At 60.1% G+C, this 57,671-nt stretch carries 54 protein-coding genes and 1 pseudogene (2 of these 55 cut by a window edge); 30 read left to right on the top strand and 25 right to left on the bottom strand.

The window, feature by feature from the left end; all coding sequences use genetic code 11:
- A protein-coding gene (locus GGD46_RS15195; RefSeq protein WP_184705221.1) for a sugar ABC transporter substrate-binding protein crosses the window boundary here: on the bottom strand, positions 1–710 show its 5' portion. The gene continues 277 nt to the left of window position 1, outside the view; 710 of the gene's 987 nt are visible here — the first part of the coding sequence; it begins with the start codon at positions 708–710; the stop codon falls past the left edge of the window.
- A gap of 330 nt (positions 711–1,040) precedes the next feature.
- On the opposite strand from GGD46_RS15195, the gene GGD46_RS15190 reads away from it, so the two are divergent.
- Both GGD46_RS15190 and GGD46_RS15185 read left to right on the top strand, forming a co-directional pair.
- Complete coding sequence (locus GGD46_RS15190; RefSeq protein ID WP_184705607.1) at positions 1,041–2,051, top strand: LacI family DNA-binding transcriptional regulator; 1,011 nt, start codon at positions 1,041–1,043, stop codon at positions 2,049–2,051.
- A 73-nt stretch (positions 2,052–2,124) separates the two neighbouring features.
- Positions 2,125–2,658 (top strand): GNAT family N-acetyltransferase, encoded by a 534-nt coding sequence (locus GGD46_RS15185; RefSeq protein WP_184705220.1) that lies wholly within the window; start codon positions 2,125–2,127, stop codon positions 2,656–2,658.
- A gap of 64 nt (positions 2,659–2,722) precedes the next feature.
- Here the strand turns inward: GGD46_RS15185 and GGD46_RS15180 are convergent, their stop codons facing one another.
- The 9 genes from GGD46_RS15180 to GGD46_RS15140 form a co-directional block, all read right to left on the bottom strand.
- Entirely contained in the window at positions 2,723–3,667 is a 945-nt protein-coding gene (locus GGD46_RS15180; protein ID WP_184705218.1) for an isoaspartyl peptidase/L-asparaginase family protein, read from the bottom strand.
- 89 nt (positions 3,668–3,756) lie between these two features.
- Positions 3,757–5,295: a hydantoinase/oxoprolinase N-terminal domain-containing protein gene (locus GGD46_RS15175; RefSeq protein ID WP_184705216.1), complete on the bottom strand. Its 1,539-nt coding sequence runs from the start codon at positions 5,293–5,295 to the stop codon at positions 3,757–3,759.
- Positions 5,292–6,368 (bottom strand): DUF917 domain-containing protein, encoded by a 1,077-nt coding sequence (locus GGD46_RS15170; RefSeq protein WP_184705214.1) that lies wholly within the window; start codon positions 6,366–6,368, stop codon positions 5,292–5,294. Before GGD46_RS15170 ends, GGD46_RS15175 begins: the two co-directional genes overlap by 4 nt.
- Positions 6,369–6,537: 169 nt before the next feature.
- Positions 6,538–8,133 carry an ABC transporter substrate-binding protein gene (locus GGD46_RS15165; RefSeq protein ID WP_184705212.1) on the bottom strand — a complete coding sequence of 532 codons (1,596 nt, stop codon included), beginning with the start codon at positions 8,131–8,133 and terminating at the stop codon, positions 6,538–6,540.
- A gap of 40 nt (positions 8,134–8,173) precedes the next feature.
- Entirely contained in the window at positions 8,174–9,307 is a 1,134-nt protein-coding gene (locus GGD46_RS15160) for a DUF917 domain-containing protein (RefSeq protein ID WP_184705210.1), read from the bottom strand.
- A complete protein-coding gene (locus GGD46_RS15155; RefSeq protein ID WP_184705207.1) occupies positions 9,300–10,856 on the bottom strand; it encodes a hydantoinase/oxoprolinase N-terminal domain-containing protein in 1,557 nt (518 codons plus the stop codon). Before GGD46_RS15155 ends, GGD46_RS15160 begins: the two co-directional genes overlap by 8 nt.
- Positions 10,857–10,873: 17 nt before the next feature.
- Entirely contained in the window at positions 10,874–12,520 is a 1,647-nt protein-coding gene (locus GGD46_RS15150; protein WP_184705205.1) for an ABC transporter ATP-binding protein, read from the bottom strand.
- A gap of 4 nt (positions 12,521–12,524) precedes the next feature.
- Positions 12,525–13,406 carry an ABC transporter permease gene (locus tag GGD46_RS15145; protein ID WP_184705203.1) on the bottom strand — a complete coding sequence of 294 codons (882 nt, stop codon included), beginning with the start codon at positions 13,404–13,406 and terminating at the stop codon, positions 12,525–12,527.
- Positions 13,406–14,434: an ABC transporter permease gene (locus tag GGD46_RS15140; RefSeq protein WP_184705201.1), complete on the bottom strand. Its 1,029-nt coding sequence runs from the start codon at positions 14,432–14,434 to the stop codon at positions 13,406–13,408. Before GGD46_RS15140 ends, GGD46_RS15145 begins: the two co-directional genes overlap by 1 nt.
- Positions 14,435–14,569: 135 nt before the next feature.
- Here GGD46_RS15140 and GGD46_RS15135 point away from each other — a divergent pair, with 135 nt between their 5' ends.
- On the top strand, positions 14,570–16,924 hold the full coding sequence (locus GGD46_RS15135; protein ID WP_184705199.1) for a helix-turn-helix transcriptional regulator: 2,355 nt from the start codon (positions 14,570–14,572) through the stop codon (positions 16,922–16,924).
- A 24-nt stretch (positions 16,925–16,948) separates the two neighbouring features.
- On the opposite strand, the gene mnhG is transcribed toward GGD46_RS15135, so the two are convergent.
- From mnhG to GGD46_RS15105, 6 genes are read right to left on the bottom strand one after another with little or no spacing between them, the layout of a single operon-like run.
- Positions 16,949–17,332 carry a monovalent cation/H(+) antiporter subunit G gene (gene mnhG, locus GGD46_RS15130; RefSeq protein ID WP_184705197.1) on the bottom strand — a complete coding sequence of 128 codons (384 nt, stop codon included), beginning with the start codon at positions 17,330–17,332 and terminating at the stop codon, positions 16,949–16,951.
- A complete protein-coding gene (locus tag GGD46_RS15125; protein ID WP_184705195.1) occupies positions 17,329–17,610 on the bottom strand; it encodes a K+/H+ antiporter subunit F in 282 nt (93 codons plus the stop codon). Before GGD46_RS15125 ends, mnhG begins: the two co-directional genes overlap by 4 nt.
- The gene (locus GGD46_RS15120) at positions 17,607–18,083 is read right to left on the bottom strand and encodes a Na+/H+ antiporter subunit E (protein WP_184705193.1); all 477 of its coding nucleotides are present in this window, start codon (positions 18,081–18,083) and stop codon (positions 17,607–17,609) included. Before GGD46_RS15120 ends, GGD46_RS15125 begins: the two co-directional genes overlap by 4 nt.
- Entirely contained in the window at positions 18,083–19,693 is a 1,611-nt protein-coding gene (locus tag GGD46_RS15115) for a monovalent cation/H+ antiporter subunit D (RefSeq protein WP_184705191.1), read from the bottom strand. The genes GGD46_RS15120 and GGD46_RS15115 overlap by 1 nt, the downstream gene beginning before the upstream one ends.
- A complete protein-coding gene (locus GGD46_RS15110; protein WP_184705189.1) occupies positions 19,690–20,028 on the bottom strand; it encodes a Na+/H+ antiporter subunit C in 339 nt (112 codons plus the stop codon). The genes GGD46_RS15115 and GGD46_RS15110 overlap by 4 nt, the downstream gene beginning before the upstream one ends.
- On the bottom strand, positions 20,028–22,949 hold the full coding sequence (locus GGD46_RS15105) for a monovalent cation/H+ antiporter subunit A (protein ID WP_313206304.1): 2,922 nt from the start codon (positions 22,947–22,949) through the stop codon (positions 20,028–20,030). The genes GGD46_RS15110 and GGD46_RS15105 overlap by 1 nt, the downstream gene beginning before the upstream one ends.
- 78 nt (positions 22,950–23,027) lie before the next feature.
- Here GGD46_RS15105 and GGD46_RS15100 point away from each other — a divergent pair.
- Positions 23,028–23,321, top strand: a pseudogene (locus GGD46_RS15100) (helix-turn-helix domain-containing protein); the annotation flags it as partial.
- A 292-nt stretch (positions 23,322–23,613) separates the two neighbouring features.
- The gene (locus GGD46_RS15095; RefSeq protein WP_184705185.1) at positions 23,614–24,171 is read left to right on the top strand and encodes a cytochrome b; all 558 of its coding nucleotides are present in this window, start codon (positions 23,614–23,616) and stop codon (positions 24,169–24,171) included.
- A 35-nt stretch (positions 24,172–24,206) separates the two neighbouring features.
- Here the strand turns inward: GGD46_RS15095 and GGD46_RS15090 are convergent, their stop codons facing one another.
- The gene (locus tag GGD46_RS15090; RefSeq protein WP_184705183.1) at positions 24,207–25,085 is read right to left on the bottom strand and encodes a phosphotransferase; all 879 of its coding nucleotides are present in this window, start codon (positions 25,083–25,085) and stop codon (positions 24,207–24,209) included.
- Between the two features lie 119 nt (positions 25,086–25,204).
- A complete protein-coding gene (locus tag GGD46_RS15085) occupies positions 25,205–25,573 on the bottom strand; it encodes a VOC family protein (protein ID WP_184705181.1) in 369 nt (122 codons plus the stop codon).
- Between the two features lie 161 nt (positions 25,574–25,734).
- Here GGD46_RS15085 and GGD46_RS15080 point away from each other — a divergent pair, with 161 nt between their 5' ends.
- From GGD46_RS15080 to GGD46_RS15030, 11 genes are all read left to right on the top strand, one after another.
- A complete protein-coding gene (locus tag GGD46_RS15080; protein WP_184705179.1) occupies positions 25,735–26,241 on the top strand; it encodes an NUDIX hydrolase in 507 nt (168 codons plus the stop codon).
- A 102-nt stretch (positions 26,242–26,343) separates the two neighbouring features.
- Complete coding sequence (locus GGD46_RS15075; RefSeq protein WP_184705177.1) at positions 26,344–26,886, top strand: adenylate kinase; 543 nt, start codon at positions 26,344–26,346, stop codon at positions 26,884–26,886.
- Positions 26,887–27,163: 277 nt separating this feature from the next.
- A complete protein-coding gene (locus GGD46_RS15070) occupies positions 27,164–28,867 on the top strand; it encodes a dihydroxyacetone kinase family protein (RefSeq protein ID WP_184705175.1) in 1,704 nt (567 codons plus the stop codon).
- A 279-nt stretch (positions 28,868–29,146) separates the two neighbouring features.
- Entirely contained in the window at positions 29,147–30,178 is a 1,032-nt protein-coding gene (locus GGD46_RS15065; protein ID WP_184705173.1) for an isopenicillin N synthase family dioxygenase, read from the top strand.
- A 324-nt stretch (positions 30,179–30,502) separates the two neighbouring features.
- Positions 30,503–31,639 carry a transporter substrate-binding protein gene (locus GGD46_RS15060; protein ID WP_184705171.1) on the top strand — a complete coding sequence of 379 codons (1,137 nt, stop codon included), beginning with the start codon at positions 30,503–30,505 and terminating at the stop codon, positions 31,637–31,639.
- Entirely contained in the window at positions 31,636–32,217 is a 582-nt protein-coding gene (locus GGD46_RS15055) for an ANTAR domain-containing response regulator (RefSeq protein ID WP_184705169.1), read from the top strand. The genes GGD46_RS15060 and GGD46_RS15055 overlap by 4 nt, the downstream gene beginning before the upstream one ends.
- The gene (locus tag GGD46_RS15050) at positions 32,217–33,065 is read left to right on the top strand and encodes an ABC transporter permease (protein WP_184705168.1); all 849 of its coding nucleotides are present in this window, start codon (positions 32,217–32,219) and stop codon (positions 33,063–33,065) included. The genes GGD46_RS15055 and GGD46_RS15050 overlap by 1 nt, the downstream gene beginning before the upstream one ends.
- A complete protein-coding gene (locus GGD46_RS15045) occupies positions 33,065–33,985 on the top strand; it encodes an ABC transporter permease (RefSeq protein WP_004110494.1) in 921 nt (306 codons plus the stop codon). Before GGD46_RS15050 ends, GGD46_RS15045 begins: the two co-directional genes overlap by 1 nt.
- 26 nt (positions 33,986–34,011) lie before the next feature.
- Positions 34,012–35,631 carry an ABC transporter substrate-binding protein gene (locus tag GGD46_RS15040; protein WP_184705166.1) on the top strand — a complete coding sequence of 540 codons (1,620 nt, stop codon included), beginning with the start codon at positions 34,012–34,014 and terminating at the stop codon, positions 35,629–35,631.
- An 83-nt stretch (positions 35,632–35,714) separates the two neighbouring features.
- Positions 35,715–36,659, top strand: coding sequence for an acetamidase/formamidase family protein (locus tag GGD46_RS15035; protein WP_184705603.1), 945 nt, complete (start codon positions 35,715–35,717; stop codon positions 36,657–36,659).
- Entirely contained in the window at positions 36,656–38,359 is a 1,704-nt protein-coding gene (locus tag GGD46_RS15030) for an ABC transporter ATP-binding protein (protein ID WP_184705164.1), read from the top strand. The genes GGD46_RS15035 and GGD46_RS15030 overlap by 4 nt, the downstream gene beginning before the upstream one ends.
- A gap of 93 nt (positions 38,360–38,452) precedes the next feature.
- Here the strand turns inward: GGD46_RS15030 and GGD46_RS15025 are convergent, their stop codons facing one another.
- Both GGD46_RS15025 and GGD46_RS15020 read right to left on the bottom strand, forming a co-directional pair.
- Complete coding sequence (locus tag GGD46_RS15025) at positions 38,453–38,773, bottom strand: 2Fe-2S iron-sulfur cluster-binding protein (protein ID WP_184705162.1); 321 nt, start codon at positions 38,771–38,773, stop codon at positions 38,453–38,455.
- Positions 38,774–38,883: 110 nt separating this feature from the next.
- Complete coding sequence (locus GGD46_RS15020) at positions 38,884–40,116, bottom strand: cytochrome P450 (RefSeq protein ID WP_184705160.1); 1,233 nt, start codon at positions 40,114–40,116, stop codon at positions 38,884–38,886.
- 59 nt (positions 40,117–40,175) lie between these two features.
- On the opposite strand from GGD46_RS15020, the gene GGD46_RS15015 reads away from it, so the two are divergent.
- Together GGD46_RS15015 and GGD46_RS15010 are read left to right on the top strand one after the other, a co-directional pair.
- Complete coding sequence (locus GGD46_RS15015; protein ID WP_184705158.1) at positions 40,176–41,117, top strand: helix-turn-helix domain-containing protein; 942 nt, start codon at positions 40,176–40,178, stop codon at positions 41,115–41,117.
- Between the two features lie 140 nt (positions 41,118–41,257).
- On the top strand, positions 41,258–42,184 hold the full coding sequence (locus GGD46_RS15010; RefSeq protein WP_184705157.1) for a cation diffusion facilitator family transporter: 927 nt from the start codon (positions 41,258–41,260) through the stop codon (positions 42,182–42,184).
- Positions 42,185–42,230: 46 nt separating this feature from the next.
- Here GGD46_RS15010 and GGD46_RS15005 read toward each other — a convergent pair whose 3' ends face one another.
- Positions 42,231–42,797: a TetR/AcrR family transcriptional regulator gene (locus GGD46_RS15005; protein WP_184705155.1), complete on the bottom strand. Its 567-nt coding sequence runs from the start codon at positions 42,795–42,797 to the stop codon at positions 42,231–42,233.
- A gap of 198 nt (positions 42,798–42,995) precedes the next feature.
- On the opposite strand from GGD46_RS15005, the gene GGD46_RS15000 reads away from it, so the two are divergent.
- Positions 42,996–44,507 (top strand): DHA2 family efflux MFS transporter permease subunit, encoded by a 1,512-nt coding sequence (locus GGD46_RS15000; RefSeq protein WP_184705153.1) that lies wholly within the window; start codon positions 42,996–42,998, stop codon positions 44,505–44,507.
- Positions 44,508–44,527: 20 nt separating this feature from the next.
- Here GGD46_RS15000 and GGD46_RS14995 read toward each other — a convergent pair whose 3' ends face one another.
- The 3 genes from GGD46_RS14995 to phnF form a co-directional block, all read right to left on the bottom strand.
- On the bottom strand, positions 44,528–45,694 hold the full coding sequence (locus GGD46_RS14995) for an acyltransferase (RefSeq protein WP_313206300.1): 1,167 nt from the start codon (positions 45,692–45,694) through the stop codon (positions 44,528–44,530).
- Between the two features lie 156 nt (positions 45,695–45,850).
- Positions 45,851–46,663 carry a class I SAM-dependent methyltransferase gene (locus GGD46_RS14990; protein WP_184705600.1) on the bottom strand — a complete coding sequence of 271 codons (813 nt, stop codon included), beginning with the start codon at positions 46,661–46,663 and terminating at the stop codon, positions 45,851–45,853.
- A gap of 102 nt (positions 46,664–46,765) precedes the next feature.
- Positions 46,766–47,524 carry a phosphonate metabolism transcriptional regulator PhnF gene (gene phnF / locus GGD46_RS14985; RefSeq protein WP_184705151.1) on the bottom strand — a complete coding sequence of 253 codons (759 nt, stop codon included), beginning with the start codon at positions 47,522–47,524 and terminating at the stop codon, positions 46,766–46,768.
- A gap of 223 nt (positions 47,525–47,747) precedes the next feature.
- Between phnF and GGD46_RS14980 the strand changes: the two genes are divergently transcribed.
- The 11 genes from GGD46_RS14980 (at position 47,748) to GGD46_RS14935 (ending at position 57,422) form a co-directional block, all read left to right on the top strand.
- Positions 47,748–48,995: an extracellular solute-binding protein gene (locus GGD46_RS14980; protein ID WP_184705149.1), complete on the top strand. Its 1,248-nt coding sequence runs from the start codon at positions 47,748–47,750 to the stop codon at positions 48,993–48,995.
- A gap of 10 nt (positions 48,996–49,005) precedes the next feature.
- Positions 49,006–49,890 (top strand): carbohydrate ABC transporter permease, encoded by an 885-nt coding sequence (locus GGD46_RS33625; protein WP_210325578.1) that lies wholly within the window; start codon positions 49,006–49,008, stop codon positions 49,888–49,890.
- A complete protein-coding gene (locus GGD46_RS14975) occupies positions 49,887–50,726 on the top strand; it encodes a carbohydrate ABC transporter permease (protein WP_210325577.1) in 840 nt (279 codons plus the stop codon). Before GGD46_RS33625 ends, GGD46_RS14975 begins: the two co-directional genes overlap by 4 nt.
- Before the next feature lie 88 nt (positions 50,727–50,814).
- Complete coding sequence (locus GGD46_RS14970; RefSeq protein WP_246806319.1) at positions 50,815–51,534, top strand: PfkB family carbohydrate kinase; 720 nt, start codon at positions 50,815–50,817, stop codon at positions 51,532–51,534.
- A 142-nt stretch (positions 51,535–51,676) separates the two neighbouring features.
- Positions 51,677–52,135: a phosphonate C-P lyase system protein PhnG gene (gene phnG, locus GGD46_RS14965; protein ID WP_184705143.1), complete on the top strand. Its 459-nt coding sequence runs from the start codon at positions 51,677–51,679 to the stop codon at positions 52,133–52,135.
- Positions 52,136–52,137: 2 nt separating this feature from the next.
- A complete protein-coding gene (phnH, locus tag GGD46_RS14960; RefSeq protein WP_184705141.1) occupies positions 52,138–52,683 on the top strand; it encodes a phosphonate C-P lyase system protein PhnH in 546 nt (181 codons plus the stop codon).
- Positions 52,683–53,777, top strand: coding sequence for a carbon-phosphorus lyase complex subunit PhnI (locus GGD46_RS14955; protein WP_184705139.1), 1,095 nt, complete (start codon positions 52,683–52,685; stop codon positions 53,775–53,777). Before phnH ends, GGD46_RS14955 begins: the two co-directional genes overlap by 1 nt.
- On the top strand, positions 53,774–54,685 hold the full coding sequence (locus GGD46_RS14950; RefSeq protein WP_184705137.1) for an alpha-D-ribose 1-methylphosphonate 5-phosphate C-P-lyase PhnJ: 912 nt from the start codon (positions 53,774–53,776) through the stop codon (positions 54,683–54,685). The genes GGD46_RS14955 and GGD46_RS14950 overlap by 4 nt, the downstream gene beginning before the upstream one ends.
- Positions 54,685–55,512: an ATP-binding cassette domain-containing protein gene (locus GGD46_RS14945; protein WP_184705135.1), complete on the top strand. Its 828-nt coding sequence runs from the start codon at positions 54,685–54,687 to the stop codon at positions 55,510–55,512. Before GGD46_RS14950 ends, GGD46_RS14945 begins: the two co-directional genes overlap by 1 nt.
- A 13-nt stretch (positions 55,513–55,525) precedes the next feature.
- Positions 55,526–56,272 carry a phosphonate C-P lyase system protein PhnL gene (locus GGD46_RS14940; protein ID WP_184705133.1) on the top strand — a complete coding sequence of 249 codons (747 nt, stop codon included), beginning with the start codon at positions 55,526–55,528 and terminating at the stop codon, positions 56,270–56,272.
- Positions 56,259–57,422, top strand: a complete 1,164-nt coding sequence (locus GGD46_RS14935; RefSeq protein ID WP_184705131.1) for an alpha-D-ribose 1-methylphosphonate 5-triphosphate diphosphatase — start codon at positions 56,259–56,261, stop codon at positions 57,420–57,422. The genes GGD46_RS14940 and GGD46_RS14935 overlap by 14 nt, the downstream gene beginning before the upstream one ends.
- Positions 57,423–57,533: 111 nt before the next feature.
- Here the strand turns inward: GGD46_RS14935 and GGD46_RS14930 are convergent, their stop codons facing one another.
- Positions 57,534–57,671, bottom strand: partial view of a bifunctional aldolase/short-chain dehydrogenase gene (locus GGD46_RS14930; protein WP_184705129.1) — the 3' portion only. 1,920 nt of this gene lie beyond the right edge of the window; only the last 138 of its 2,058 coding nucleotides appear in the window; the start codon falls outside the window, past its right edge; the stop codon is at positions 57,534–57,536.

The raw sequence follows: 57,671 nt of genomic DNA, 5'->3' as shown, positions 1-57,671 counted from the left end.
TGAATATCCTTATACTTGGTCAGGAAATTCGTCATGACAGTATTGGCTTCTTCGGTCTCCCAATGTGCCGTCTTGCTATCGAGGAGCTCGAGCTTGCCGGCCTTGATGGAGTCCATGAAGCCGACCTTGCGCTCCTTGGCGTTGTCGGCCTCGGGATTGCCTTCCAGAATCACGACCTTTGCGCCGGGACCCAGATCCTTGGCCAGCGCGTCACCTGCGAGCTTGGCACCCTCGGCATTGTCGGGCCCGAAGAAAGCCAGATCGATACCGGCTGCCTTCTTGGCGTCCGCATCGAGCGGCACGTCGATGTTGATGACCTTGACGCCGGCTTTCACTGCCTTTGCAAGCGGCGTAGCCATGGCCTTCGAATCTGCGGGGGCCACAACGATGATATCGTATTTCTGCGTCACGAAGTTTTCGACGGCATCGACCTGTGAGGCAAAGTCACGTTCGTCCTTCATGCCGACGGCCTTGAAGTCGAACTTGTCCTTGTTTTCGGCCGCATATTTGTCCGCACCGGCCTTCATCTGCTTGAAGAACTCATTGGACAAGGATTTCATGATCAGACCGACCTTGGGCTTACCGGCGGCAAAGGCCGGCGAGACGCCGCAGGATAGGGCAAGCGCCAACGTGCCTGCAAGGCCGAGCTTCAGCGCCGTACGGCGCGGGGCATTGATCAAGACAGATTCATGCTTTTTGGAATTTGACATTTCTCTCCTCCCGAACGGTCCGAAGCTCAGCTCCATCTGAGTTGCCTGCGGCAATGAACCGTTTCCAAACACCTACTGGGTAGCAATGCCTCCGAGGATTGTCAAGGCTGTGAAAACGCCCATAAAATCGGAGGCAATTGCAATTATCGAAATATGCTGCACTATATCTATTGAACCGTTTCCACGAGACGTCTTGCTGTTTTCTTTGTATGGCCGCAACGGTCGTCAAATTTAGAGTGCGACGCCATGACGAAGGCGCTAGAGACCGTTGGCAGCAAGCCTGGATCAGGGATCTTTTGCTGCCGAAGATGAAGGACACATGTTTCCGTGATGCCAAAAGTCGGAATTCGAGACGTCGCCAAACTCGCAGGGGTTTCTACCGGGACGGTTTCGAGAGTCTTGAATGAGCATCCTTCCGTCACACAGGAAGTGAGAGCGCGCGTCAGCGGCATCATCAAAGAACTCGGTTACATGCCCGACCCCTCCGCAAGGAGCATGCGCAGCAAGGTCAGCCGCCTCATCGGGATCGTCATTCCGGATCTGACCAATCCCTTCTTCTCGGAACTGGTCCAATCTGCAGAACAGGCCGCGGCCAAGCACGGCTACAACATTATCGTCATGACGTCCTTCGACCATCCCGCCAAGGAGGCAGACCGGATCGGGCAACTGACCAGCAGGAAAGTCGATGGCATCATCCTCGTTCCCAGCAACGATTTCCATACGCTGAAGCTACCTAAGGGGCTACCGATCGTCGTCATCGATCGCCTCATGCCCGGATATTCCGGGATTGCTTCGGATCATCGCAGCGGGGTTAGACTTGGCATCGACTATCTGCTGAAGCTTGGTCATCGCCGCATCGGTTTCATTTCAGGTCCGGAGGGTTCCGTTCCTGCCAATGACCGCCTGAGGGGTTATCTCGATGCCATGAAACAGGCCGGCGACGGTGGACGATTGGCAGAACCGCCGCTGATCGCCGAGGCAGGTTTCGACTACGAAAGTGGCCGTTCGGCCGGAAACTATCTCCTCGCCCGTGCCCGCCACGAGCGCCCGACCGCCATTTTTGCGAGTTCGGACCAGCAGGCGATCGGCTGCATGAGGGCGGCCTATGATCTCGGCATCCCGATCCCCGCAGCGCTTTCCATCGTCGGCTTCGACGGCATTCCTCTCTCAAACATGACGATCCCCCGGCTGACGACGGTGAAGCAGCCGATCCCGAAGATTGCAGCGGCGGCGGTGGCGGTTCTCCTGAATGAACGACCGGTGCCTGATGTCGACGACCCGGTCCTGTTTGCCTGCGAGCTCGCCGAAGGCGAAACGACGGCCGCACCCCAACCTGACTAGATATTGTCGGCCGGGAGGATTGCAATTTAATCGCGACATGGCATTTGATGCTCAATCTGCAAGGGCGCCTACCATGATCACAAAGTCCATCTCCCGCTCACATATCCGCACAGCCCGCCTCACCCTACGACCGACATCCGTTGCCGATGCGCAAAGGGCTTTGGAAATCCAGAGCGACTGGGATGTGGCGCGCATGTTGGCTAACGCCACCTATCCTGCCGACCGGGAAGACATGGAGACCTGGTTTGCTTGCCATGAGCTGGAATGGGCCGAAGGGACTGCTTATCGCTTCGCTATCGAGCGAGAAGGAAGGATGATCGGGATCGTCGATGTCGACGGCATTGCCGCCGGCGAAGGCAGCCTCGGTTATTGGCTGGAAAAAGTGGCCTGGGGCAAGGGCTATGCCTTTGAAGCCGCCCAGGCGCTGATCGAGTTCGCCTTTTCTGAGGTAGGATTGTCGAGCCTCGTTTCCGGCCGCGCCGTCGATAACCCTGCATCTGGCCATGTGCTGACAAAACTGGGCTTCACCCAGCTTGACAGCAGAGAGCTTTTTTCGCGGTCACGCGGTGAAACGATCCTCCAGGCTCGCTATACCCTTACGCGCTAGAGGCTGCGACGCGGCCTCCCATGTCAAAGGCACCGAAAGTCGCAGCCTTGCTTAAGCAGACCTTCTAGAGTTCGACCTCGTAGACCTCTTCGTGCGTCGCAACGAAAGCCTTGCCTTCCGGCGTCACCCAGCCACGGAACATCCCCGGCGTATTGTAGGGCGCAGCGACAATACCCTGGGCATCCAGGGCAACCAATCCGGCGCCGATCTGATGCGGGGCCAGATCATGGTTGATAAGCCCGTCCGTCGCGACCGCGATATCCTGCTTGAGATAGGCCATCCGAGATGCGATCTCGTGTCCAACGACATAGCGGATGAAGAACTCACCCTTGCCTGTGCCAGAAACTGCACAGACGCCGTCGCGCGCATAAGTGCCCGCGCCAATGACCGGGCTGTCGCCCACCCGTCCGTCAGGCTTGTTTGTATAGCCGCCGGTTGACGTTGCAGCGGCGAGATGGCCAGCAGCATCGAGGGCCACTGCGCCGACGGTGCCGTGTTTTTCGTTTTCGGTCCCTTCAGTACCGGCAGCGGCGTGCCGTTTCATGGCTTGCAGCGCATCGACCCGTTTCTGCGTGGTGAAATAGGATTGCGGTTCGACCGGGAGGCCTTTTTCCTCAGCGAAACGATCTGCCGCGGGACCGGTTATGTAAACCGCGCGACCATCCTCCATCAACAGACGGGCTGCCTTGACCGGATTGCGGATCGCATGCGATGCGCTGATGGCACCCGCTTCCAACGTCGCGCCGTCCATGATCGATGCATCGAGTTCGTGCGCGCCATTTTCGTTGAGGGCCGCGCCATGACCGGCATTGAAGTGCGGGCTGTCTTCCATGACAACGACGGCTGCCTCGACGGCATCAACAGCGCTGCCACCAGTCTTCAGCAGCGCATAACCTGCACGCAGAGCCGCACCGAGATCGCGTCGCGCTCCCGCCCACTCCTCCGGTGTCATGCTATTTTCCGGCATGACACCACAACCGCCATGAATGGCCAGCGCAATTTTCATCATTTCCTGCTCCGATCCAGCATCAGCGCTTCCTGTGCGCCGAATGCCGCTCCCATAAGTGGCGTCCAACCAAGACGATCGGGCACCGCGATTCATTTAAAGGCGATATCGCCGATGACCCTTACTCTTACGCGCCGCGCACCGCCAGGCAGATAAGCAATTGGAATGTCCTCGACTTCGAGCGTCTTCAGACTGGCGCGGCTGGCGCCGGAAGCAACTGCCGCGTTCTGAGCCTCCGCCTCTGCCTTCGCGAGAGCTTCGTTGCGGCTCAACCCCGAGAACACCTGGTCGACTTCGCCCGAAACCTGCGCCATCGCAGCGCCAAGCGCATTGGCAACGCCGGCATTTTCGACGCGAAGAACCTCTGAAGCACCCGCGATCTTATCGGGGATCAGGAAGGCGCCGCCGCCGACGGCGATCAGTTGCACATCCTCCGCCGAGGTCTTCATCTGGTCGAAGCTGTCTGTCACCATGTCGCGGATGCGTCCGAGGCTCGCCTTCACGAAGGCCGGATCGAGGTCGCGAACGCGATCCTTGTCTCCCATCTCGATCAGACCGGCGGCGACGGCGACGTCCGACGTCGTCAGCGTGTTGCCGCCGAAGACGCGCGCCTCCGTCAGGATGCGATAGCCAACCGAACGCGGGCCGACCTTGCCTGTTTCCGGATCGATGATTGTTCCGCCGCCAAGTGCGATCGGCAGAAGATCCGGCATGCGGAACAGCGTGCGCACGCCGCCGATATGGACGATGTTGTTGGCCTCGCGCGGGAAGCCACCAACGAGGCAGCCGATATCCGATGTCGTGCCGCCGACATCGATGACCATGGCATCGCTCAAGCCGGTGAGAAAGGCTGCGCCCCGCATCGAATTCGTCGGGCCGGATGCAAAGCTGTGAACCGGATTGGTCGCGGCGACATCAGCCAGAGCGACCGTGCCGTCATTCTGCGTCAGATAGAAGGGGGCTGTAACGCCTGCTTCGCGCAGCGCATCCGAAAATGCCTGTACCGTCGTCCTGCCGAGTGACTGCAGTGCTGCATTGAGAAGCGCGACATTTTCGCGCTCGAGCAGGCCGATCCGCCCAAGCGTGTGCGACAGCGTAATCCTTGCATCGGGGATCACCGAACGAACGATCTCTGCAGCCTTGACCTCGCATTCGGTCGTCAACGGCGAGAAGGTCGCCGATATCGCGATAGATGTGATACCGGCATCGCGGATCTTCATGGCCGCTTCGCGGATTTCGTCGGGGATCATGGGCACGAGCGGACTGCCGTCATACTCATGGCCGCCGTGAACCATGAAGATCAGCGGATCGACGGCCGCGCGCAGATCGTCAGGCCAATCGCACATCGGCGGCAGGGACGCACCGGTCGGAAGCGCAATGCGGATAGCAGCCACACGTTCCAGCCGCGCCCGCTCGACGACGGCGTTGGTGAAATGCGTGGTGCCGATCATCACGGCGTCGATCGGCCGGCCGGATCCGCCGACATGGCCGGCGACATGGCTCAGGGCCGCTTTTACACCGGACATCACATCCTGTGTCGTGGGAACCTTGATGGAGGCGATGATCTTTTCACCGTCGATCAGAACGGCATCCGTATTGGTGCCGCCAACGTCAATACCGATGCGCTTCATGCGAATACCGATCTGAAATCAATGTCATAGCCGAAAGCACGCGGGCCGACAGCAGCGATCCCCGCGGGCGTGGTCAGGAGCTCCGGAGCCGGCAGGGCGACAACGGTCACGCGCTGGCCATAGCGCACAGACTCGGTGCCGATGGCGCCGCCGGAAATCGTGTCGAGAAGGCAAAGAAGATCCGGTGTCATCGCTACCGGTTCGCCATCGCGGAAGGCGACGGCCCATTCATTCTGGAAGGCAAGCTCCATGCGCGAACCCTTGTCAGCATCGATGCCTTCGATGACGGTCCGACCGCGCAGGAAGCCGCCGGTGGTTTCACGCGCCACATCGATCACCTTGCCGCGAAACAATTGCTTGCCGCCCTCGTGATCGAGGACCGCCTTTATCGGGTCGTCGTGACGCGCACGCGCCTCGATGACGGCGCGGCCAAGTTCAGTCGCCTTGGTGATGGTGTAGTGAATGCCCCAATCTTTCACCTCACGGCCGGTGCGCGGCGCCTTGCAGGTGGCGGCCGTCGAGCCAACCTCCGTACAGACCTTGCGCGAAATCCGCTCCATCCACTTCCAGGACGCAGCCTTGGTGACGATGACCTCGTTGTCGCGCACGTCGACCAGGGAAAGCGGATACATCGGCAGATTGCCGATGGCGAAGGAGGTCATCTGCGCCTCGGGATAGGCACGTCCCATCGCATCGGCGTTGACGACCGGCCTGCCCAGCATCGCGGCAGCGAGGAAGGAGGACAGCGCATTCGAGCCGCCAATCTCGACGCTCATGATCGCGCGGAACGGCTTGCCGAGATAATCCTCCATGACCTCGACCGCACGCGCCAGATGCACGGGATCACTTAGACGCTCCTGTCCCACAAGCGGCGCCCCCATCTTCGAGACGACGGCAACCATGTCGTCATCATCGAGCGCCATCGGATCCATCACCTGTACGCGACGACCTTCGGCATAGAGCCTTCGAAGATTGAGGGTCGAAATATAGGGATTGCCACCGCCTCCGGTTCCCAGGATCCAGGCTCCCGTTGCGAGCGGCTCGATATTTTCTTCGGCGAATTCCTGAAGCATGTTTCACCTTCGGCAATAGAGCGGTTCAGCATTTCACGGAACTCTGGGCCGCTCTATCTCTTTGTTTCCTCGCAATTCCGGACGGAAAACCGCTCCGCACTTTTCCCGGAGTTGCACTAGCTGTCCCGACCCCGAATGGGGCCGGGTCGATGTCCTGTGCAGGCGAAGATCAGTTCGCCTTGCAGTCCCAATGGAAGTTCGAGAAATTCAGATCCCAGCTCTGCATGGGAATGAACGCGTAGCCCTGCAAGCACTTGTTCGCTGCATAGCGCCGGTTCGGCGATACTGCCCACACGTCGGGCTGCAGCTCGGCGAGCTTTGCCTGCAGTTCCTTGTAGGTCGCATTCTGACCCTTGATGTCAGTGGTCGCCCGCGCCTTGTCGATCAGTGCGTCGACCTCGGGATTCTGCAGCCATTCCATCGACATCCAGGTGCCTGAAGCCTTTGAGTGGTACTGGTTGTAGAAGATCGCGTCCGGTGACGGATAATTGGGCGAGATGTTGACTTGCGTCGACGCCGGCGTGGTTTCCGGCTTCGACGAAAGCTCGACGATGCGGTTCCAGGGCTCGGGCTTGATATCGAGCGTAATGCCGATCTGTTCGAGATTGGCCTGCATCAGCAGCGCGACCTCGGATTCAAAGGCAAGCGAGGCGACGTAGCTGTTGACCAGCGTGATCTTCTGGCCGGCATATTTCGATTTGGCGAGCTCTTCCTTCGCCTTTTCGAGATCAAAAACGCCGGGCTGGATATCGTTGCTATGGGAGTCCTTGAAGACGGTCGAAAGCGGACCGGTCATGTCGAAGCCGGGGTAGATCGCCTCCTGGATGGTCTTGTAGTCGGTGGCATAGGCAATCGCGCGCCGCACATGCACGTCGTCGGTCGGATAGACCTTGCTGTTCAGCTTGATGACGAAGCCACCCGCCGTCGTCGACTGGAGCAGCTTATAGCCCGGCATCTTGCCGATCGTTTCATAGGTATCATTGCCGAGGCCATGCGAGGAGAGACCGAGCTCGCCCTTTTCCGCCAGCGCCTTGACGGTAGCGTCGTCGCTTGTCTGGACGAAGCGCACCTCGTCGATCGGCGTTCCCTTGGTCCAGCCGAGGAAATAATCGGCGTTGCGAGCGATCACCATATCGGCGGAGCGATTGTAGCTGACGAGCTTGTAGGGGCCGGAGCCGGCGGAGTGCTCGCCGACATAGGCTTCGCCCCATTTGTCATCCGGCTTGGAGTTGGCTTCGATCAGCTTCTCGTTCAGCGCCATCATCAGCGGTGTGACGGCCATGAACGGCGAGAACTGGCGATCTAGTTTGACGACGACGGTCTTCTCGTCCGGTGCGGTGACGTTTTCGGGCTTCACGAGGCCGACGACGAGATTGGATGGGCCCTTGTTGATGCCGATCAAACGCTGAATTGACCAGACGAAATCGGAGGCCTTCACAGGCTTACCGTCCTGGAACTTGGCATCGTCGCGAAGATGGAACGTATAGGTCAGGCCGTCCTGCGAAATCTCCCAGGATTTTGCCAGATGCGGCACGATCTCGCCCGAAGGACTGACCGTCGTCAGGGCATCATACATGTTCACGATGGCCATGTAGCCCGTGTAGTCGGTGACCTTCGCCGGATCGAGCGAGCTGAAAATCTGCATCGTGTTGACGGCAATCGACACCTTGTCGGCGGCCGATGCCGCAACCGAGGTCAGCGGCAATGCCATGGCACCGGCAAGCAGAAGCGACGAAAGACGCAGACCGTTGGAACCCATCTTCATTCAAGTTCTCCTCTTTGTGCGGGAACTGCCCCGCTTATGGTTAGGCTGCCTTCTGCCCTGGGGCTGGCAGCGGGGAATAGGTGATCTCCGGATATCCGAACGCGGCCGGGCCAACGACATCGAGCGCGCGCGCGCTGCGCAACAGCTCGTGGCAGGGAATGGCGACAACGGCGACGCGCTGGCCGTAGCGCAGCATTTCGGTGGTGATCGGATAGCCTGTATCGACGTCGAGCAGCACGATTAGATCCGGCACGCAGACTTCGATCACGCCGTCACGACGGAAGACCAGGAACTCGTTCTGGATCGCCACGTTCGCCGTCTGGCCGTTGCAATCGTCGAAGCCGGCCAGTTCCATATCGCCGATGACGAAGCCGCCGCGCAGATGACGCTTCAGGTCGGTGATCTTGCCGTTGAACACTCGCCGCCCGCCTTCCAGCGCGCAAACCGCGGCGATCGGATCTTCCTGCGCCCTGCGTGCGCGGATCACCGCTTCGCCAAGCGCGATCGCCTTGGTGAAGCTCTTTGGGATGCCGTACTGGTGGACGTAGTGAGCCTGCATCGGCGCCGTTGCCAGCATCGCGCCGCCGCCTTGCGCCACGACGCAGGCGCGAGCCATACGTTCGTGCCAAACTTCAGATACGGCATGGCTGAAGATCACCGCATTGCCGTGCAGATCGCACATGACCGACGGCGTCGAGCTGTGGCCATAAATCGAAAAGGTCGTCATCTGCATTTCGGGAAAGGCCCGGCCCATCCCGTCACAATCGAGGATCGGCAGACCGCCAAGAGCCGCTGTGACCAGCGGGTTCATGGAATTCGCGCCGCCGATTTCCTCGCAGACGATGGCATCGATCGGCGTACGGATAAGCTCTTCCATGGCACGCAGGCACCGCAATCCTTCACGCCCCTCGCGGATGCGCTCGACGCCGACGACGGGTGCGCCGATGCCGCCGATCGACATGCAAAGGGCGTCAGGCTCGATGGCGTCTGTCGCGAGAACCTTCATCTCGTAGCCAGCCTTCATGGCTTCGAGGACGAGGAGCTTGCCCTGATAGGGGTTGCCGCCGCCACCGGTGCCGAGAATGCCCGCTCCGATTTCCAGCGCATCGAGATCCTCGGGCGTCAGCCGGCGCAGGGCGGCATCGTCGTATTTCTGCTTGCGCGTCTCAGGCATGATGGCCTCCCATTTCACCGACGACTTTGACGTGAATGCGCGTGGCGTTGCCTGGCAGATAGGCAAGCGGCGTGTCCTCGCGCTCGATAACTTCAAGGGTTTCTGCAAGGGCACCGGCAGCGATTGCCTTTTCACGCGCTTCGGCTTCCGCCTCGGCAAGCGCGCTCTCGCGCGTGCGGCCATCGACAAGCGAGAAGACCCGATCCGTCTCGCCGCTGATCTGGGCGATGGCGGCACCAACGGCGTTTGCGACGGCAAAATTTTCCGGCATGATCACCTGGAGATCACCGATGCGATCAGGCATCAGGATCGAGCCGCCGCCGACTGCGATGACCGGCACCGGCGTAGAGGAAATGCGGCTCCGCTCGACGCAAGCCTCCAGCATGGCGTTGATCTTTGCCACTGCCGCATCAATTAGTCTCTTGTCGAGTTTGGTGACGAGCGCACTGTCACCGATTTCGGCCTTGCCGGCTGCTACAGCGATGTCGGTTGCCGTGAGTGTCGTGCCGCCGAAGCACATGGCTTCTTGGCGCACGCGATAGCCGACCGACTTAGGTCCGACGGTGATAGCCGTATCGCCGTTGACGACGAGCGAGCCGCCACCCAGGCCGATCGAGAAGACGTCAGGCATACGGAAATTGGTGCGGACCCCGCCAATATCGACCGTCGTAGAGGCCTGGCGGGGGAAGCCGTGCGAGAGAGAGCCGACGTCCGAGGTCGTGCCGCCAATGTCAACGACGACGGCATCCTTCAGCCCAGTCAGGAACGCTGCCCCACGCATGGAATTGGTCGGACCGGAGGCAAAGGTCAGCACCGGGAAAGCGCGTACGACATCGGCAGCCATCAGCGTGCCGTCGTTCTGCGTGATGTAGAACGGGCATGGGATGCCGGCAGCGACAAGCGCCTTGCCGAAGGCAGCGACGGTGCGATCCGCAAGCGACAGCAGGCTCGCATTCATAATCGCCGCACTTTCGCGGGCCAGCAGGCCATGACGGCCGATATCCTTCGACATGACGACAGGCAGGCCGGGGCAATGCTGCTGCAGAATTTCCTTGGCTCGCAACTCCATGGCATCGTTGATGCCGCTGAAAACGCAGGTCACCGCGGCGGCCTTCAAGCCCTTTGACCGGATTTCGCCGGCGATGCGCACGATGGCATCCTCGTCGAGCGGCGAAAGTTCGCGGCCATCGAACTCGTAGCCACCTTTGACCTGATAGCCGTGATTGCCGACGATCTCGCGCAGGTCATCGGGCCAATCAACCATGGGCGGCAGACCGGCGCCCGACGGCAAGCTCAGGCGGATGGCCGCAACCTCGTCCATATGACGGCGCTCGATGACAGCATTGGTGAAATGCGTTGTGCCGATCATGACGGCTACGATGCGGGTACGATCGATGCCGGAGGCCTCGATGACCTTCTCCAGCGCCTCGATCACGCCCGACGTCACGTCTTCTGTCGTCGAGGCCTTGACCCCCGCCAGAACAGTTTTTCCCTCAAGGACGACAGCATCCGTATTGGTGCCGCCGACGTCAATTCCAACGCGATACACGTTAGGCTCCTCTTCGATCAGTCTGTGGTTTTGACGAGGAAGCGCATGCGCTCTTCCTCGCTCACGCTGGGCTTCAGGCGCTCTTCTGCGTCGGTGACGACGGGAATGGCGGCTATCAGCGCGCGTGTGTAGGGGTGATTGGGTGCGGCAAAGACCGCCGGCGTCGGTCCTTCCTCGACGATCTCGCCTCGCAGCATGATGGCGATGCGCGAGCAGAAATTGCGCATCAGCGATAGGTCATGCGAGATCATCAGATAGGTGAGACCAAGTTCTTCGCGCAGCTGCAACAGCAGCTCGATCACGGTTTTCTGCACCGACACGTCAAGCGCTGCCGTCGGCTCGTCCAGGATCAGGATCTTCGGCTCGGCAGCAAGCGCACGTGCAATCGCCACACGCTGCTTCTGGCCGCCGGAAAGCTCATGAGGGTACTTTGCCAAGTAGGATTGCGGCAGGCGCACGAGATGCATGAGCTGCTTCATCCGCGCTTCGCGAGCCGGCCGATCCATGCCGATGGATTTCAAGGGCAGCGCCAGTGTTTGCTGGACGTTGCGCTTGGGATTGAGCGAGGTGCCGGGATTTTGATAGACGATCTGCGTCAGCCGCCTGCCACGCCCCGGGGCCGGCGCGTCGATGGCCACGCTGCCCGACGTCGGGCGCGACAATTCCATGATGATGCGTGCGACCGACGTCTTGCCCGAGCCGGACTCGCCGGCCAATCCGAAGATTTCGCCTTGACGCAGCGTCAGGTTCACGTCGCGAACGGCATGGAAGCCGGGCTTCCTGCCGTAGATCTTGTTCAGCCCCTCCACCTTGACGATGGGAGCACGATCGCTCTGCGGCAGATCGACGACGCGGTCGCCATAAAGAGGCGGTACAGCATCGAGAAGCGCCTTGGTATAAGGCTGCTGCGGGCTGGTCAGAATCTCGCGACAAAGGCCGGCCTCGACGATATCGCCGTGATGCATGACCACCACACGATCCGCAACCTTGCGCACGACACCGAGATTGTGGGTGATCATGAGAAGAGCCATACCCTCCTCGACCACCAGCTGGTTGATGAGATTGAGGATCTCGTCTTGCGTCGTCACGTCAAGCGCCGTGCCCGGTTCATCGGCAATCAAGAGCTTCGGCTGATGAAGCAACGCAAGCCCGATCAGGACGCGCTGGCGCATGCCACCCGAAAGTTCGGACGGATAGGCATTCATCACACGTTCGCCATCGGCAAGCTGCACGCGCCGCAAGACGGCAGCAATCCGCGTACGGCGCTCGGCCTTCGACGAACGGATACCATCGCGCTTGTCGGCAAAACGCATGACATCGTCGAGATGCGTGCCGATCTTGAAGACCGGATTAAAGGAGGAAAGTGGATCCTGCATGATCAAAGAAAAGGCGGTGCCTTTCAGCGCCTCGCGCTCCCGTCGCTGCATTTTAAGGACATCACGACCCGCGACAGAGATGGTGCCGGAACTGATGGTGGCGTTCTTCGGCAAAGTGCCGATGATTGCCTTTGCCGTCACCGACTTGCCTGATCCGGTTTCGCCGATCAGTGCGACGCGTTCGCCGGCTGCGACAGTCAGGGCGATATCGCGCAGCACCTGACGGGTGCGGCCGTAGGTCGTGAACGAGACGTTGAGAGCGTCGATCTTGAGAAGCGGCTCTGTCATGGAATCAGCCCTCCACATCAAACATGTCGCGCAAGCCGTCGCCTAGGAGATTGAACCCGAGCGTCACGTAAAAGACCGCGGCACCGGGGCAGACGACTTCCCACCAATAACTGGGCATAAACTGGCGGCCATCGGCGACCATGGAACCGAGGTCGGGAATGGGCGGCTTCACGCCGAAGCCAAGGAAGCTGAGGGTGGCGCCGAACAGGATGACGAAAGCCGCATCCAAGGTCGTCTTGACGGAAATGACCGCAACACAATTCGGCAGAATTTCGCGGAACAGGATGTGCATGGGTCCGGCTCCGGCAAGCCGGGCTGCTTCGATATAGTCTTCCGACGCGATGGACTTGGAAACGGAGTAGATCAACCGCGCATGCCATGTCCACCACAGCAGCGTGATGGCGATCATCGCGTTCATCAGGTTCGGCTCAAGCAGGTTCGACACGGCAAGCGCCATGACGAGCGGCGGCATCGCCAGCATGACGTTCGTCAGACCCGTGATGATCTTTTCGACCCAGCCGCCGAAGTAACCGGCGATCAGGCCGAGCACCGTGCCGATCGGCACGGAAATGCCGAGCACGCCGATCACCAGAAGCAGGGAAACGCGCATGCCGAAAACGGTGCGGGAAAAAATATCCCGGCCCACCTTGTCGGTGCCGAACCAATGGGTGGCATCCGGCGCGACATGCCTGGCGCGGAAGTCGACGACAGCGCCTACATGCTTCGGATAGGGCGTGAGCCAGGGAGCAAAGACTGCAAGCACGACAACGGAAATCAGGATCAGCGTGCCGATCACCGCAGCCGGGTTGCGGCTGAAGCGATACCACATCATGTAGCCCGTGCTCAGTGCGCGATCGGAGGCATCAAGCATCTTCATATCGGCCATCAGCGTGCCTCCCTGCGGCGCTGGCGCGGGTCGATGATCGAGATCAGGACATCCACGACCAGGTTCGCAACGATGAAAAACAGGCCGGCGACCAGCACCACGGCAGTCACGGCATTGAGGTCTTTCTGCAGAATGGCGTTCAGTCCGTAGGAGGCAAAGCCGCCCCAGGCAAACACCATCTCGATGACGAAGGCATTGCCGATGAGCGAGGCGAATTCGAGCCCCATGATCGTCAGCGGCGCGATCGACGACAGCTTGAGGAGATAGCGGAAAATGATGACCCGCTCGGGCACGCCGAAGCTCTGAAGGGTCAGGACATGGTCCTTGCGCTGGTTCTCAAGCATGGAGGACCGGGTGATACGGGTAATCTGTCCAATGCCGGCCATGGCGAGCGCGAAGGCTGGCAGGATGAGATGCTGGAGTGCGTCGAGAAACACGTTCAGACGACCGGCCGTCAGGCTGTCGATCAACAGGAACCCGGTCGGACCGGCCTGAAAGCTTAGGGAATGATCGAGGCGACCGATGATCGGCCAGTTCGGCAAACAGCGAGCCGCCAGCAACTGCAGACTGATCGCAAACAGGAAGCTTGGGATAGTGACCCCAGTCAGCGACAGGATACGGCCGATATGATCCAGTGCGCGATCGCGGAAATGGGCTGTGATCACACCGAGCGGGATAGCCACCACGAACATGAAGATCACCGAGACGAGCACCAGCTCGACGGTCGCCGGCACGGTCTGCTCCAGATCGGTGGTAACAGGACGCTGCGAGACCAGAGACATGCCGAGATCGCCGCGCAGCGCCTTGCCGACATACTCGGCATATTGCACCGGCAGCGGCTTATCCAAACCCATTTGCGCGCGCAGAGCATCGACCTGTTCCTGCGTTGCCGCCGGACCGAGTGCCATGCGCGCCGGATCGCCCGGCACGACGCGCGCAAGCGCGAAAATCATGATTGAGAGCGCGATCATGACCAGCACGAACGTGCCGAGCCGCGTCAGGATCGCGACCAACGGATGTTGCTGCATCGACGGGAGGTTCCTTGTTCGCCAGCTAACTGACAGACAACAATCCTCATCTGCGGGCGGCGAACAACTAGTCAAAAGTATAGTTTTTTGGCTTTAAGGTATAGGTTATTCATCCGCGATCGCTTACAAAGCGACATGGATGCACCGATCCCTCGCCAACGCCTTTGCCATCGCATCGCCGAGCAACGAGCCGGTGTCATCTTTCTGCGAGCCCCTGCTGGAGCAGGAAAGACCGTCACGCTTTCCATGGCCGCCGAGGGTATGGGCAAGCATGTATGCAACTTGCAGCAACCTCGCATGAGCGACATCGAGGACGGGTGGCTTTTCTGGGACGTGCCGGTCTCGGCTCGGTCGGCGCGCCTCTCCGCACCATTGCTGGAAAACATCGACATACTGGTCGTTGCCTGTCGTCCAGACCAGCGCATCAGCGGATTGGCGCGTCTCATTCTTCATCGCGGCTCGACGACGATCCGTGCGGACGAATTGACCTTCTTGGCGGAAGAATTGAGCGGCTTGCCGGCGGAAGACGCACGCAGCCTTCTTGAGCATTACGCTGGCTGGCCCGCCTTCCTGCCGCTGGTCGGTTCCAAAGCTCCTCGCCTGGCTGTCGATTACTTGCGCGAGAATTTTCTGGGTCACCTTTCACCTGCGCAAACCGCCACCCTCTCGATCTGGCTTGAAACACCGATACCGACCGCCAACGAGGACTGGGCGGACTTGCTGCCTCCCCTCCTCATCGATGAGCCGGACAAGCACATCGAGCTCCGTCAGCTTCTCGTCATCGCCGTTAGCGAGCGTCTCGCGACATTCGAGAACACTGTCGCCGTCATCGAAGTCGCATCTGCCTTCGAAAAAGCTGGGCGGGCACTGGCGGCCATGACCTTGCTTCTCGACCACGGGCACGAGGCACATGCAGCGCAGATTCTTGAGCGTTCCCGAGGGCTGGAGCTGATATACAGAAATAGCCTTGATGCCTTCCGTGACATCATCATGCGCTTCTCTCACGAAATGATCGCGACCAACGAGATCGTGCTTTTCGCGCTCGCGCGGATGCTATTGAAACTCGGGGAGCTACAGCGTGTCCGCCATCTCGTCGGCAAACATCTGGGCTCGGATTATCTGGACCCGCTCAAGGTCTTGCTGCGCGGATCGCGCTTCTCCTTCGCTGCCCGAACCTTCAGGCTCAACCTCATGATCTCCGAGGATCTGATGCCCACCGACGCTATGATCACCCGCCTCGGGGAATTCATGGCTGATTACCCCATGGGCGATCACGGTAAATGGGCGGCCTACTACAATGCGCTGCTGGAGTTCGAAATCCGCCGTCGAAACTTTCGGGAGGCGGAAGCCGCCGCCGCCCGGGCGCTGATCTACCTTGGCCACATGGGCGGCCAGCCACTGCTCGAATTCTTCATTCACCTGCATCAGGCGGTGTTGCGGCTGATGAGCGGCGATGCGCTGTTTGCAAGGCGCGCCGCAAAAGATGCCCGCCTCAAGCTAGAGCAGGTGCCGCACATGGCGGAGGCGGAATTCCGCATGCTGCGCCTGGTGGAAGCCTGTATTGCCTATGAAGCAGGGCAGCCGCGCGATCTCCTCCAATTCGTTCAAGGCGAATTCGACGGTTTCGCCGCCGCCGAAATCTGGCCCAGCCTCATGCAATTTGCCCTTCACTACGCCTCGCAGATTCTAGCGGACCATTTTCCGATGGCGATACGGCCAGGATTTCTCGACGGACTTTGGATTCATCTGTCAGAGGGGCTGCAGTTCCACGCCATGATGGAAATCCGAACGGCCATCGCCTACCAGAATGCCGATCGCTGGGGCGATGCTGCTGCCACGCTTTCGGCGGTCCGCATGCGGATCGGCCGCAACTGGGTCGAGAGCGCGCATGAAGAGCTGACGCGCCTGACGAGGCGCGACGAGATCTCCTACACAATGGCCTGGCTGCGCGATGCTGTCCGCCTTGCGACGCCCCGTCCCTATCTCTCACGTCAGATCGACGCGCTGATCGCCAACCCCAAGGTGACGAACCGCGAGAAGGTCGCGCTGCAACTCTGGCACAGCTATGCCGCCTACCAACGCCGCGATAGAGCGGCAACCCGTGCTCACCTCCTGTCCGCGCTCGAAGCGTCGACCCGCCTCGGATGCCATGGCGTGCTCTCCGAGGAACGCATCTTTCTTTCCCCGCTGTTGAAGAACGAACGTATTCGCGGCTTCATCGAGACATCATCCGATGTCCGCACTGCACTCTCGCTCTTTGCCGCCTCCGTGAATTCGCCCCAAGCCCGCGCACTGCAAGGTGGCCTGTCGCAACGCGAGGCGCAGATGATGCAATTGATTGCCAGCGGCATGTCCAACAAGCGCATCGCCAATACGCTCAGCATTTCTGAGGTGACCGTGAAGTTTCACCTCGGAAATCTGTTTCGTAAGCTCGGTTGCCAGCGTCGGGCGGAGGCGATCCGTGCGGCAACCGCTCTCGGCTGGCTTTGAGCGCCGAAAGAACGAGCCGGTGGTCTATGGCAAAGGCCCTTCGGCCGAAGACTCGCCTCGCGCGTTCTTGGGCGGAACATTGCCATTCTGCTCGGCGCGATCGCGATGTAGTGCCGCTCGGGCGAGCAGCATGAAGGTGATGGGTGTCGTCACCGTTACGAAGATGCCGATCAGAAGTTCATGGATGACGAGGGAATGCGTCGATGTCGAAAAGAAGATCATCGATGCCACCATGATGGCACCGATACCGCCGCTCGTTCCCAGCGTGGGAGCATGGATGCGCTCGTAGAAGCTTCCCATTCTCAGAAAGCCGATTGCGCCGACGAGGGTTAGAAAGGCGCCGACGACAAGCAATCCACCGATGGGGATTGCGGCCCAAAGCGGTATGTTTTCGAATGGAGTGCTCATTCGATCACCTCGCCGCGCATCAGGAATTTCGCAAGCGCGACGGTCGCGACGAAGCCAAGCATGCCGATGACGAGCGCGGCCTCGAAATAGACCACCCGGCCCGTACTGATCCCGAAGGTAAGCAACAGCAGCATCGCGTTCACATACAAGGTATCGAGCGCAATGATGCGATCCTGGGCACGCGGGCCGCGAAACATGCGAACAGACGAGATCGCCATGGCAGCGACGATCATCAGCTGCGCGACCGAGACGGACATTTGGATAATCATCGCGCTCATGCGAATATCTCCATCAACAGGCTTTCATAGCGATTGGCGACCGTTTCGCGCCATTGCGCCTCGTTCTCGAGATCAAGCACATGGAGCAGAACAGTATTGTCGTTGGAATCATATTCGAGCCATGCGGAACCGGGCGTGCTGGTGAGGATGACGGCGAGCAATGCCAACGAGATCTGATCCCGAACCCGGAGTTCCAGGGTCACGAAGCCAGGTGTCGCGTTCCGCGAACCGCCGCGCAAGATGATCCACGCCACCTGCACGTTCGATTTCAACACGTCGAAAACGACACGAAAGAAAAGCTTGGGCAGCAGATACCACTTTCTCAACTTCGGCTTTTCGGGCCGCAACGACGCCATGGCCCAGGAGGCAAAGACGGCAACGACGATGCCGAGAAGAAGATGGCCAAGCGTGAAGCCGTTCAGCAGCAGCCAGATCAGGATCAGGGCCAAGGTCAGCAACGGATACGGCAGCATCACGAACCTCCTGCCTTGCTCGACACGACTGCCGCATTGCGGACTGCGTTGACATAGACACTGGGATCGCTGAGCGTCCGGATCGTTACCTCCATATATTGCATGACGGGACCCGCCCATATGGTCAGCGCAAGCGTCAGGGCAAGCAGGCCCATGACCGGCAATATCTCGATGACGAGCACGCGCGGGACCGTGCCCTCAAGCGAGCTCCAGAATGTGCGAATGCCGGCGCGTGTCATGGAAATCAGAGCGGCAATGCCGGATAGGATTACCAGCAGGATCAACGCCCAGACGGAGGCGCTCGGCGGCACGCCGATCGCGCCTGTTCCCATCATGGCCGACAGCATCGCAAACTTGGCGACGAAGCCTGAAAGCGGCGGCAGGCCGGCCAGAAGGATGGCGCAGGCGGCAAAGCAGATGCCAAGCATCGCCATGGTGCCGGGCATTGTGACCCCGTCGCCTTCCTCAGGCTCCTTCTCCTCGGCGTCCCCATAGGCTTCCATGGTAACCGCAAGAACGCTGGCGCCCGCATCCTGACCGCGCTCGACAAGCTCGATCAGCATGAAGAAGGCGCTGATCGTCAACGTGGAGCTGACGAGATACATCAAAGCACCGGCCGAGATGGATCCATCGTTGATGCCGATCACCATCAGCAGGGTTCCGGACGACACCAGCACAGAAAAGCCGGCAAGCCGCCCGAGCGCCTGCGATGCCAGAACCCCGATAATGCCGAAAATCAACGTCGCCATGCCTCCATAGAGGAGCATGGTCGCGCCGAAGCCGGCTGAAGGCCCTTGACCGAAAAGAAGCATGGTCAGCCGCAGGATGACATAGATCCCGAGCTTGCTCAGAATGGCGAATATGCCTGCAACGGGTGCCGACGCTGCACTATATGCCGTCGGCAGCCAGAAACACAAAGGCCACATGCCGGCCTTGATCAGGAAAGCGATGCCGAGCACGCCGGCGCCTGCCTGCATGAGCATGCGGCGGTCAGCAGCCATTTCGGGAAGGCGCACTGCAAGATCGGCCATATTGAGTGTTCCCGCCGTGCCGTAGATCAGGCTGACGCCGATGAGAAAGAGCAGCGCTGCCGCGAGATTGACGGCGATGTAGTGCATTCCCGCTTTAACGCGAAGTGGCCCGGAACCATGGAGCAGCAGGCCGTAAGAGGCCGCCAGCATCACTTCGAAGAAGACAAAGAGATTGAAAAGATCGCCGGTCAGAAACGCGCCATTGACGCCCATGAGCAGCAATTGGAACATGGTGTGGAAATGGGCGCCGACCGCATGCCAGCGCGCAAGCGAGAAGATCAATGCGGCAACAGCGACAATCGACGTCAGCAGAAGCATGAGCGCCGAAAGACTATCGAGCACCAGCACGATACCAAAGGGCGCGCTCCAGTTTCCGAGAAGATAGGCTTGTTCCCGGTCCGCGGACCCGCCTTCCGTGTGGAAGAGCGCGAGCGCAATGCCGACCAACAAAAGCGCAGCCGCCAAGCTGACAAGCGCTTTCAACGTGCGGTCGCGCTCGTCGATGAACAGGAGAACGGCACCCGCGACCAGCGGCAACAGGATGGGAGCGATGATGAGGTGGTGCGACCAGCCTGTCATTTCCGGTCGCTCCTTCCGTCGACATGGTCGGTGCCGGTCAAGCCGCGCGAGGCAAGCAACACCACCAGGAAGAGCGCGGTCGTTGCAAAGCCGATAACGATCGCCGTCAGCACCAATGCCTGTGGCACCGGATCAGCGAGCGTCGATGTCGGCACGCTGCTGGACAGCAGCGGCGGCATGTTCGTCTTCACGCCACCGACGCCGAAGATGAAGAGATTGACGGCATAGGATAGTAGCGAAAGGCCGATAATGACCTGATAGGTGCGCGGACGCAGGATCAGCCAGACACCGCAGGCTGTCATCACACCGATAGCAACGGACAAGATGAGTTCCATCAATCCCCCTTTGCCTTTTCCGCCTCTATGGCGCGAAGGCGGTTGATACGGATCGATTGATGCGCAAGCGCAACGAGGATCAGAACAGTGGAGCCGACGACGAGCATGAAGACGCCGAGGTCGAAGAGCAGCGCGCTCGCGGCCGGTACCTTCCCGATCAACGGCACATCCAGATACTGGAAATGCGACGTGAGGAATGGGTAGCCGAAGAACCATGCGCCTGTGCCTGTCGCCGTCGCAACGAGCAGGCCGGCCCCCATCCAGCGCAATGGCAAGATGCGAATGCGATCCTCCGCCCAGCGCGTGCCACCGGCGAGATATTGCAACAGGAACGCGATGGACAGTGTCAGGCCCGCCGAAAAGCCGCCGCCAGGCAGATCATGCCCGCGCATGAAGATATAGACGGACAAGGTGATCACGAAGGGGAACATCCATTGCATGATCACCGACGGGACGAGCAGATAGTCCCGCACGGTATCACCGGCGGAACGTTCCGGCCGCTCCTCGTCGAAGCGATTCTGGATCCGCTGCTGCTCCGGCATTTCCATGCTATCGGGAGCCGGGCGGAAACGACGCAGAAGCGCATAGACGGTGAGCGCGACCACGCCGAGAACGGCGATTTCGCCCAGGGTATCGAAGCCGCGGAAATCAACCAGAATGACGTTTACGACATTCTGCCCGCCACCCTTTGAGTATGCATTCTCAAGGAAATAATTCGCAATGGCATCGGGTGCCGGCATGGTCATGACGGCATAGGATATGAACACCATACCGACGCCGCAGGCGACGGCAACCGTAAGGTCGCGAAAACGGCGGAAGCGGGCGCGCAGTTCCACGGTATCATCGACACCTTCCGTCCGCTTCGGTAGCCAGCGCAAACCGAGCAGAATGAGAACCGTCGTGACGATTTCAACGAGCAGCTGCGTGATCGCGAGGTCCGGTGCAGACAGCCAGACGAAGGTCATGCAGACAATCAACCCGACGCCGCCGAGCATCACGAGAGCCGCAAGCCGGTGATATTTGGCGAGAAATGCGGTACCGATCGCAAGGCAGATGCCGATCGCCCAAACCGATGCGAAGACCGGATCGGCGCCCGAAAAGGCGAAATGGGGCGCTTCAAAGCCGGATAGATAGAGCGGGAGCAACCCGGCTGCAAAACCGGTGACGACCACCCAGCGAAGCTGTGGCTGCAAATTACGCGTGCCGATCCGCTTTTCCGCGTTTCTGGCCCAATTCCAGGAAACCTCGACCAGAACGCGCTCGAAGATGCGCTGCCCCTTGAGGCCACGGAACAGCGGTGGACCGTCCTCGCATCGCGACAGATAATCCTTGAAGACGAAATAGAACACTGTTCCGCCGACGAGAGCGATGACGCTCATGACGAGCGGCAGATTGACGCCATGCCAAAGCGAAAGGCTGTATTGTGGTGTGTCTGCGTGCAAAACGCTGACGACGGCCGCCTGCAGGAAAGGAGCGACGGATATGGCCGGTACGATACCGACGATCAGGCACACGATGACAAGCAATTCAATCGGGAAGCGCATCCAGCGCGGCGGTTCATGCGGCTTGACGATCGGCAGGTCTGTCGGCGCGGGACCGAAGAAAACCGTTTGAATGAAGCGCAATGAATAGGCGACGCTGAAGGCGCTCGCCAGGGTCGCCACATAGGGCAAGATCCGGTCCAGAATGGAATCGGCATGCGTCTCGATGGCTTCCGCGAAAAACATCTCCTTCGACAGGAAGCCGTTCAGGAGGGGAACGCCGGCCATCGCAGCGCTCGCAACGATCGCCAGCGCACCGGTGAACGGAAGGTATCGGAACAACCCGCTCAAGCGCCGCATGTCGCGCGTGCCCGTCTCATGATCGATGATACCGGCCGCCATGAACAGCGATGCCTTGAAGGTCGCATGGTTCAGCATGTGGAAGATGGCGGCGACGGTCGCAAGTGGGCTGCCGAGGCTGAGCAGCGTGGTGATGAGGCCCAGGTGGCTGATCGTCGAATAGGCGAGCAGCCCTTTGAGGTCCTGTTGGAACATCGCGAAATAGGCGCCGAGCAACAGGGTGGTGATCCCTGCCGCGCCAACAATATAGAACCACTCGTCCGTGCCGGCCAGAACGGGCCAGAAGCGCGCCAGCAGAAAAACGCCGGCCTTCACCAGCGTCGCCGAATGCAGATAGGCCGAGACGGGCGTCGGGGCGGCCATGGCATTCGGAAGCCAGAAGTGGAAGGGGAACTGCGCACTCTTGGTCAGCGCACCGAGCAGGATCAGCACCAGCGCCGGCGTATAGAGCGGATGATTGCGGATGAGGTCGCCGGACGCGAGAATCTTATCGAGATCGTAGCTGCCGACGATGTGACCAAGCAGGATCACTCCGATCAGCAGGCAGAAGCCGCCGATGCCGGTGATCGTCAACGCCATGCGCGCGCCATCGCGGGCGGCAGCGCTGTTATGCCAATAGCTGATCAGCAGGAAGGAGAAAATGCTTGTCAGCTCCCAGAATATCGAGAGCAGGATGACATTACCCGAGAGCACGATGCCCAGCATCGCTCCCATGAAAGCTAGCAGGAAAGAGAAGAAGCGGGGAACCGGATCCTCTTCCGACATGTAGTAACGGGCATAGACGATAACGAGGAAGCCGATAGCGGTAATGACGACGGAGAAGAGCCAGGAAAAGCCATCCATCCGAAGGCTGAAATCAAGCCCGAGCTGGGGCAGCCATTCGATGCTGTATCGCACCACCCCTCCGTCAATGACGGCTGGGTACGAACTGATTGCGATCAATAGCGCAATAAAGGTCACCGAGCCGGCGATCCAGGCCGGCGTGCGGCGCGAGGTCGTGCGCAAGAGGCATACGGAAAGAAGACTTCCGATAAACGGCAGAGCCAAAAGTATTAAAATGAAAATAGGCTCGCGGGTTATCCCAAAACGTCGTTCCTTCGCTTGGCCGGATCACCTCAGTCCCCGCAACGGCGAACACCTCTAGCAAACCGGCATAATATGCCCTATATGATAGATATTGACCAATATGGGCAGTTTGAAACTGCACGTCAAGGTAAGAAGGCGATGATTTTAACACCAGCGCTCTGTCGAGCAGCCCGAGGCTTTCTCGACTGGACCCAAATGGATCTCGCCGACCGCTCGGGGGTATCCCGCAGCACGATCCGCGACTATGAGGGCGACCGCCATAGCCTGCACCGGGCAACGGAGGCTCAACTGCGACTGGCTCTCGAAACCGGAGGAATCGTCTTCTTCCGCATCGATGGGCACAAAATCGGAATTTGCCTGAAGACTCCTACCACAGATGCGCTCACTCCGGCACATACGGAGAGCTGCGAAATCCTGTCCATATCGGGCGACCAGGATCCTATACCGCGCAAAACCGGGCAATGACGTTTGGCCTCTTGCCCGAACACCAGCATTCCCTTTGAATTGAGCGACTGCCACAACCGTCGACCTGGGCTCCGGATTGATCATCCCATTAACGCCCCACTCGCGAGAAGGTGAACGGGCAGGCCCTCAAATCAGCCATATTCGGACCGATGACGCCTCCGCGCCGTATCCCCAGGACGACCGGAGAGACCCCATGTCCGTCACCAGTGCCCCGGCAGCCGACACGGCAGCCGCCCAATACCGACCATCGCAGCGAATCTTGCACTGGCTGATGGCCATCGTCATCATTTCCGCCCTCGTCCTCGGCCTTTACTGCTCGCATCACGCGCCGGGCACGCCGTTGCGCCGCGCACTTCTCGACGTGCATAAATCGCTTGGTATGATGGCGCTCGTCCTGATCGCCGTCCGCTTGCCGCTACGACTTTCGCTTGGCGAGCCGGCATATCAGCGGCCGCTCGATATCCTCAACCATTATGCAGCACGCGGCGCGCATATCCTGCTTTATGCGCTGATGATCCTGATGCCGCTTGCGGGTTACACAACCTCTGCGGCGGGTGGCCATGACCTTCCCTGGTTCGGTCTTTTCCAATGGCCGAACCTGTTGCCCGTCAACAAAGCACTGGAGCGGACCGCCGCCGATATCCATGAATACGGTGCCTACTGCCTTTACGTCATTGTGAGCGCGCATATCCTCGCCGCACTCTGGCATCACTTCTTTCGCAGAGACGACGTGCTCAAACGCATGCTGTAATGGCCGAAAGCGGGGGCCTGCAAATCCACCGACGGTTACCGCATGCCGAGACGCGACAAGGTGAGACGCGACTGTTCGCACAGAGCTTCGTTCAGGCCACCGCGATAGTAGCTGAGCGCGATGACCGCGCCGTACAGCGCCCACCCTTCGGCTCTCAGCCAATCGGCATCATCCACCTCGCAGGCCATGCGAAAGACATCGCGGGCGGAGGGGTCGACCCACGACCACGCTGCCGCGTAGTCGGCAGCGGGATCGCCGACGGCGCAAAGGCCCCAATCGATCACCCCGGTCAGTTGCCCGCCCTCGGCTATCAGATTATCCGCCTTGAGATCGCCGTGCAGCCAGACGGGCGGTCCTCGATGCGCGGTGGCGCAAGCCCGCTGCCAGAGATCGTGGGCCGCAGGGGCGTCGATCTCATCCGCCAGAATGTCGATCGCCCCAAGCGTAACCGGAGACAGAACCTCCAGAGCCACGCCACGGCGATGATTGAGTTCTCCCGCAAGCGGCGCGCCTTCCGTGCCAACCAGATGCAAAGCCTTGAGAAATTCAGCCAACGCTAGCGCTGCGGCGGCCGGATCGGCAATATTGGCCGGAGAGGCGATCTTCCCTTCCATCCAGTCGAAAATGCCGAAGTTGCATTTCAGCCCAAGCTCGGTGCTTCCACGGAAGCGCAATCTCGGCACCTTTAGCGGCAAATCCGCAAGCCGGGGCAACCAATCGAGCTCTTTGTCGATCAGATGCACGGCAGCCTCGCGGCGCGGAAGACGCAAGAGCAATGCTTCGCCTATGCGATAAATCGCATTGTCGGTGCCGGAGGATCTCAGACGCTGTATCGGAAGATCTGCCCATTGCGGCGTCATCTCCGATAGTAGGTGCCGGATCGCATTCTCCTGCGGCGCGACATCATCGTGCATGCTGAAATCCGTTGCTATTTTCGTTAACGGGGTCGGGGTGGTGCAAATCCGGCGTCATTCAGCCTGTCCGCCGATTTATCGCGCTTCCGCAACCGACACCATCCGGAACAGCACTCGTTTCACATCGGCTCCCCAACTTCCACCGCATGGTTGTCCGGATCGTAGAAGCGAAAGACGCGCTGTCCCCAATCCTGCCGTTCGATGGGATGGATGAGCGCGACATGCTGCGCTATCCTTTCGAAGGCTGTATCGATATCGTCGTCCTCAAAATAAAGCAGGACATTTCGACGCCCATAGGGTTCCGATGCTTCCGTGGGTGCCTTCCAGATCGTCCGCTCGAGCGCTTGCCCCTCATGAATTGCAAAGCCTGTCTCGAATAGGACGAAACTCCCGAAATCACTCAGGATCTTGAGACCCATGACGTCGCGATAAAATGCCTTGGAGCGATCGATATCGCTGACAAAGGGAATTGGATTGACGAAGTGCATTCTTGACACCAATGCAGTTGATTAAGATGGACCAAAAAAACGACCTTCCAAATTGCATCGAAAACGTGCATCTCCGATTGTCATATCGTTTCCGGATGCAGGACCTATGTCAATTCTTCGGGGATTGCGATCTTGGCCCGAGGCAATTGGAGGATTGATTGATGACCGATGATGCGCGCACGATGATCGTCATGGATGCGGGAAATTCACGTTTCCAGTTTCGGGCCGGCGCTTTGATCCGCGCCAACGGCCATATCCTCATCCACCGTGCAGTTAGAGACCCTTTCTGGGTTCTGCCCGGCGGCCGGGTGGAATTTCACGAAGCCGGCGCCGAAACGCTCGCGCGCGAAATCGAGGAGGAAATCGGCTGTGCGGCAACCATAGGGTCGCTGCGCTTCGTGATCGAGAATTTTTTCGAACTCGATGGACGAAGGGTTCATGAAGTCGGCTTCTACTACGATGCGGAATTGTCCCGGCCGCTGCCCTTTCACGAGGACGAGATCGTTTACCGGATCAAGGACGGGGGTACCGACCTCGAATTTCGCTGGGCGCGGCCGACGCGAGCTGTTCTGGAGCAATTCGATCTGAAGCCCGCGCCCTTGCTCGCCTTGATCGAGTCGATGCCCGCCGGCGTTCAACATATCGTCCGCCGCGATGCCGCAGGATGAGGCATCGCCGCCCTGAAATACAGAATGTTCTTGACTGCCTTTTGGAGGCGTAATCCACTTCTAATAGGTTGTTCCAACACTCGAATTTGCGGTCGTTCACTGATGTCACGGATTGTCATTCTGGGAAATGCGGGCGGCGGGAAATCCACTCTTGCGCGCAGATTGGCCGAAAGGCATGGGCTCAGCCATTTCGAAATAGACAAGCTTCTTTGGCTGGAAGGCTGGATACCGGCGCCTGTCGACACCTATTCCGAGCGTCATCGGCAGATCATATCGGGTGACAACTGGATCCTCGACGGGCTTGGACATCGCGATTCCATAGCATCGCGCATTGACCGCGCCACCCATATCGTCCTTATCGACATGCCGCTCTGGATGCATTTCTGGCTCGCCGCGGAAAGGCAGATCGCCTGGTCTTCCGGTGAATTGCAGCACGCTCCTGGCGGCCTCTCGGCCATGCCGCCGACGCGCGACCTCTTTCGAACAATATGGGAAATAGATCAGGGCTGGATGCCCGGCATTCGGAGCTTGTGTGACAATGCGGCGAGAGCCGGCAAGAAACTGGTCCGCATTTGCAGCGTCGAAGAACTGGAGCAGCTTGCAAGAACGGCAGATGTCGCCGACTGGCTCTCTGCGAAGTCATGAGACCGCGCGACGAGTATGGGATCTCAAAGGCTTGACGTCCGCCTTGTGTTGAGACTGGGCGGGCGGGACCGTGTCTGGAGGACGGCGCAAGGCGGCTTATCAACAAGAGCGGCACGAGCCGACGACCGATGCAACAGAAGGCTGTTGCGCGTCGTGACGCCGTCGGCCAACATGCCGGCGAGTCCGGTCTCGAGACCTCGCCTGAAATGCAGGATGACACTTGTTTCGGCACCGCCGATGCAGATCATGCGTTTCACCAAGAAGAAGGATTGAACGCATGACCAAAATCTTCGACGCTCCGGAGGAATTCGCAGCAACGGCACTTGCCGGCTTTGCGGCGCTTCATCCGCACTTCGTTCGACTGATAAAGGGGGGCGTTGTCCGCTCCACATCGGTGCCGAAAGGTAAGGTCTCGGTCGTCGTCGGCGGCGGGTCGGGTCATTATCCTGCCTTTGCCGGCTATGTCGGGCCGGGCTTTGTCGATGCAGCTGTCGCGGGCGATGTCTTCGCCTCCCCCTCGACGGCGGCGGTCGCCCGGGTGTGCCGCAAGGCGCATCATGGTGGCGGTATCCTGCTCAGCTTCGGCAACTATGCGGGCGACGTCTTGAATTTCGGCGTGGCTGCCGAACGTCTGCGCGCCGAAGGCATCGATGTTCGCATCGTGGCGGTGACGGACGATGTCGCCAGTGCCCCTGCAGAAACCGTATCGAAGCGTCGCGGCGTTGCCGGCGATCTCGTGGTCTTCAAGATAGCCGGCGCGGCGGCCGAAGCAGGTCTGCCCCTTGATGAGGTCGAGCGCATCGCTCGGCATGCCAATGCTCGCACCGTATCCTTTGGCGTCGCCTTCGATGGCTGCACCTTGCCCGGTTCGGCCGGCCCGCTCTTCACTGTGCCCAACGGCAAGATGGCGCTAGGCCTCGGCATTCACGGCGAACCCGGCATCAGCGAGGAAGCGATCGTCAGCGCCAGCGAACTCGCGACGCTGCTCACGGAAAAGCTCCTGCCGGAGCGCCCCAAAGACACGCGGAAGGTCGGCGTCATCCTCAACGGCCTCGGCGCCACGAAATATGAAGAGCTCTTCGTGCTCTGGTCATCCATTGCGGGCCGATTGCAGCAGGCCGGCCTGGAAATCGTCGCACCGGAGGCGGGCGAGTTCGTCACTAGCCTGGATATGCAGGGCTGCTCGCTGACCCTGGTCTTCCTGGACGACGAGCTGGAGCAACACTGGATCGCACCCTGCAGCAGCCCGGTCCTGCGCCGCGGCGCGACGATCCCCACGACACCGGCGATCGACAATCTGGCCGACGAGGATATGCTGACGACCTACCCGCCTGCCGATGGCGGAGGCCAGCGCGGCGGTGCTTGCATCATCCGCATCTTCTCGGAGACTTCGCTTGTGCTCCACGAGGCGGAGGAACAGCTCGGCCGGATCGACGCCTATGCCGGCGACGGCGACCATGGACAAGGCATGGCCCGCGGTGTGACGGCTGCTCTGGAAGCAGCCAAGGCGGCAAGCGCTGCAAAGGCCGGAACCGCAAGCGTGCTGGCTGCGGCCGCCGACGCCTGGGCGGACCGCGCCGGCGGCACATCGGGCGCGATCTGGGGGCTTCTCCTTCGGTCCTGGAGTACCGCACTCAGCGACAATGGTCCTATCGATGACCGGGCCGTTGTTGCCGGCGCGCGGCAGGCACTCGATGGCGTGGTGAGGCTCGGTGGCGCCAAGATCGGCGACAAGACGCTCGTCGACGTATTCTCTCCATTCGTCGATACGCTGGAAAAGAGTTTCGCCGAAAGCGGGTCGCTTTCCACCGCCTGGAGGCAAGCAGCCTCGGCGGCAAAACTTGCAGCCGAGGCAACGGCGCAATTACTTCCCAAGCTCGGGCGCGCACGTCCCCTTGCAGAAAAAAGCCTTGGCCATCCCGACCCCGGCGCGGTTTCCTTTGCGATGATTGCGACCCGTGTCGCCACCCTGCTTCGATAGTTGGAAGCAGGGCGCGACGGAACCATCGGAACACGGTCTGAGCCCGCCCCTCGCATGACGAGCGGCGCGGCCGTGACGACAAAAAACCATTCCAAGAGATGCGCAATCTTTGAGATGATCTTGTTTGCTTCAGCAAAGGATGGGTCATAGCGTTGCTTCAACCATTGGACGTCCTTGCCCCCTCGGCGGCACCGTGAGCTTCGGATGCGTATTACGCGCCGGCAACAGCTTCATGGCCGCAGCGAAAGGTGACAAGCGCATTTGAAAAGGAACGCGTCGTTGACCATTCACACCACACCAGCCGCGGCATCGTTGCCGACCTTGGATCTCTCCCGCTTTTATGCCTCATCGCAAGAGCGGCAGGCTTTCATCGCCGAATTGCGCAAGGTGCTTCACGATCATGGCTTCTTCTACCTGACGGGTCATGGTGTCGATCCGAAGTTGATCGGCGATGTCGTGGCGACGGCAAAGCGCTTCTTTTCGCTTCCTCTGGAAGAAAAGCTCACGATCGAGATGGTGAAGTCACCGCATTTTCGCGGCTATAATCGCGCTGGACAGGAACGCACGCGTGGCGAGCAGGATTGGCGCGAGCAGCTCGATATCAACACGGAAGAAGAACCAGCCGAACTTAGCCCGGATAGCCCGGCATGGCGGCGCCTGCAAGGACCCAACCAGTGGCCCGAAGCCCTGCCGGAACTCAAGCCCTTGCTGCTCGCCTATCAGGCGGAAGTGACGCGAATCGGCATTGATGTGCTCAAGGCGATCGCCGCGGCCCTCGGTCAGCCGGAAAATGTCTTTGCAGACATATATCAGCCTCAACCCTCGCAGCTCTTGAAGATCATTCGCTACCCCGGACGGGATGTAGCAGAAACCGACCAGGGGGTCGGTGCCCACAAGGACGGCGGATTCGTCACCGTGTTGCTTCAGGACACCACGCCGGGTCTACGCGTGCGTACCGAAGACGGCGTATGGATAGACGCGCCGCCGGTTCCCGGCACTTTCGTCATCAATACCGGCGAGTTGCTCGAGCTTGCGACGAATGGTTTCGTCCGCGCAGACGTGCATGACGTCATCGCGCCGCCTGCGGGCGTCGAGCGCTTCTCGGTCGCCTTTTTCCTGGGCTCTCGCCCGGACGCCACGATTCCGGTCATCGACTTGCCAGAAGACCTGAAGCGCGCCGAACGCGGCATATCGGTCGACCCCCTCAACCCGATCTTCCGCGAAGTCGGCCAGAACCAGTTGAAAAGTCGATTACGGTCGCACCCGGATGTCGCACGTGCGCACTATGCAGAGCTACTGGCCTCGGAGTAGTCGTTGCCTCGAAATAGGAGCCGGTGCGCAGCGCACATCGGCTCTGATCGCTGATATCACTTGGAGACGGACGCCTCTAGCAAACGGCCGTCTTAGCTGGTTCGACCGCGAGGCGCGCCAATACAGACGGATAATATCGAAGCTCCCAATTCGGCCTGCTCGTGCCTTGACAAACTTAAAATGACCGTATTTTAATCACGCTCAAGATATGAGCAAACGGACTTGTCTTACTGACATGATACTGTTTGCCAACGGGCAACAGCGCCCCACAACGCCCCGGTTTCCGGGATATGCGTTGTGGGTTTTTTTGTTTTGGGAGATGCGATGCAGACCGCCGTGAAGATCGGCATTCTCTATTCGACCACCGGGCCATACGGCTCGCTGGGGCGCGAGGCTCAGCTTGGCGCCGAATTCGCACTTCACGACTATCGCCGCAATGGCGGCCGGAAAGCGGAGTTGGTCTTCTTCAATCCGCATGCGGATCTGGCCGCCTATCTCGAAGGCGCTCGCAGCCTGATGCGCGACAGCGGTTGCCGGCACATCGTCGGCACGATCACGTCCGCCGCGCGGAAGGAAGTCATTCCACTTGTCGAGAAGCATGACGGCCTGCTGTGGTACATGTGCCCCTACGAAGGCTTCGAGGCGAACGAAAACGTCATCTATATCGGCGCCTGTCCCAACCAGCATCTCATACCGCTATTCGAGCACCTCATCCCGCGCCATGGACCGCGGCCCTATCTCGTAGGCGCCAACTATGTCTGGGGCTGGGAGATGAACCGGCTCGCCCGCGAGCTGATCGTCAATGCCGGGGGAACGATCCTTGGGGAGCGTTATCTGCCGCTTGAGGAAACATCCGTCGAACGCATCGTCGCTGATATTGCCGAGAAGCGGCCGAGCTTCATTCTCAACAATCTGATCGGCCCCTCGAGCTATGCCTTCCTGGCAGCGATCGCCGAACTCGGGAAACGCGATCCGGCGTTCCTGCCGGAAAATTGCCCGGTCGCCAGCTGCGACCTGACGGAGTGCGAGCTGGCGGATATTGCCGGCGGAGCAGTCGGCCAGCTCTCGGCGCTTTCTTATTTCGACGGCCTGGAAACCAGCGAAAACATCGCCTTCAAGTCCCGACTCAAGGCATGGCGGCCTGACATCGGCAAGGTCTCAACCATTTTCGCAAGCTCCTACACCGCCGTCGCGCTTTGTATTGCCGCGATCGAATCTTCGGGCAGCGAGGATCCAGTAACGGTGCGACAGGAGGTGGTCTCCCGATCCTGGCCATCGGTGCTTGGCAACCTTGTGGTCGATCCGACGACCAACCATGCGGCACTCCCCTTCTATCTCGGACGCATCAACGACCAGCACGGGTTCGATCTGATCGCCTCGGAGCAGGCCATCCCCGCCGATCCCTATCTGATCACAAGCAGACAGAAGCCGACGCGGCATCTGCGGGTGGTGCAATCATGAACGGCACACCCAATTTCGCCGGCTGGCGCGTCACGCTCCTTGCGGAAGACGACACCAATACAGAGAGGCTGAACCGCCAGCTCATCGTTCTCGGCATGCGGGTGAACCGCCAATGGAAACCCATTCCAGCCAACGATCTACCGGATTTGGTCGTCGTCGACGTCGACCGTGGCTGGGACGAATTGATTCCATGGAGCGGCGACAAACCGCTGCGGCCCGTTGTTGCCGTGCTCGGTTCGGAAGCGCCCGGCCGTATCGCCTGGGCCATGCGCCAGGGCGCCGGCTCGATCATTCAAAAGCCGGTGACGGCATCTGCCGTCTTTCCCGCCCTCGTGCTGGCGGTCTCCATCCATGAGGAGCGTCTGACCACAGCAAGACGCATCGCCCATCTGCAAGAGCGCCTGAAACTGCGTCCGGTCGTCTTCACAGCAATCGAACGGCTCAAGGCCGAGCGCAAGATCGATGACGAGGGCGCCTATGCAATCTTGCGAAATTGCGCCATGCGCCGGCGCCTTCCGGTCGAACAAATCGCCGCCTTCTTCCTGGTCGGCTCCGAAACACTCTCCGAGGTCGGCTGATGCGGGTACTCAAGGAACTTTGCCGACAACCCGCAGGGTTGTTCGGCCTCATCATTGTTGTCATCGTCGTCGCCATGGCGATCGCGGCACCGTGGCTTGCGCCTTTCGACCCTGATAACCAGATGTTCGACGGCCTGACGCTGGAAGGAGCGCCCATACCGCCGGGCGGGCAATTCCTGCTCGGCACTGACACGCTCGGCCGCGACCTTCTTTCGCGACTGCTGTTCGGCGCAAGGACGTCTCTGATCATCGGCCTCGTTGCCAACGGCGTCGCCGTGACGATCGGCCTCTTTGTCGGCGTCATGGCCGGCTATCTGCGCGGCTGGGCCGGCAGTCTGCTGATGCGCTTCACCGACCTGATGATGGCTTTCCCTGCACTTTTGCTCGCCATTGTGCTTGCGGCAATCCTGAAGCCCAGCCTTTGGATCGTCGCCATGGTCATTGCGCTCGTGAACTGGGTGCAGGTGGCCCGCATCGTCTATACCGAAACGCGCGCACTGGTGGAACGCGATTTCATCATGGCCCAACGGGCGCTCGGCGCCGGCCATGTCCGCATCGTCGTCCTCCACATTTTGCCGCATCTGGTTCCCACCGCCATCGTCTGGGGAACGCTCGGCATCGCAACGACCGTTCTTCTGGAGGCGACGCTCTCCTTCCTCGGCGTCGGCGTGCAGCCGCCGCAACCATCCTGGGGCAACATCATCTTCGAAAGCCAGAGCTATTTCCAGGCGGCCCCTTGGCTCGTCTTCTTCCCCGGCGCGGTCATTCTGCTGACGGCCCTCGCCTTCAATCTCGTCGGCGACGCGTTGCGCGACATTCTCGATCCGACCCAGAGAGGCAGAGGCTGATGCTGAACGTTCTTGCACGGCGCCTCGTCCAATCGGCGCTCATCCTCCTCGGCGTCGCCGCCATCACCTTCATACTGCTCTATGCACTGCCGGCCGACCCCGCGCGCATGATCGCCGGCCGCAGCGCCACCCCGCAGACGGTTGACAATATCCGCCGCGAGCTTGGTCTCGATCAGCCGCTACTGGCGCAATTCATGCACTATCTGAATGGCCTGCTGCACGGTGATCTCGGCCGATCCTATGCCCAGAAAACTCAGGTCATGACCCTCATCCTGGCCCGCCTGCCAGCGACGATCACCCTGATGGCGGCAGGCATCTTCGTCGAAGTGCTGCTTGGCCTGACGCTCGGCATCATCGCAGCGCTCGATCGCGGCGGCCCAACCGACCGGCTCGTCATGGCATCCGCTTTCGTTGGCGTCTCCGCCCCGCAATTCGTCGTCGCATTGCTGTTGCTCTACCTCTTTGCCGCCACGCTTGGATGGTTCCCGATGAGCGGCTACGGCAGCTTCTCGAATATCGTGCTGCCGGCGGCCACGCTCGGCCTTCTCGGCGCCGGCTGGTATGCGCGCATGGTTCGCTCCGCCATGATCGACGTGCTGAACCAGGATTTCATCCGCACCGCACGCGCCAAGGGCCTCTCCGGGCGGCGCATCATCCTGCGCCATGCGCTGCCGAACGCCATCCTGCCGATCATTGCCATGATCGGCATCGATATCGGCCAGTTCATGGGCGGCGTGGTCGTAGTGGAAGCCGTCTACGGCTGGCCGGGCATCGGCCAATTGGCCTGGCAGGCGATCCAGCAAGTGGACATCCCGATCATCATGGGTGTCACGCTCACCTCCGCGCTCGCCATCATTCTCGGCAATCTGGCGGCCGACCTTATCGCACCGCTTATCGATCCACGCATTCGTTCGCATTGAATCACACCAAGAAGGGGAACTAACCTATGTTCAAAAGCTGGTTACTCAGAACGACGACCGCTGCCATGCTGGCCTTCACGCCGCTGGCCAGCCATGCCTCCGATCAGCCCACCCAGGGCGGCAGCATCACCGTTACCTATAAGGACGACATCACCACGCTCGATCCGGCCATCGGCTATGATTGGGTGAACTGGTCGATGATCAAGAGCCTGTTTTCCCGTCTGATGGACTACGAACCAGGCACCGCAAAGCTCGTCCCGTCGCTCGCCGAAAGCTTCACCGTCTCCCCGGACGGCCAGACCTATACCTTCAAGCTGCACAAGGGCGTGAAGTTCTCGAATGGACGAGAGATCGTCGCCTCCGACATCAAATATTCGATCGAACGCGCGGTCAACCCGAAGACGCAAGGTCCCGGCGCCGGCTTCTTCGGTGCGATCAAGGGCTATGAGGATATGGCGGCCGGCAAGGCCGACAACCTTCCGGGCATAGAAGCCCCGGACGCAGGTACTGTCGTTTTCCATCTGAGCCGCCCCGACGCGACCTTCCTGCATGTGCTGGCGATCAACTTCGCCTCCGTCGTGCCGAAGGAAGCCGTCGAAGCGGCGAATGGCGACTTCGGCAAGAAGCCGGTCGGCTCCGGCACCTTCATCCTGAAGGACTGGACCATCGGCCAGAAGCTCGTCTTCGAGCGCAACAAGGACTACTTCGCCAAGGGCGTTCCGCATGTCGACAGCTTCACCGTCGAAGTTGGCCAGGAACCGCTCGTCGCGCTGCTGCGCCTGCAGAAGGGCGAAGTCGACATCGTCGGCGACGGCATTCCGCCGGCAAAATTCCTGGAAATCAAGAATTCTCCCGACGGCGCAAACATGATCGTCGACGGCGAGCAGCTGCATACCGGCTACATCACGCTCAACACCAAAGTGAAGCCCTTCGATAATCTGAAAGTCCGCGAAGCCGTCAACATGGCCGTCAACAAGGATCGCATTACGCGTATCCTGAACGGCCGCGCGACACCAGCAAATCAGGTTCTTCCGCCGCTAATGCCGGGATACGACAAGTCGTTCCAGGGCTTTGCCTATGACGTGAAGAAGGCCAAAGCTCTTCTCGCTGAGGCTGGTTTCCCGGACGGATTCTCAACTGTGCTCTACTCGACCAACACCGATCCGCAGCCGCGCATCGCCCAGTCGATCCAGCAGGATCTGGCGGCAGTCGGCATCAAGGCTGAGGTTCGCGCACTTGCACAGGCCAATGTCATTTCCGCTGGCGGCACCGAAGGCGAAGCGCCGATGATCTGGTCGGGCGGTATGGCCTGGATCGCCGACTTCCCGGATGCATCCAACTTCTACGGCCCGATCCTCGGTTGCTCCGGCGCCGTTCCAGGTGGCTGGAATTGGTCGTGGTATTGCAACAAGGCCCTGGACGAGCGCGCCGTTGCGGCCGATTCCATGTCGGATCCGGCCAAGGTTGCCGAGCGTCAGGCGGCCTGGGGCAAGATCTTCACCGACATCATGGCCGATGCCCCTTGGGTACCCGTGATCAACGAGCGCCGTGTAGTCGCCAAGTCGCTGCGCATGGGTGGTTCGGGCAACATCTATGTCGATCCGACCCGCGTCATCAACTACGACGCGATCTTCGTGAAGCAATAAGCCAAGAAGACGACCAATCCGACTCCCTCGCTGCCGCGAGGGAGGTGGGCCAAATGCCAGCGGAATTGAACTCGGAGACCATCATGTGCATCGCCTGCACCCATACTATTCATCGCGCGCAGCATCATTTCGGCTGGAACAGGGACTTTCCGCCGGCGCTGACGGCAAAACCTGGCGAAACCATCCTGTTCGAATGCATGGATTCATCAGGCGGCCAGATGGGCGCCGATGCGACGCTGGAGACGCTCGTCAATCTGGATTTCGCCAAGATCAACCCCGTCTCCGGTCCCGTCTATGTGGAAGGCGCCAAGCCCGGCGACGCCCTTAAGGTGACCATTCGCAAATTCCACCCGATCGGCCACGGCTGGACGGCGAATATTCCGGGCTTCGGCCTTCTCGCCGACCACTTCAAGGACCCGGCACTGCATGTCTGGAAGTATGACAGCGTCACCATGGCGCCTTCAGCATTCGGCCCGGGCGGTCGTGTGCCCCTGAAGCCGTTTACCGGCACGATCGGCGTCGCACCGGCAGAACCAGGCCTCCACTCCGTTCTCCCGCCCCGTCGCGTCGGCGGCAATTTGGACATCCGTGATCTGACGGCGGGCGTCACGCTCTATCTGCCGATCGAAACGGAAGGCGCACTTTTCTCGGTCGGCGACACCCATGCGGCGCAGGGCGATGGCGAAGTTTGCGGTACGGCCATCGAAAGCCAGATGAATGTCGAATTGACGCTCGATCTGGTTAAGGGCGCCAACCTTCAGACCCCGCGCTTTACGACCACCGAACCTGTCACGCGACATCTCGACGGCGCCGGCTACGAAGTCACCACAGGCATCGGCCCGGATCTGATGACGGGGGCAAAGGAAGCCGTGATGCGCATGATTGACCTGCTTGCGGCCGAGCATGGCCTCAATCCGGTCGATGCCTACATGCTCTGCTCGGTTTGCGGAGATCTGAGGATCAGCGAAATCGTCGATATGCCCAACTGGGTTGTTTCCTTCTATTTTCCAAGGATTGTCTTCGCGTGAGCAATCAAAGCGCCCGTTCAGCGGTTCTCGCCGTCCGCAACCTCAGCGTCGATGCCAGAACGCCGGAAGGGTTGAAGCGCATTCTCGATGATGTGAGCTTCGACCTCGAGCCCGGCAAGACGCTTTGCCTTGCGGGCGAGTCGGGATCCGGGAAGTCGGTGACCTCCCTCTCGATCATGGGCTTGCTCCCCAAAGCTTCGCTGAAAGTCGCATCGGGTGAGATCCTGCTGGAGGGGCGCAATATCGTCGGCATTCCGCACCGCGCCCTGCGTCAGATCCGCGGCGGCGAAGTGGCGATGATCTTTCAGGAACCGATGACCTCGCTCAATCCGGTCATGACGATCGGGGCGCAGCTTATCGAGGCTATTCGCGAGCATCAGGCTGACACCGCCGGCGATGCAGCACAGATCGCCAAGTCGATGCTCGACGCCGTCCATATCAACGACGCCGCCAAGCGCCTGACCCAATATCCTTACGAGCTTTCCGGCGGCATGCGGCAGCGTGTCATGATCGCCATGGCCCTGTCATGCCGTCCGAAAGTGCTGATCGCCGACGAGCCGACCACGGCGCTCGATGTGACGGTGCAAGCCCAAATCCTGACGCTGATGCGGGAGCTTCGCGACGAATTCAATACGTCTATCCTGCTGATTACCCATGACATGGGCGTCGTCGCCGAGATGGCCGATCGCGTCGCGATCATGCAGCATGGCCGCATCGTCGAGCAGGGCGATGTGCTTGATGTCTTCGGCAAACCCAGCCAGGCCTATACGCGCGAACTGCTGGCTGCCGTCCCGCGCCTCGGCACCCATACCGGCACAAACGAGCCGCCGCGCATTTCAAACGCTCCGGTCATGGCTGCGCCGGCCACGCCGATCGTCGAGGTCAAGAAACTGAGTGTGACCTACGGCGGCAAGACGGGATTGTTCGGCAAGGGCAAGACTGCTGCACCGACAGTCAACGAGGTGTCCTTCACGATCAAGGCCGGCCAGACGCTTGGGCTGGTGGGCGAGAGCGGCTCGGGCAAGTCCACCACGGGCAAGGCCATCCTCAATCTCATCGGTTTTGCTGGTAGCGTGAAAATCGAGGGCCGTGAGGTTCATGGGCTGTCTGCCGCGAAAATGCAGCCGGTGCGCCGTTCAGCGCAGATGATCTTTCAGGATCCCTACGCCTCGCTCGATCCCCGCATGAGTGTGGGTTCGGCGATCGCCGAGCCGCTCGTCATCCACAACGTCAGTAATGCGTCCGAGCGCAAGGATCGCGTCTCGGCGCTGTTGAAACGCGTCGGGCTGACGCCGGACGCTGCAAGCCGCTATCCGCACGAATTCTCCGGTGGCCAACGTCAGCGCATCTGCATTGCGCGGGCGCTGGCGCTCGAACCGAAGCTGATCGTTGCCGACGAAAGCGTGGCCGCACTCGACGTTTCGGTACGCGCACGCGTTCTTGACCTCATGCTCGAGCTTCAGGAGCAGATGGGGCTTGCCTATCTCTTCATTTCGCACGACATGGCCGTGATTGAGAAGATGTCGCATCACGTCGCCGTCATGCGCGGCGGCCGCATCGTGGAAATGGGCACGCGCCGGCAGATATTCGAAAATCCGGGCGACGATTACACGCGAAACCTGATGGCTGCCGTTCCGATACCGGATCCGGCTCACTATCGGCAAGCACGCGAGGGATTGCGACAAGCCAGCCAATCATAGCGACAAGAGAAGCGCCGACATCATCGCCGGCGCCATCCTCAAGGCAAAGTCGAATTCGGAAAGATTGTCTCGGCTTGCCCGAAAACCTCAGGATCAGTGCTGGTTATCGGGAACGATGACGCGCATGCCGTCGGTGGCGGCGCTCATCAGGAGCTGACAGCTAAGGCGACTATTTGGCTTCGGCTCCATTACGAACTCGATCATGTCAGCCTCTTCCTGTGAAGGCGGCGGCAGCAGATCGAGATGAGCCTCGTCGATATAGCAATGACAGGTGCCGCAGGCCAAAGCGCCGCCGCATTGCGCGACGATACCATCGATGCCACTTCGGACGGCGATGGCCATCAGCGTTTCGCCATCTTCCGCATTCACACGCGTCTCCCCACCGGCGGAATCGACGAATACGACTTCACTCATTGCATTCTCCATGCTTTCAACAGAGCATCTTCGCTTTTCTCCAAGTAGCGAAAATGCTTATCCTCTTGTTTTTCTAGGCATCTCGAGCGGAAAGCCGCTATGCATCCGGTTCAAGCGGGAACAAGACGGATGTTGAGGCGCTGCGGCCCGCGAACTGACAGCCCGCGCTTGTAGGCAGGACGCTCGTCCAGCAACTCGATCGAACGGGTACGCTGCAGCAGCGTCGAGAATATGATCTCCATGTCCAACCGTGCCAAATGATTGCCGAGACAGAAATGCGCACCGCCGCCGAACGCCACATGCCGGTTGGGCGTCCGCTCGATATTGAAACGGTCGGGCGCCTCGAATTGCTCGGGATCGCGGTTGGCCGCACCGTAAAGCAAGCCGACCTTGGTGCCCTTCGGCAGGCTCTTTCCTGCAATGATCTTCTCTTCGGTCAGATAGCGATGGAAGAACGGCAGCGGCGATTCAAATCGGAACATTTCCTGAATCGCAGTCGGCATGACGGCCGGCGTGTCTCTGAGCTTGGCCAATGCGTCCGGATACTGCAGAAGCGCGTGCATTCCGCTGCCGAGCACATCGATCGTCGAGCCGTGGCCCGCCATCAGGATCAGCATGCAGGTGGAAACCAGCTCGTCCTCGGTCATTTCGCCGCTCGTGTAAGCCTGCGTGAGCCGACAGAGAAGGTCTTCGCGCGGGTTGCGCACGCGATCGGCAATGAGTTCCTTCAGCAGTTCGTAGAATTCGGTGGTCGCACGCTCGGCGATGGCCTTGCGCTCGTCGCTGCGGTCAACATCGAAATATTGCACGACCTGTTCGGACCACTTACGCAACTGTCCGGCATATTCGTCCGGCACGCCCAGCACAGAGCCGATAATATGGCCCGGAACCTCCGAGGCGAGATCCTCGACGAAATCGATCGTTCCGACATCGAGCAACCGATCGAGCAGCTTGTCGACGAACTCCTGGATCATCCCGCGCTGGCGCGCGACGAGAGCCGGGGTAAATTCTCGAAAGACTTTGCGGCGCAGGCGATCATGGGTTTCGCCGTCGGAGTCCAGCAGGCTGAACTGCACGAAGCGCGAATGGTTCGGCATGTCATGCCAATTCAGACGCACCTTCTCCGCTTCTATCTCCTGAGGTGATAGAAAGTATTCCATCGAGCGGACCAGCGTCTTGTCTGCAGCCGCAGCGGCGACATCCTGGTAGCGCGACAGTAGCCAAATATCGAAATGCTCGTAATAGACCGGGCCGGGACAGTCGCGCAGCTCGCTGTAAGACGCATAGGGATCGTCTGCGAATGCTTGCGAAAGCGGATCAAATGCGGGTGACGCTGTAACCACCTGAACCTCCTCTACTCCGGTTAATCCCCATAGAATAGCCGCCCAACCCGTCGAAAGACATGGATGGCAGCCGCAGCGATATGGATAAAACTCTCATCTTCCGATATCATCTGCGGATCATGACCGACGAAGCGACCTCGGCGAAGATAGATGCCCTCGATGAAGTCTTCTTTCAGACCCCGGGGCGGCTGTCGCGCGCCCTGCCCTATTTCCTGCTCGCTGCCGGGCGCCGGACCTGCACCTCCGCCGAAGCGCCCATCGCCCACCGGTTTAATCACCATACGCTGATCCTCACGCTCAGCGGCAAAGGCGCGCTTCATATCAGCGGCCAGTCAAGCCATATGCGGGAGGGAACCGTAGCCTGGCTCGACTCCTCGATGTTGTATTCACATGGCTGTGAGCCTCGTTGTTCCCACTGGTCGTATCTCTGGCTCGGATTCGTCGGTCACGGGGTGGACACCCTGTTCGACAATCTTGGCGTAGGCCTTAATCCTGTCTTTGAGACCGCAGCGCACCATGATCTGCGGCCCTTGTTCGAGAGCATTCTCCGCGAGGTCGAGACCGGTAGCTTCCTGGCAGAGAACCGTTGCTTTGCGTTGCTTGCGCAACTTATCTCAATTCTCGTGTCCGAACGAGCGGATGCAGGCGATCTCAGCAGCGCGGTACAGCGGCTGCAGCATGTGGTGGAAACCGTGCGGGCCAACCTTTCGCACCCCTGGAGCGTGGGCGAACTTGCCGCTGCAGCGAATCTGAGCCAGGCGCAGCTCTTTCGCCGCTTCCGGCAGAGAATGGGGACGACACCGCTCGATTGGCTGCGCCACGAGCGTGTCAGTGCCGCAAAGCGGCTCCTTGTCGTCACCGATGAGAAGATCGGCGCTATCGCGACCAGATGCGGCTACCTCGACCCCTTCCACTTCGCGCGCGATTTCAAAAGGCTGGCTGGCGTGACGCCCAGCGCATTCAGACAGCAAGGACACGGCACAAGGCGATACCATTCTTGATGGCCCAAGCGACAGCCGACAAACACGGCCGCCCGTCAATCGGTCAATCCTATGGGTTCCCTGCATGAAAGCACTAAACCTGCCGTATATTATGATCTTGCCCGAAATCCATGCCGGATATCCCTCAAGAGGATCGAAGAGTGACCACTGAACAAAGCGTGCTGCGCATTTCCATCATCATAACGTTCGTTCTTGCGGCCGCTGGCATCGTATTCGGGCTTTTGTCTGGTTCCTATGCCATCGTCTTCGACGGCATCTATGCCCTGACGGACGCGATCATGACGATCGTTGCACTAATCGTCTCCAACCTGATCATTACCGCCGCCACGAGCAATGCAAGCACGGGCAGGTTCGTCAAGCATTTCACCATGGGTTTCTGGCATCTGGAGCCCATGGTCCTCGGCCTCAACGGCATCCTGCTGACCGGTGCGGCGATCTATGCGCTGATCAATGCTATCGGCAGCATCATGGCGGGTGGCCGGCACCTCTCATTCGATCAAGCCATTATCTACGCTGTGCTGACCATGATCATAGCCTTCCTCATGGCTGCCTATGCCAGAAGAGCGAACAAGGAGATCGGCTCCAATTTCATCGCGCTGGACGCCAAGGCCTGGGTCATGACCGGCAGCCTGAGCACAGCCCTGCTCCTCGCCTTCATCTTCGGCTTCGCCATTCAAGGCACGACGCTGGAATGGATGTCGCCCTATGTCGACCCGCTGGCGCTGGCGGTCGTCTGCCTCGTCGTCATTCCGATGCCGCTTGGAACGATCAAGCAGGCATTCGCCGACATCCTGCTCGTGACGCCCGTGGCGCTGCGTGAGCATGTCGATCGCGTCGCCGCCGACGTGGTGCGCCGCTATAATTTCGAATCCTATCGCGCCTATGTCGCGCGGGTCGGTCGCGGTAAACAGATAGAACTCTATTTCATCGTGCCGAAGGACGACCCAGCGAAGAAGCTCGAGGAATGGGATCGCATTCGCGACGAGATTGGCGAGGCGATCGGCGATGAAAGTCCCGACCGCTGGCTGACGATCGCCTTCACGACCGATCACGAATGGGCCGAGTAATCCAGACGCCGCATCATCACGGAGTTACTCTCCGACGATCGGAAAATCAGGCGACAAGGATCCGGCCGAAGAGCAAGGACAGCCGGTCGCAGATTGCCCCGGCATCTCCGTTGCCGGTAGCAATGGCATCATCAACGACGCCGTGCATGCCGTCATAGATGGCGATCGCGGCCGCGCGCACGTCCGGCAACGACCAAGCATCGGCTTTAGCGCCTTCACCCAGCAAGGCCGAAAGCTGGGCGATGACGATTTCCTTCTCCTTCGAATTCCTGTTGCTGTGGCGGAATTCGTGAAAGACCACATCGTGAAGCTCATAATTGGCGATATAGGCCTCGACCGTTCCACGCAGCCACGTCGCGAAACGAGCACGATGATCGTCACCCGGACACTGCGCCAGAGCGTCGGCGACCTTCTTCGTGAAGTCTCGCGAGAAGCGCTCGCGTAGGGCAAGGATCACATCCTCCTTGGTGGCGAAGTAGTGATAGAAAGTTCCCTTGCCGACGCCCGCAAGCTCCACGATATCGTTGACGGTCGTCGCCTCGATGCCTTTGGCGATGAAAAGGTCCGCCGCGGCCGTCATCAGATCGTCGACGCGAACCTCCGCCGGAAGCATCAATCGTTTCCGCGGCAGTTGAGTTTGACCAGTTCTCGCGGACCGCGTCCCGATTGCCATTTCTACCGCCCTTCCGTTGTTCAGCCGCGAGTCGAGTGATGACACATTCGTTCCGCACTTGGAAGCCTAACGCGTATTGACCGACGGTCGGTCGGAATGCATTAATATCTATATATCATAGATATAGGCCTTCAATAAATGACAGTAAATCGCAGATCCGTCGCCGCTGCCGCCGTTTATCTCGGCACATTCATGGCTTCGCTTGCCATCAGCATCGTCAGCGTTGCCCTCCCGGCAATTCAATCCGACCTCGGCATCGGCCTTTCGGGCCTGCAATGGGTCGTAGGCACCTACACATTGTGCCTTTCGGCCTTCATGTTGTCCGCCGGCCCTCTGGCTGATCGCTATGGGCGTAAGCGGATATGGCTCATCGGCGTGGCGCTGTTTACAGTCGGCTCGGCAGTTTGCGCCTCTGCGCATAGCCTGGAGACGCTAATTGCAGGATGCGCCCTGCAGGGCGTTGCGGGCGCCTTGGTAATTCCAGGCGCGCTATCCATATTGACGCAAGCCTTTCCGGATCCCGCAGAACGGGCTCACGTCATCGGCGGCTGGTCGTCTTTCAGCGCGGTCTCCCTCATCCTCGGCCCGATGCTCGGTGGCCTTCTCGTCGATCATGCAGGCTGGGCCAGCATCTTTCTCGTCAATCTTCCGATCGGCATGGTCACGATCTCGCTCGGCCTGTTGGGCATAGAGGAGAGCGCCAATCCCGAGCATGCCGCGCTCGATCCCGCAGGCCAGTTCCTGAGCATCGCTTTTCTGGGGTCCTTGACCTTCGCTTTGATCAATGCCGGCAACGCCGGCTGGTATGCCCGCGAAACGATTTTCTCGCTCCTCACCTCGTCCATTTCCCTCGTGCTCTTCATCGTCGTGGAACTTCGTGCGTCACGTCCGGTTTTTCCGGTCGATCTCTTCCGGCAAGCGCCGTTCGCCTCGGCCAATTTCGCTTCGCTGGTGCTCGGCTTCTCCGGTTACACGAGCCTCTTCCTGTTCTCGCTCTTTCTTCAGCAGGGGCAGGGCTGGACCGCGACGGATGCAGGTTGGCGCATGGCGCCGGTCTTCGCCGCCATGTTGTTTGCCTCGTCCATCTTCGGCAAACTGAGCCGACGCTTCGGAATGAACCGGCTCATGATTGCGGGCTATATCATCCTTGGCGTTTCGATGCTGGCCATGACCTCATTCACGCCGACGACACCCTATTGGATCGTCGCGCCGGCATTCACCCTGCTTGGTATTGCCTTGGGAGTAGCCGTTCCCGCGACAGGTGCTGCCGCGATGGGTAGCGCCCCACGCGAACGAACCGGTGCCGCTTCCGCAACCATGAACGCGCTGCGACAGGGTGGCATGACCATCGGTATAGCCCTTCTTGGAACCATCATGAGCACACGCGCCACTGCATCCCTGGAAGGCACATTGACGGGCTCCGGCAGCGAACATGCCGCCACACTCGCCGCCGTTGCCGTCCAACGGCATGAGATGCCGGTCGGCCTTTCCATAGCCCCGGAAACCTTCCAGAGCCTGCTCAAAGAGGCCTCCACGCACGGCTTCGCCTCGGCGGCCATGGTTGCGGGCGCACTTGGCCTTGTCGCAACGCTGGTCCTTGCCGTTTCGGCCTATCGCACAGCACGCCGACGCAGTTCAGCGTCACATTGAAGGAGTTCGGCGCGCCGGCTCTACGCGCTTTCGGTGTCGGCACCCGGCGCGCGGGCAGCCCCCGCAGCTTTCGGCCGTCCCAGCCGGCGCGTAAAACCCTGCACAAAAGCCGTGAGCGGTTTCTCGACGAACCTGCAGAGCGCAAGAGCAAATATCGCTGTGGTGATGGCGCCGCACGCAACGAAGAGGCCGAGCGGAAGCTGATCTCCGACGAATTTTTCCCAGATGGCGCGCAGCGGTCGCAGGATGAAGGGATGCGAGAGGTAGAGGCTGTAGGAGGCATCCCCGAGCGCAATACCCCACACCACAATCCTCCCGGACGGTAGGGCCGGACCAATCGCAGCGGCGAGGACGAACAGGGCCGCCGGCAGGCCGCTTCGCAGGAATTGCGGCAAAACATCATCTTCCCAGATGGCGGAGAAGCGCACGAAGCCGAGAAGACCGATCGCCATCATGCCCAGTGCCGGCCAGATGCCGATCCGCAGGCCGCTGCGAAAGATCAACGCAACATAGACGCCGAACAGAAATTCCAGGATGATCGGACTCGTCCAGAAAGCCAGCTGTACCTGCTGTGGAGAAACCACATTGCCGATGAGCGCCAAGCTCACCATCAGCACCGAGAGCCAGAAGATTCCAAGCCGGATCGGCAGGATCAGCGCCAGCCCGAAGAATACGTAGAACAGCATCTCGTAGTTCAGGGTCCAGCCGAGAGCGAGCACAGGCCTGATCTCATCAATCCCACGGCCAGAGGGGATGAAGAAGTAGGACGCCAATACATGCGAAGCATCGCCGATCGGCACATTGAGCAATGACGGCGCAATGGCGGCACCAAGCAACAGCACGCTCGTCAACAACCAGTAAAGTGGAACCACCCGCGCGCAGCGCCGCAGAAAGAACCGCAGCGGGGCGCCGCCTTTGCCGAATTCGGCTGCGGCGGTATGCGTCATGATGAAGCCAGATAGTACGAAGAATATGTCTACCCCGAAGCCGAGGTTCCATGTGGCGCCGTCGATCGGCACGCGACCCGCCGCGTCGGACAGGCTTGCTGTCTCATGCATGGCATGCGCAACCACCACGGAGGAGGCGGCCAGCGCGCGCAGGACCTGGAGATTGGAAATCACGCGAGAGGACTTACCGGCGTCACCGCCGGCAATTCGACTGCCAGGTGCGTTTTGATGAGAATCCACCAGAAATCCCAGTATACATTGCCTTGGATCTCTATTCCGTACTCCGCGCGATATAACAACTTCTCGCCGAACGTACAAATCGACCGCTTTGCTTGGAAATATAGTTATTTCTCCGTTAATTCGTCGCTGACACCGTGCCAACAGCCGGAACGAGCTTCATGCAATGGCAAGGACAACATGCGCCTGAATTTTCGCGGCAATCTCGCCGCTGCCATGCCTGTCTGCGATTGCTGCCGCGACATAGTCGGTCACAGCCGACAGCGTTCCGGGTTGCTCCGCCTCTATTTCATTGCGCAGAAGCGTTCCCTGGCAATAAGCAGACGCCACCAGCTGCGACGACGCCGCGCGGCTTTCGGCGGCTGTTGTTTCTATCTGCACCCGTGAGAAACCCGCCTGTTCGAGATCCCTGCGGATCACCTCCAGATCGTGATAGCCGTGCGGCATGCGGGCAAGAAAGCGCGGTGGGGCGTTCGGAAACAACCTGGCGAGCGCGTTCGTCACATCATCTGCGAAAATATTCTCCTCGAGACGATCCCACACGTTGAACAGGAAATGTCCCCGGGGCATCAGGACGCGCCTTGCTTCACGATAGGCAGCCGTACGATCGGGAAAGAACATCGCGCCGAATTGGCAAAGGACGAGATCGAATGCCGCATCTTCAAAGGGCAGCATCATGGCATCCGCTTGCCGCCATGTGACGCGGCTGTCGGACGGTTGCCGCAGCGCCGCATGGTCGAGCATCGGCTGATTGAGGTCGGTCGCAACATAGGTTGCATCAGCAGGGAGTTTGGGCGCCAAGGTGCGTGTCACGACCCCGGTTCCGGCGGCAATCTCCAAGACCGCTTTCGGCGCCAGGGAGTCGGCGCGCCGCGCAATGTCTGCCGCATAAGGCTCGAAAATCAGCGGCACCATATAGCGGTCGTAGTTTTCCGGTATCGAGCCGGCGAATAGCCTGTCCGCCTCCAACATCAACATCGTCCCCCCGCGCTTGAGAGGCTAGTATGTTTAGCACATCAGTGCGGAAGCGTCATTCACAACGGCTCGGAAGCAAACGCGCAGAGCGAATTCCGTTCAGCCCGCATCGGCGCGCGCCAGCACATCCAGAAGCTGGCTGGTATTGTCGATGGAGAACTGCACACGCTCACCCGGCCATATGGATTCGGAATAGGAGATCGGTGTGCCCTTGAGGTCCACGTCCACCTTCCTTAGCGCGACCACCGGCTGCGATGCCGACTGACATAGCTGCTTTGCCTCCTCATTTGTCGGCAAGCGAGCGATGATGTCCGTGCGCAGGCGGATATAATCGGGGATGCCATACTCGGCGAGGATAAGCGTCACGCTTCGCCCGCTGCGTCGCGCCTCATCGAAACCAGGGAAACGGCGCACCGGAAAGTAGGCATGCGAAAAATTTATCGGCTCTTCATCGGCAAAGCCGCGTCTGACGATATGATAGACCGGCTCGCCTTGGGGAAGCCGCAAGGCTTCGGCAATCAGTTCGGTGGCAGGCACTACCTCTTCGTGAATGGCCTGCCCAAGCGGCTCCCTGCCCTGATCGAGCAGATTCTGGGAAAACCGCGTGCGCTCCGACAGGCGGTAGTCGAGGCGGCTGTCTCTTACGAAGGTTCCCCGCCCTTGCTCGACCAACACGAGCCCTCGGCTCTCCAGCCGGGAAATCGCGCGCCGTATGGTGTGGCGCCCAACGCCGAAGCGTTCCATCAGATCCGCCTCGGTGGGAAGCTGCGCCTTGGGTGACAGACGGCCGGTCAGAATATCCTCGGCGATATCGCTCTCAACCTGTTGCCATTGCCCATGCAGCAGTTTTTTTTCCATGCCCACCCATCCGAATTCTATGATGTCATTCGAATGTCATATATCGGCTCCAGCATTGGTTTTCAATCTCTCTCCGGCGATCATCATCCTGAAGGGAGCCATCAAAGCCAAATTTTCCTCTCATATTTCATGGTTAGGCTTTGAGATCTTCACATGAGTGTCACCTGCGCCCATTAGATAGATATTCGAATGTTTTATTATTCATTCGAATATTGAGGATATAATGGTAGCGCTTAATCGTCGGCAATTCATCGCGGGTACGACCGCAGTCATCGGCACATCGATCGCAATGACCGGCAAAGCCCGTTCTGCCGATGCGGCGATTGAAATTTCGAGCACCTGGGGTCCCGACAAGCCGTTCCAAAAAGTCGTCGATGCGTTCAACGCAAAGAACCTAGGCGTAACCGTTACCAACCGGTTCGATGGCGACTATGAAGCCGTCACGGCCAAGGCTGTCGCCAGCGTCGCTGCCGGTCGACCGCCAGCCATGATGATCACCGGCTGGAAGTTCGGCTATTTTGCCAAGCGCACACTCGGCGCGCGTGATCTGCGTGAGATCAATGCTGCGAAGGCTGAGGTCATTCTCGCCAATTTTCGTTCCTCCGTATTACCGCTGGTCACGATCGATGGCGCAGTCATCGGCCTTCCCTGGGCCATGTCGACGCCAATTACTTATATCAACAGCGAGATGTGGAAGGCTGCCGGCCTCGACCCCAACCTTCCGGAAACACCGGACACCAAGTGGCTCTGCGAGAGCGCACGCAAGCTCGATGCGGCCCTGAAAGGCAAGCATCCGACCTATCGTTCGCCGATCTCGCTGTCCAACAACGAATGGACGAGCCAATCCTTCATCCAGAATGCCGGCGGCTTCATCATCGATCCCGATGGCAAGCTCGCCCTGAACAGCCCGGAAGCAATTGCCGGCATGAGCGAATATTGCGCGCCGGCCCATGAGGGCCTCTGGCTGCCCGTTGGCGACAAGGAACAGGTCGCCGCGTTCCAGTCCGGCGCGCTTGCCATCTGCACGACCAGTTCGACGGCGGCGATTTCCTTCCCGTTCGGCGCCGCCAAGGCCGTCACGACCAAGTTTCCCGGCCTTGCAGGACATCCGCGCAAGATGAACAGCGGTGGTAATTTCCTCGCCGTCTACACCCGCAACAAGGAACAGGCGGAGGCTTCGCTTGCCTTCCTCGAATTCTGTGCTTCGAAGGAAGGGCAGGCACTCTGGTCCCAGACCGGCTATCTCAACACGTCGCAGCACGACATTCCGCTGATCAACGAGTTCATGAAGCCCGCGGCCGCACAACTGGCGGACGGTTTGACCGCAGAAACGATCTGGCCGGGCAAGCGCGGCCTCGAAGGTCAGGCGGTTTGGCGCAAATGGGTTGCGCGTATGCTGCTCAAGGAAACGACAGTTACCGACGGCATCAAGGGAGCTCACGACGAGCTTGCAGGGCTGATTTCGGCATAGGCTTCGTATCATGCCATTCCGTTTCAAATCGCTGGCCCCCTATTTGTTCGTGGGGCCGGCCGTGCTTGCCGTGGCGATATTTCTCTACGGACCGCTCCTCGCCTCTATGCTGCTATCGGTCGTCGACTGGAATCTGCTATCCGCAGATATCCGCTTTGTCGGTGCCGACAATTATGCATCGATTTTCGGCAGTTCCGACTTCCGTCTGGCTGCCTGGAATACGCTTCTTTATTGCATCGTCCTCACCCCCGCGGAGATCATAATCCCCTTGATCTTTGCCGTCATGCTGCATTCGGTGCGCAAGAATCCCTTGCAGGGGCTCTATCGCGGCAGCCTGTTCCTGCCGACAATCGTGGCCTATTCCGTTGCGGGTGTCGCCTGGTCCTGGCTGTTCAATCCAGTCAATGGCTTGCTCAATGAAGTCCTGGGCTACTTCGGCTTTCCGCCGTCGCGTTGGCACACTGATCCGAACCTTGCTTTGTTCTGCGTCAGCCTTGTTACCTTCTGGAAGACCTTCGGCCTCAACATGCTTTTATGGCTGGCGGCGCTGGCAAATCTGCCGAAACAACTGCGCGAGGCATCACAGCTCGACGGCGCCGGCTCGACACGGCATTTCTTCAACATCAGCCTGCCGCTGATGACGCCGACCGCCTTCTTCATCAGCGTCACGACCTTCTTCCATGTCCTCGACGACATCGTCGGCGTCATCGATGTCCTGACCCATGGCGGACCGGCGGGCAGAAGCTCGAGCCTTCTGTATTTCCTGTGGCAACAAGGCCTAATGTTCTTCCAGTTCGGCCCTGCCAGCGCCGTTGCCGTTATCATCATAGCTCTCGTACTCGCCATTACATGGCTGCAGTTCCGCGTCAGCGAGAAGCGGGTGCATTACAGATGAGCAATATCGGTCATAAGCTTCACAGGTTGCTGCTGCACGTCGTGCTCATGGCAATCTGCATCGTCACGATATTTCCGCTTGTCTGGATGGTGGCCGCGGCTTTCACGCCGAACGACATGATCATGGCAAAGACCGTGCGCCTCTGGCCGGAAAATCCGACGCTGGCGAATTTCACCATTGCCGCCAGCCGCCATCCCATCTGGATGTGGCTGTGGAACTCCATCCTCACGGCAAGCCTTATCACCGCCGGAAAGCTTATTCTCGCGATCCCGGCGGGTTTCGCCTTCGGACGGCTAGAGTTCAAAGGGAAGCAGACGCTGTTCTGGTTCGTCATCGCCACCATGTCCTTTCCGAATGTGCTGGCGATCATCCCGACCTATATCGCAGTGGTAAAACTCCAGGCGGTCGATACCTATGGGGCGATGATCATCCCGTCGATTCCCTATATCGGTTTCTATGTCTTCTATATGCGGCAAGCCTTTCGATCGCTGCCGGGCTCGATGTTCGAGGCGGCCCGGATCGATGGGAGCGGCCTGTGGCGGCAATTTTTCGAGATCGGCGTTCCGAATGTCATCCCGGCAATTGCGGCCCTCTCGGTAATTTCCTTCATGGGCGCCTGGAACATTTATCTCTGGGGTCAGCTCGTGCTGGACGACGCTTTCAAGAAGACGCTCACGACAGGCATTGCCGTCTTTGCCGATCTCGAAGGCGCCGAGCGAGCTTGGGGTCCGTTGATGGCGACAAGCCTGTTATCGATCGTTCCCGTTCTCTTGATCTTCCTACTGGCGCAGCGTTTCATCGTGGACGCGTTAGCACCAGGCATTGACGACAGATAGGTAAAGCATGCCCCGAATAATCGTAATCGGATCGGTAAATCACGACCGCATATGGCAATTGGATGCCCCGTTGATCCGGGGCGGCCGGATGCAGTTTTCATCCCGAACAACCCGGCTTGGCGGCGGCGCCTACTATACCGGCCAGCAGCTTCTGGAACTGGGAGCCGACGTCGCACTCGTCTCGCGGTTGATGCACGACGAGCAAGGGCAAGCCACGCTCACATCGCTTTCCTCCGCCGGTTTCGACACCGACTATATAATGATGGCCCCCGGAGAAACCGCGCCGCTGGAAATTTTCCTGGAGCCCAACGGCGAGCGGACGATCATCGCACCGGCCGGCCGGGCGCATCCCCTAACCGCTCCGGGGAAGCTGTCGAGCGCAGGCGTCTATATCAATGCCTTTACCCTTGATGGGCACATTGTCGATCAGATCAGTGCGCAACCGCTAGTTCTCTCCCAATTTCCACTCAAGCCGGCGACGCCGCGCCCGGCGGACTATGTCATCTCCTCTCGTGACGACCTTCCAGACGATCTTGCTCATGCCTGGCAGCGCGCGGCCGCAATCGCCGGCCCACGCCTGAAAATGCTCGTCCTTACCGATGGTCCGCGCCCAATCACATTGTTCGACGGTTCAAGCGCATTAGAGGTCGAACCGGCCGAGAGGATTGCTACGGCAAACACGATCGGCGCGGGCGACCGCTTCGCAGGCGCATTTCTATTCGCTTTGCTGCAGGGACAGACGCCGGCGGCCGCCGCGTGGGACGCAAGCCGCATCACAGCCGAATGGCTGCGCCGGCGTGACGACTGAGCGCTTCGCCCAGTTCGAGGAATCTCGTCTCTCAAAGCAAAACGAGATGGACAATTCATTCGGATGATTATAGTAATCATCCGAATGTTTCCGGTGACCCATCGCCGGCATCAAGCGACCCCTAAGTGCCAAGGAAAAGACGATGACTAAGGAGAAGACTGGTGATCCGGTCGGCGCATCCTATGCCCATGCGCAGACCCTGGAGATTCTCGCAGCAAGCCGTCCGACAAACATCAAGGCCACCGCCGAACAGATGCTCGACACGCTTGGCGACGTCGACGTTGTCGTCAACCGTACCGGCCTTGTGATGCTTCCGTTGACGGATACCGTCCAGGGCACCGCCTTTCACCTGGGCGAAGTGCTTGTATCCGAAGCGCATATCCGCGTGCCGGGACAGTCCGTAGAAGGCTATGGCGCCATCATTGGCCGCGACCTCGAGCATGCCATGGCAATGGCGATCATCGATGCGGCAATTGCCAGCAATCATCGAGCCGACATCATTCTCGAATTTTTGAACGCCGAGCACGACCGTCAGCGGGAAGAAGACAGCCAGCGACTGCGAAACGTCGAAGCGACCCGCGTGCAAATGGAGACATTCTGACCATGGCACATTCCCTTACACCGACCGTGGACGATACCCGCACCAATGCCACGTTTGAAGATCTCATGTGGGCTCTCAGCCGGCCCGGCCAGCCTCGCGACATGTCGGAAGAGGGTTTCTGGAGCCTCGCGGAGAGCCTGCTCGATCGCGAATGCAGCTTCCATTGCGAAGACGACGCCTCTTTGAGCTCCGTCCTGACCGCAACGGGCGCCCGCCCGGCGCCGCTTGCCGAGGCGGACTATGTCTTCGCGGCAATCGACTCTGCCGAGAAGCTCAAAGTCCTCGCCTCGCTGCGCATCGGCAGCCTCGCCTATCCGGACGATGCAGCGACGCTGTTTGCCCCCGCGCGACTTGGTTCCGGACAGCGGCTGCGTCTTTCCGGTCCCGGCATCAGGGATAGCATCACGATCGATATCGATGGCGTCGATCCCGCCTTCTGGCAAATGCGCGCAAGAGCGATCCGCTATCCCCTCGGCTGGGATCTCTATCTGGTCGACGGCAAGCGTCTGCTCGGTATTCCCCGTTCAACGAAAATCGAGGTGCTGTGATGGCTTATGTAGCAACCCGCGGCGGCGAATATGCCATCGAGCAGGCCGAAAGACTTTTCCGCAGCGATCTCGGTCCGATTACTCGCGAGCGCGTCGAGGCCGTTCGAACAGGCCTCCCCTATCTCATCGACCGCGTCATGGGTGAGGCATCGCTCTATGAGCCTGATCTCGCGGCGTTGGCGCTGGCACAGGCAGGCGGCGATCTCTATGAAGCCATCCTCCTGCTGCGCGCCTATCGCACGACGCAGCCCCGTATCGCGGTCGCCGAGCCGGTTGGCCAGACGGATCTTTTCACCGTTCGCCGTATCTCCGCCGCCTTCAAGGACATCCCCGGCGGCCAGATCCTCGGCCCGACGCTCGACTACTCGCACCGCTTGCTGCAGGTCGACGTGTTGAAGGGCGAAGACTATGTGCCGGAACCGGTTATTCCGGCAGCAAAACCGGCCCCTGCGACCCAGCCATCTCTGACCAGCTGGCAGAAAGCGCAGGGGCTCATTCCCGAGCACGCAGACCAGGACGTTACGCCTGACGACATTCCCGATTTGACACGCGAGCCGCTGCTGTTTCCCGCGGCCAGGGCACATAGACTGCAGAGCCTCGCGCGCTCCGACACCGGGGGAACCCTGGCGCTCGGCTATGCCACCATGCGCGGCTACAGTTCCGTGCATCCGACGGTCAACGAATTGCGTCTGGCCGAAGCGCCGGTCCGGATGCGTCACCCCTGCGGCACCGTCTTCAGCGCCGGCCGCGTCCGCGTCAGCCAGACCGAGGTCATATCCAAGGCGAGAGAGCTGGAGCTGGGCTTCTCCGCCACCTTCGGTTGGAACGAGGTGAAGGTGATTGCGGCTGCGACGCTCGATCTCGCTTCCAGCCAGCCCAATCCGCATCCGGCGGCCAACGAGGAATTCGTCCTATATCACACGGAACCGGTCGAAAGCTCGGGCTTCTGCATCCACTTCAAGCTTCCGCACTACGTCACGTTCCAGTCGAGCCTGGATGCGCTGCGTCGCGTCAAGGCGGACAAGAGCGCTGATGCAGCCAAGACTGCCGTTAACGAGAAACCTGCCGCCCGGCAGGAGGAGGTCGCACTATGAAGCTTCAGGAGCTCACGAAGCCTTGGGTGGCTTTCAACTACGGCTTTCTCGATGAATCCGCCAAGCGCGAAATGCGCCGCCGTATTCTAAAAGCGATTGCGGTGCCTGGCTATCAGGTGCCCTATGCCAGCCGCGAGGTGCCGATTGCCCGCGGCTGGGGAACCGGCGGCCTGCAGGTGACGTTGACACTTCTAAAGCCGACCTCTGTGGTCAAAGTCATCGACCAGGGGTCCGACGATTCCGTCAATGCCAGCAGCATCCGCAAATTCGTTGGGCGCGTTGGCGGAGCGGTCGAGACCGAAGACACGATGGCGGCCACCATCATCCAGTCCCGCCACCGCATCCCGGAAGAAAAACTACGCGAAGACCAGATCCTCGTGCTGCAGGTTCCGGACCCGGAACCGTTGCGCGCCGTTCAGCCGGACCTGTCCGTCGCCCGCGAAATGCATGGCGATGCCGATTACGGGCAACTATGGCTCGTGCTCTACGAACAGCTCGTGAAATCGGGGCGTATCATGCAGGGATCGAGCTATCCGAGCATGGTCAACCGCCGTCACGTCATGACGCCGTCGCCCATTCCGCGCTGGGACGTGCCGAAACTCAATCAGGCTGATCATCTGACGATCCTGTCGGCCGGGCGCGAAAAGCGCATCTTTGCCGTGCCGCCCTATACAAGCGTCGAACCGCTTGTCTTCGACGATGTGCCCTACCGCGTCGAAGATCACCAGGACAAGACCTGCTACCGCAGCAATGTCACAGGCTTCTTCATGAATGAGCTTCCGCAGGACGACGGCTCTTCGCAATACGAGCTGTCCGACAGCCACTTCGGCGTCAAGCACATCCGAAAATCGGAAGCAGAACCGGTCGCGATCGGCGAAACATGGTACAATAATGGAAAGATGGACTGATGGTCGCGCTTGATCCCACTCAATCAACAGAGTTGACCCGCCAGCCGCCCCGACTGATGATGGCGCAGCCCATCCTGACCATGCGCGACATTGCCCGCAACTATGGTGACGTCACGGCACTCGGCGGCGTCGACGTTACGGTCTATCCGGGCGAAGTCCTTGGCATCGTTGGCGAATCCGGCTCTGGCAAGTCGACCCTTCTGAGAATGATGAACCTTGAGGATACGCCGGATACCGGCACTTACAATCTCGCCCTTCCCGGCCAGGAGGGCCGTAACCTCTTCACGCTCGATCGCTTCGAGCGGCGAATGCTGCGCGCCCATCATATCGGCATCGTCTACCAGAATCCGCATCTTGGCCTGCTGATGAACCATACTAGCAGCGGCAACGTGGCTGAGCGATTGCTGATCGCCGGCAATCGCAACTTCGCAGAGCTGCGCGACCGAGCGCGCCAGTCGCTCAACGCCTCCGAGTTTCCGATCGAGCGTATGGATGCCAGGCCGAACGAGTTATCCGGCGGCATGCAGCAACGCGTGCAGCTCGCCAAGGCGATTGCGCTCGAACCGGCCGTTCTGCTGCTCGACGAGCCGACGACCGGCCTCGATGTCAGCGTTCAGGCGCTGGTTCTCGATACGCTGAAGCGGCTGCAGCGCGAGCGTTCCATTACCATGGTGTTGGTATCGCATGATCTTGGTGTCATCCGTACGATGGCAGACCGGGTTATGGTCATGCGCCGTGGCATGGTCGTGGAACAGGGTCTCGCCGACCAGATCTTCCAGGATCCGCAGCACGCCTATACGCAACAGCTCGTTCACGCCAAGCTTTGACAGGGAAAGAAAGATGAATATCCAGGTTTCCGCCCGTCAGACCAAACCGACGGTGCTGCGCGTCGAAGGCCTTTCGAAGCAGTTCGAGATGCATCACCTCAAGCGCACGCTGTTCGCCTTCGAGAATATCGATTTCGAGCTGAATGCGGGTGAGTTCATTCTGCTGAAGGGCGAGAACGGTGCGGGCAAATCGACGCTGCTGCGTACGCTCTATCGCTCCTACCTGCCGCGCGCGGGCCACGTCTATTATCACACGCAGGAAGGCATCATCGATCTTGCGACCGCTGCCGACGTCGATATTGCAGTACTACGACGTCGGGAGATCGGCTTCGTCACGCAGTTCCTCAACGCCCGCCCGCGCGTTGCGGCCGAAGAGATCGTCGCCGAGCCGCTGAGACTTGCCGGCAGGGCGCATGGCGAAGCTTTGGCCGAAGCCCGACGTTGGCTCGATGCCTTCGGCGTGAAAAGACAGCTTTGGTCGGCCTATCCCTCGACCTTCTCCGGTGGCGAGCAGCAGAAAGTCAATCTTGCGCGCGCTCTCATCCTGCCGCAGCGCCTGCTGCTGCTCGACGAACCGACGGCATCGCTCGACCATGCCGCCCGCCGCGCACTGGTGGAGAGATTGGCACAGCTCAAGGCATCCGGCGTTGCGATGATCGGTGTCTTTCACCACCCGGACGATGTAAGGGCTTTGATCGACCGAGAATTGCATCTGGAAGCCATCAAGATCGAGGACGAGCAAGACGATGTGGTTGAGTAATTTTGAGATTGTATTGCAGGATCGCGTTATCGAGCGTGGCGCCGTCAGGATCGAGGATGGGCTGATTGCTGACATCAGCGAAAGGCCGGTCGAAGAGGCCGAGATAGATGGCCGCGGCCGGCTTCTACTTCCCGGTTTCGTCGACATGCATGGCGATATGATCGAGAAAGACGTCGAGCCTCGCGTCAACGTCCGCATGCCGATCGAGCTCGGCGTGTACGATCTCGACAAGAAACTTGCCGCCTGCGGCGTCACGACGGCCTATGCCGCGGTTGCCTTCACGCCGGCCACCTATGGCCATGTCCGCTCGGTAGCCAACACCCGCGCGATGATAGAGACACTCGCCGCCATGCGGGACGAGTTGCTGATAGACCATCGGGTCCATGGTCGTTTCGAAGTGACCTTCCTGCCCGCCGTTGAGGAGGCGAGAGCCTTGATCGATGCCGGGGCGCTCCACTTGATTTCACTCATGGACCACACACCGGGCCAGGGACAATATCGCGATATAGAATTGCATATCGCCAACACCGCCAAAGCACGGAAGATCAGCGAGACCCAGGCGGCGGAACTGGTCAAGCAACGCATGGCCGCCCGCTCCGAGCACGGCGACAGCATGGATATCATCAACGGGCTGGCGGAGCTGGCGCGGCAGAGTGATGTCGTGCTCGCGTCCCACGATGACGATACCACCGAGAAGGTGGTGCTTCTGCACGGCCTCGGCGCCGCGATCAGCGAGTTTCCAATCAACGTCGCTGCAGCCGCGGAAGCCAAGCGTTTGGGATTGGCGACCGCCATGGGCGCGCCAAATGCGCTGCGAGGACTGTCCTATTCCGGCAATCTTTCGGCCCGCGAGGCCTACGAAGCCGGCGTGCTGGATATACTGGCGAGCGACTATCACCCCTCCGCCATTCTGCCCGCAGTCATTGCCCTGGCAGAAATCGGCGAGGGCGGCCTTGCCGCTTCGGTCGCATTGGCAAGCGCAAATCCGGCAAAAGCACTGGGCCTTCATGATCGCGGCAGCATCGCCAAGGGGATGCGCGCCGATCTGGTGATTGCGGAACGCGGTCGGGTACCGCGCCTGCGCAGCGCGATCCGGGGTGGACGGACGGTCTGGTCCGACGGCTCGGTGAGGAGCCTAGTGGGCGCCTGACCTCAAATAGTTGATCGGCAAGAATCCGCCGTCAAATGTCATTGTTGTGAGCCGCCGCGCAATCGTGCCCGGCGGCTCATCTGCATCACTTGGACGCGGCCTTCGGCGATATCAGCGCATCATCGCGGCGACATTGCCGCCGTCGACGGTGATCACTGCTCCGGTAGAGGTCCGCGCCTGGACAAGATGCAGCACGGCCTCGGCAACATCTTCCGATGACACCTCGCGCTTCAAAAGGTTGCCGCGCAT

It is taken from the genome of Martinezella lusitana (assembly GCF_014207095.1).
GTDB lineage: Bacteria > Pseudomonadota > Alphaproteobacteria > Rhizobiales > Rhizobiaceae > Rhizobium > Rhizobium lusitanum_B.
Note: the sequence above shows the minus strand (reverse complement) of the source record. Positions and strands in the feature narration are given on the sequence as shown.

Bases quoted from the DNA above. Each gene is read 5' to 3' on its own strand.
- GGD46_RS15150 (WP_184705205.1), bottom strand. From the start codon at position 12,520: ATGACAGAGCCGCTTCTCAAGATCGACGCTCTCAACGTCTCGTTCACG.
- GGD46_RS15185 (WP_184705220.1), top strand. From the start codon at position 2,125: ATGATCACAAAGTCCATCTCCCGCTCACATATCCGCACAGCCCGCCTC.
- GGD46_RS14975 (WP_210325577.1), top strand. From the start codon at position 49,887: ATGAGCAATATCGGTCATAAGCTTCACAGGTTGCTGCTGCACGTCGTG.
- GGD46_RS15095 (WP_184705185.1), top strand. From the start codon at position 23,614: ATGTCCGTCACCAGTGCCCCGGCAGCCGACACGGCAGCCGCCCAATAC.
- GGD46_RS15090 (WP_184705183.1), bottom strand. From the start codon at position 25,085: ATGCACGATGATGTCGCGCCGCAGGAGAATGCGATCCGGCACCTACTA.
- phnG (WP_184705143.1), top strand. From the start codon at position 51,677: ATGACTAAGGAGAAGACTGGTGATCCGGTCGGCGCATCCTATGCCCAT.
- GGD46_RS15165 (WP_184705212.1), bottom strand. From the start codon at position 8,133: ATGAAGATGGGTTCCAACGGTCTGCGTCTTTCGTCGCTTCTGCTTGCC.
- GGD46_RS15050 (WP_184705168.1), top strand. From the start codon at position 32,217: ATGCGGGTACTCAAGGAACTTTGCCGACAACCCGCAGGGTTGTTCGGC.
- GGD46_RS15190 (WP_184705607.1), top strand. From the start codon at position 1,041: ATGCCAAAAGTCGGAATTCGAGACGTCGCCAAACTCGCAGGGGTTTCT.
- GGD46_RS14980 (WP_184705149.1), top strand. From the start codon at position 47,748: ATGGTAGCGCTTAATCGTCGGCAATTCATCGCGGGTACGACCGCAGTC.
- GGD46_RS15115 (WP_184705191.1), bottom strand. From the start codon at position 19,693: ATGACAGGCTGGTCGCACCACCTCATCATCGCTCCCATCCTGTTGCCG.
- GGD46_RS15140 (WP_184705201.1), bottom strand. From the start codon at position 14,434: ATGCAGCAACATCCGTTGGTCGCGATCCTGACGCGGCTCGGCACGTTC.
- GGD46_RS15035 (WP_184705603.1), top strand. From the start codon at position 35,715: ATGTGCATCGCCTGCACCCATACTATTCATCGCGCGCAGCATCATTTC.
- mnhG (WP_184705197.1), bottom strand. From the start codon at position 17,332: ATGAGCACTCCATTCGAAAACATACCGCTTTGGGCCGCAATCCCCATC.
- GGD46_RS15160 (WP_184705210.1), bottom strand. From the start codon at position 9,307: ATGCCTGAGACGCGCAAGCAGAAATACGACGATGCCGCCCTGCGCCGG.
- GGD46_RS14955 (WP_184705139.1), top strand. From the start codon at position 52,683: ATGGCTTATGTAGCAACCCGCGGCGGCGAATATGCCATCGAGCAGGCC.
- GGD46_RS15045 (WP_004110494.1), top strand. From the start codon at position 33,065: ATGCTGAACGTTCTTGCACGGCGCCTCGTCCAATCGGCGCTCATCCTC.
- GGD46_RS15080 (WP_184705179.1), top strand. From the start codon at position 25,735: ATGACCGATGATGCGCGCACGATGATCGTCATGGATGCGGGAAATTCA.
- GGD46_RS15175 (WP_184705216.1), bottom strand. From the start codon at position 5,295: ATGAAGCGCATCGGTATTGACGTTGGCGGCACCAATACGGATGCCGTT.
- GGD46_RS15055 (WP_184705169.1), top strand. From the start codon at position 31,636: ATGAACGGCACACCCAATTTCGCCGGCTGGCGCGTCACGCTCCTTGCG.
- GGD46_RS15120 (WP_184705193.1), bottom strand. From the start codon at position 18,083: ATGCTGCCGTATCCGTTGCTGACCTTGGCCCTGATCCTGATCTGGCTG.
- GGD46_RS15110 (WP_184705189.1), bottom strand. From the start codon at position 20,028: ATGGAACTCATCTTGTCCGTTGCTATCGGTGTGATGACAGCCTGCGGT.
- GGD46_RS15125 (WP_184705195.1), bottom strand. From the start codon at position 17,610: ATGAGCGCGATGATTATCCAAATGTCCGTCTCGGTCGCGCAGCTGATG.
- GGD46_RS15005 (WP_184705155.1), bottom strand. From the start codon at position 42,797: ATGCTTCCGGCGGAGGTTCGCGTCGACGATCTGATGACGGCCGCGGCG.
- GGD46_RS14935 (WP_184705131.1), top strand. From the start codon at position 56,259: ATGTGGTTGAGTAATTTTGAGATTGTATTGCAGGATCGCGTTATCGAG.
- GGD46_RS15040 (WP_184705166.1), top strand. From the start codon at position 34,012: ATGTTCAAAAGCTGGTTACTCAGAACGACGACCGCTGCCATGCTGGCC.
- GGD46_RS15000 (WP_184705153.1), top strand. From the start codon at position 42,996: ATGACAGTAAATCGCAGATCCGTCGCCGCTGCCGCCGTTTATCTCGGC.
- GGD46_RS33625 (WP_210325578.1), top strand. From the start codon at position 49,006: ATGCCATTCCGTTTCAAATCGCTGGCCCCCTATTTGTTCGTGGGGCCG.
- phnF (WP_184705151.1), bottom strand. From the start codon at position 47,524: ATGGAAAAAAAACTGCTGCATGGGCAATGGCAACAGGTTGAGAGCGAT.
- GGD46_RS15170 (WP_184705214.1), bottom strand. From the start codon at position 6,368: ATGCTTCAGGAATTCGCCGAAGAAAATATCGAGCCGCTCGCAACGGGA.
- phnH (WP_184705141.1), top strand. From the start codon at position 52,138: ATGGCACATTCCCTTACACCGACCGTGGACGATACCCGCACCAATGCC.
- GGD46_RS14945 (WP_184705135.1), top strand. From the start codon at position 54,685: ATGGTCGCGCTTGATCCCACTCAATCAACAGAGTTGACCCGCCAGCCG.
- GGD46_RS15075 (WP_184705177.1), top strand. From the start codon at position 26,344: ATGTCACGGATTGTCATTCTGGGAAATGCGGGCGGCGGGAAATCCACT.
- GGD46_RS15015 (WP_184705158.1), top strand. From the start codon at position 40,176: ATGGATGGCAGCCGCAGCGATATGGATAAAACTCTCATCTTCCGATAT.
- GGD46_RS14970 (WP_246806319.1), top strand. From the start codon at position 50,815: ATGCAGTTTTCATCCCGAACAACCCGGCTTGGCGGCGGCGCCTACTAT.
- GGD46_RS15135 (WP_184705199.1), top strand. From the start codon at position 14,570: ATGGATGCACCGATCCCTCGCCAACGCCTTTGCCATCGCATCGCCGAG.
- GGD46_RS15070 (WP_184705175.1), top strand. From the start codon at position 27,164: ATGACCAAAATCTTCGACGCTCCGGAGGAATTCGCAGCAACGGCACTT.
- GGD46_RS15085 (WP_184705181.1), bottom strand. From the start codon at position 25,573: ATGCACTTCGTCAATCCAATTCCCTTTGTCAGCGATATCGATCGCTCC.
- GGD46_RS15145 (WP_184705203.1), bottom strand. From the start codon at position 13,406: ATGGCCGATATGAAGATGCTTGATGCCTCCGATCGCGCACTGAGCACG.
- GGD46_RS14990 (WP_184705600.1), bottom strand. From the start codon at position 46,663: ATGTTGGAGGCGGACAGGCTATTCGCCGGCTCGATACCGGAAAACTAC.
- GGD46_RS15060 (WP_184705171.1), top strand. From the start codon at position 30,503: ATGCAGACCGCCGTGAAGATCGGCATTCTCTATTCGACCACCGGGCCA.
- GGD46_RS15025 (WP_184705162.1), bottom strand. From the start codon at position 38,773: ATGAGTGAAGTCGTATTCGTCGATTCCGCCGGTGGGGAGACGCGTGTG.
- GGD46_RS15180 (WP_184705218.1), bottom strand. From the start codon at position 3,667: ATGATGAAAATTGCGCTGGCCATTCATGGCGGTTGTGGTGTCATGCCG.
- GGD46_RS14950 (WP_184705137.1), top strand. From the start codon at position 53,774: ATGAAGCTTCAGGAGCTCACGAAGCCTTGGGTGGCTTTCAACTACGGC.
- GGD46_RS14940 (WP_184705133.1), top strand. From the start codon at position 55,526: ATGAATATCCAGGTTTCCGCCCGTCAGACCAAACCGACGGTGCTGCGC.